General features: G+C 61.9%; 55 protein-coding genes and 1 tRNA gene (2 of these 56 only partly in view). 28 read left to right on the forward strand and 28 right to left on the reverse strand.

Annotated elements, in window-relative coordinates:
• Positions 1–386: the 3' portion of a VIT1/CCC1 transporter family protein gene (locus RM463_RS04480; RefSeq protein ID WP_311429158.1), read on the forward strand. Its footprint begins 373 nt before the window's first position; only the last 386 of its 759 coding nucleotides appear in the window; the start codon falls outside the window, past its left edge; its stop codon occupies positions 384–386.
• A 94-nt stretch (positions 387–480) separates the two neighbouring features.
• Here RM463_RS04480 and RM463_RS04485 read toward each other — a convergent pair whose 3' ends face one another.
• Complete coding sequence (locus RM463_RS04485) at positions 481–1,917, reverse strand: sodium:alanine symporter family protein (protein ID WP_311429159.1); 1,437 nt, start codon at positions 1,915–1,917, stop codon at positions 481–483.
• 641 nt (positions 1,918–2,558) lie between these two features.
• Between RM463_RS04485 and RM463_RS04490 the strand changes: the two genes are divergently transcribed.
• The gene (locus RM463_RS04490) at positions 2,559–3,524 is read left to right on the forward strand and encodes an NAD/NADP octopine/nopaline dehydrogenase family protein (protein WP_311429160.1); all 966 of its coding nucleotides are present in this window, start codon (positions 2,559–2,561) and stop codon (positions 3,522–3,524) included.
• Between the two features lie 81 nt (positions 3,525–3,605).
• Here RM463_RS04490 and cadR read toward each other — a convergent pair whose 3' ends face one another.
• Positions 3,606–4,013 carry a Cd(II)/Pb(II)-responsive transcriptional regulator gene (cadR, locus tag RM463_RS04495; RefSeq protein ID WP_004364961.1) on the reverse strand — a complete coding sequence of 136 codons (408 nt, stop codon included), beginning with the start codon at positions 4,011–4,013 and terminating at the stop codon, positions 3,606–3,608.
• Positions 4,014–4,108: 95 nt separating this feature from the next.
• Between cadR and RM463_RS04500 the strand changes: the two genes are divergently transcribed.
• From RM463_RS04500 to RM463_RS04525, 6 genes are all read left to right on the forward strand, one after another.
• Complete coding sequence (locus RM463_RS04500; RefSeq protein ID WP_004574643.1) at positions 4,109–5,005, forward strand: cation transporter; 897 nt, start codon at positions 4,109–4,111, stop codon at positions 5,003–5,005.
• 3 nt (positions 5,006–5,008) lie between these two features.
• Positions 5,009–5,521: a signal peptidase II gene (gene lspA / locus RM463_RS04505; protein ID WP_004863699.1), complete on the forward strand. Its 513-nt coding sequence runs from the start codon at positions 5,009–5,011 to the stop codon at positions 5,519–5,521.
• Between the two features lie 21 nt (positions 5,522–5,542).
• Positions 5,543–6,832, forward strand: a complete 1,290-nt coding sequence (locus RM463_RS04510; RefSeq protein WP_004574636.1) for an ISL3-like element ISPpu12 family transposase — start codon at positions 5,543–5,545, stop codon at positions 6,830–6,832.
• 21 nt (positions 6,833–6,853) lie between these two features.
• Positions 6,854–7,051, forward strand: coding sequence for a hypothetical protein (locus RM463_RS04515; protein WP_311429161.1), 198 nt, complete (start codon positions 6,854–6,856; stop codon positions 7,049–7,051).
• A gap of 71 nt (positions 7,052–7,122) precedes the next feature.
• Positions 7,123–8,532, forward strand: a complete 1,410-nt coding sequence (locus RM463_RS04520; protein ID WP_311429162.1) for a YfcC family protein — start codon at positions 7,123–7,125, stop codon at positions 8,530–8,532.
• A gap of 351 nt (positions 8,533–8,883) precedes the next feature.
• On the forward strand, positions 8,884–9,798 hold the full coding sequence (locus tag RM463_RS04525; RefSeq protein ID WP_311429163.1) for a LysR substrate-binding domain-containing protein: 915 nt from the start codon (positions 8,884–8,886) through the stop codon (positions 9,796–9,798).
• Between the two features lie 93 nt (positions 9,799–9,891).
• Here RM463_RS04525 and RM463_RS04530 read toward each other — a convergent pair whose 3' ends face one another.
• Positions 9,892–10,803, reverse strand: a complete 912-nt coding sequence (locus RM463_RS04530; protein WP_311429164.1) for a complex I NDUFA9 subunit family protein — start codon at positions 10,801–10,803, stop codon at positions 9,892–9,894.
• A 131-nt stretch (positions 10,804–10,934) separates the two neighbouring features.
• Here RM463_RS04530 and RM463_RS04535 point away from each other — a divergent pair, with 131 nt between their 5' ends.
• From RM463_RS04535 to RM463_RS04570, 8 genes are all read left to right on the forward strand, one after another.
• Positions 10,935–11,276 (forward strand): zinc ribbon domain-containing protein YjdM, encoded by a 342-nt coding sequence (locus RM463_RS04535; RefSeq protein ID WP_311429165.1) that lies wholly within the window; start codon positions 10,935–10,937, stop codon positions 11,274–11,276.
• A gap of 199 nt (positions 11,277–11,475) precedes the next feature.
• Positions 11,476–11,940, forward strand: coding sequence for an SUF system Fe-S cluster assembly regulator (locus RM463_RS04540; RefSeq protein WP_311429166.1), 465 nt, complete (start codon positions 11,476–11,478; stop codon positions 11,938–11,940).
• Positions 11,941–12,010: 70 nt separating this feature from the next.
• Complete coding sequence (sufB, locus tag RM463_RS04545; RefSeq protein ID WP_311429167.1) at positions 12,011–13,453, forward strand: Fe-S cluster assembly protein SufB; 1,443 nt, start codon at positions 12,011–12,013, stop codon at positions 13,451–13,453.
• A 44-nt stretch (positions 13,454–13,497) separates the two neighbouring features.
• Positions 13,498–14,250: a Fe-S cluster assembly ATPase SufC gene (sufC, locus tag RM463_RS04550; RefSeq protein ID WP_311429168.1), complete on the forward strand. Its 753-nt coding sequence runs from the start codon at positions 13,498–13,500 to the stop codon at positions 14,248–14,250.
• Positions 14,247–15,596, forward strand: a complete 1,350-nt coding sequence (gene sufD, locus RM463_RS04555; RefSeq protein WP_195687202.1) for a Fe-S cluster assembly protein SufD — start codon at positions 14,247–14,249, stop codon at positions 15,594–15,596. The genes sufC and sufD overlap by 4 nt, the downstream gene beginning before the upstream one ends.
• 46 nt (positions 15,597–15,642) lie before the next feature.
• The gene (locus tag RM463_RS04560) at positions 15,643–16,899 is read left to right on the forward strand and encodes a cysteine desulfurase (protein WP_195687203.1); all 1,257 of its coding nucleotides are present in this window, start codon (positions 15,643–15,645) and stop codon (positions 16,897–16,899) included.
• A 68-nt stretch (positions 16,900–16,967) separates the two neighbouring features.
• Complete coding sequence (sufT, locus tag RM463_RS04565) at positions 16,968–17,540, forward strand: putative Fe-S cluster assembly protein SufT (RefSeq protein WP_161422451.1); 573 nt, start codon at positions 16,968–16,970, stop codon at positions 17,538–17,540.
• A gap of 68 nt (positions 17,541–17,608) precedes the next feature.
• Positions 17,609–18,337: an ElyC/SanA/YdcF family protein gene (locus tag RM463_RS04570; protein WP_311429169.1), complete on the forward strand. Its 729-nt coding sequence runs from the start codon at positions 17,609–17,611 to the stop codon at positions 18,335–18,337.
• 9 nt (positions 18,338–18,346) lie between these two features.
• Here RM463_RS04570 and RM463_RS04575 read toward each other — a convergent pair whose 3' ends face one another.
• From RM463_RS04575 to RM463_RS04590, 4 genes are all read right to left on the reverse strand, one after another.
• Positions 18,347–18,796 carry a hypothetical protein gene (locus RM463_RS04575; protein WP_195687206.1) on the reverse strand — a complete coding sequence of 150 codons (450 nt, stop codon included), beginning with the start codon at positions 18,794–18,796 and terminating at the stop codon, positions 18,347–18,349.
• 122 nt (positions 18,797–18,918) lie between these two features.
• Complete coding sequence (gene rimK, locus RM463_RS04580) at positions 18,919–19,827, reverse strand: 30S ribosomal protein S6--L-glutamate ligase (RefSeq protein WP_311429170.1); 909 nt, start codon at positions 19,825–19,827, stop codon at positions 18,919–18,921.
• A gap of 31 nt (positions 19,828–19,858) precedes the next feature.
• Positions 19,859–20,296, reverse strand: coding sequence for a RimK/LysX family protein (locus RM463_RS04585; RefSeq protein WP_311429585.1), 438 nt, complete (start codon positions 20,294–20,296; stop codon positions 19,859–19,861).
• A gap of 23 nt (positions 20,297–20,319) precedes the next feature.
• The gene (locus RM463_RS04590; RefSeq protein ID WP_311429171.1) at positions 20,320–21,339 is read right to left on the reverse strand and encodes a DUF3549 family protein; all 1,020 of its coding nucleotides are present in this window, start codon (positions 21,337–21,339) and stop codon (positions 20,320–20,322) included.
• A gap of 301 nt (positions 21,340–21,640) precedes the next feature.
• Between RM463_RS04590 and RM463_RS04595 the strand changes: the two genes are divergently transcribed.
• A complete protein-coding gene (locus tag RM463_RS04595) occupies positions 21,641–21,973 on the forward strand; it encodes a YqcC family protein (protein WP_195687209.1) in 333 nt (110 codons plus the stop codon).
• Positions 21,974–22,084: 111 nt separating this feature from the next.
• Here RM463_RS04595 and RM463_RS04600 read toward each other — a convergent pair whose 3' ends face one another.
• Positions 22,085–22,711, reverse strand: coding sequence for an OmpW family outer membrane protein (locus RM463_RS04600; protein ID WP_311429172.1), 627 nt, complete (start codon positions 22,709–22,711; stop codon positions 22,085–22,087).
• A 206-nt stretch (positions 22,712–22,917) separates the two neighbouring features.
• Between RM463_RS04600 and RM463_RS04605 the strand changes: the two genes are divergently transcribed.
• Positions 22,918–23,217 carry a hypothetical protein gene (locus RM463_RS04605; protein ID WP_311429173.1) on the forward strand — a complete coding sequence of 100 codons (300 nt, stop codon included), beginning with the start codon at positions 22,918–22,920 and terminating at the stop codon, positions 23,215–23,217.
• 123 nt (positions 23,218–23,340) lie between these two features.
• Here the strand turns inward: RM463_RS04605 and RM463_RS04610 are convergent, their stop codons facing one another.
• From RM463_RS04610 to RM463_RS04640, 7 genes are all read right to left on the reverse strand, one after another.
• Positions 23,341–23,973: an OmpW family outer membrane protein gene (locus RM463_RS04610; protein ID WP_311429174.1), complete on the reverse strand. Its 633-nt coding sequence runs from the start codon at positions 23,971–23,973 to the stop codon at positions 23,341–23,343.
• A gap of 232 nt (positions 23,974–24,205) precedes the next feature.
• Positions 24,206–27,874: a bifunctional proline dehydrogenase/L-glutamate gamma-semialdehyde dehydrogenase PutA gene (gene putA, locus RM463_RS04615; RefSeq protein ID WP_311429175.1), complete on the reverse strand. Its 3,669-nt coding sequence runs from the start codon at positions 27,872–27,874 to the stop codon at positions 24,206–24,208.
• Positions 27,875–27,950: 76 nt separating this feature from the next.
• Positions 27,951–29,441, reverse strand: coding sequence for a sodium/proline symporter PutP (gene putP, locus RM463_RS04620; RefSeq protein ID WP_311429176.1), 1,491 nt, complete (start codon positions 29,439–29,441; stop codon positions 27,951–27,953).
• Positions 29,442–29,793: 352 nt separating this feature from the next.
• Positions 29,794–30,561: an AraC family transcriptional regulator gene (locus RM463_RS04625; protein ID WP_311429177.1), complete on the reverse strand. Its 768-nt coding sequence runs from the start codon at positions 30,559–30,561 to the stop codon at positions 29,794–29,796.
• A 58-nt stretch (positions 30,562–30,619) separates the two neighbouring features.
• Positions 30,620–30,994 carry a hypothetical protein gene (locus RM463_RS04630; protein WP_311429586.1) on the reverse strand — a complete coding sequence of 125 codons (375 nt, stop codon included), beginning with the start codon at positions 30,992–30,994 and terminating at the stop codon, positions 30,620–30,622.
• A 273-nt stretch (positions 30,995–31,267) separates the two neighbouring features.
• On the reverse strand, positions 31,268–31,810 hold the full coding sequence (locus RM463_RS04635) for a MarR family winged helix-turn-helix transcriptional regulator (RefSeq protein WP_311429178.1): 543 nt from the start codon (positions 31,808–31,810) through the stop codon (positions 31,268–31,270).
• Between the two features lie 14 nt (positions 31,811–31,824).
• A complete protein-coding gene (locus RM463_RS04640) occupies positions 31,825–32,010 on the reverse strand; it encodes a hypothetical protein (RefSeq protein WP_311429179.1) in 186 nt (61 codons plus the stop codon).
• 199 nt (positions 32,011–32,209) lie between these two features.
• Between RM463_RS04640 and RM463_RS04645 the strand changes: the two genes are divergently transcribed.
• From RM463_RS04645 to RM463_RS04655, 3 genes are read left to right on the forward strand one after another with little or no spacing between them, the layout of a single operon-like run.
• Positions 32,210–33,781 (forward strand): class I SAM-dependent DNA methyltransferase, encoded by a 1,572-nt coding sequence (locus RM463_RS04645; protein ID WP_311429180.1) that lies wholly within the window; start codon positions 32,210–32,212, stop codon positions 33,779–33,781.
• Complete coding sequence (locus tag RM463_RS04650; protein ID WP_311429181.1) at positions 33,781–35,052, forward strand: restriction endonuclease subunit S; 1,272 nt, start codon at positions 33,781–33,783, stop codon at positions 35,050–35,052. Before RM463_RS04645 ends, RM463_RS04650 begins: the two co-directional genes overlap by 1 nt.
• Positions 35,049–38,297, forward strand: a complete 3,249-nt coding sequence (locus tag RM463_RS04655) for a type I restriction endonuclease subunit R (protein WP_311429182.1) — start codon at positions 35,049–35,051, stop codon at positions 38,295–38,297. Before RM463_RS04650 ends, RM463_RS04655 begins: the two co-directional genes overlap by 4 nt.
• A gap of 535 nt (positions 38,298–38,832) precedes the next feature.
• Here RM463_RS04655 and RM463_RS04660 read toward each other — a convergent pair.
• The 8 genes from RM463_RS04660 to RM463_RS04695 form a co-directional block, all read right to left on the reverse strand.
• Entirely contained in the window at positions 38,833–39,405 is a 573-nt protein-coding gene (locus RM463_RS04660) for a recombinase family protein (protein ID WP_311429183.1), read from the reverse strand.
• A 111-nt stretch (positions 39,406–39,516) separates the two neighbouring features.
• Positions 39,517–39,981: a Bro-N domain-containing protein gene (locus RM463_RS04665; protein WP_311429184.1), complete on the reverse strand. Its 465-nt coding sequence runs from the start codon at positions 39,979–39,981 to the stop codon at positions 39,517–39,519.
• Between the two features lie 95 nt (positions 39,982–40,076).
• Positions 40,077–40,412, reverse strand: a complete 336-nt coding sequence (locus RM463_RS04670; RefSeq protein ID WP_311429185.1) for a KilA-N domain-containing protein — start codon at positions 40,410–40,412, stop codon at positions 40,077–40,079.
• Positions 40,413–40,901: 489 nt separating this feature from the next.
• The gene (locus RM463_RS04675; protein WP_311429186.1) at positions 40,902–41,477 is read right to left on the reverse strand and encodes a BRO family protein; all 576 of its coding nucleotides are present in this window, start codon (positions 41,475–41,477) and stop codon (positions 40,902–40,904) included.
• On the reverse strand, positions 41,474–42,004 hold the full coding sequence (gene rnhA / locus RM463_RS04680) for a ribonuclease HI (RefSeq protein WP_311429187.1): 531 nt from the start codon (positions 42,002–42,004) through the stop codon (positions 41,474–41,476). The genes RM463_RS04675 and rnhA overlap by 4 nt, the downstream gene beginning before the upstream one ends.
• A 1,068-nt stretch (positions 42,005–43,072) precedes the next feature.
• A complete protein-coding gene (locus RM463_RS04685; RefSeq protein WP_311429188.1) occupies positions 43,073–44,404 on the reverse strand; it encodes a site-specific integrase in 1,332 nt (443 codons plus the stop codon).
• Positions 44,405–44,609: 205 nt separating this feature from the next.
• A tRNA-Gly gene (locus tag RM463_RS04690) sits at positions 44,610–44,683 on the reverse strand.
• A gap of 503 nt (positions 44,684–45,186) precedes the next feature.
• On the reverse strand, positions 45,187–45,594 hold the full coding sequence (locus tag RM463_RS04695) for a CBS domain-containing protein (RefSeq protein WP_195687217.1): 408 nt from the start codon (positions 45,592–45,594) through the stop codon (positions 45,187–45,189).
• Between the two features lie 158 nt (positions 45,595–45,752).
• Here RM463_RS04695 and RM463_RS04700 point away from each other — a divergent pair, with 158 nt between their 5' ends.
• From RM463_RS04700 to RM463_RS04730, 7 genes are all read left to right on the forward strand, one after another.
• Entirely contained in the window at positions 45,753–46,289 is a 537-nt protein-coding gene (locus RM463_RS04700) for a YqaE/Pmp3 family membrane protein (RefSeq protein WP_311429189.1), read from the forward strand.
• A 76-nt stretch (positions 46,290–46,365) separates the two neighbouring features.
• A complete protein-coding gene (locus RM463_RS04705) occupies positions 46,366–47,235 on the forward strand; it encodes a carboxylate/amino acid/amine transporter (RefSeq protein WP_311429190.1) in 870 nt (289 codons plus the stop codon).
• Between the two features lie 65 nt (positions 47,236–47,300).
• A complete protein-coding gene (locus tag RM463_RS04710) occupies positions 47,301–48,218 on the forward strand; it encodes an NAD(+) kinase (RefSeq protein ID WP_195687220.1) in 918 nt (305 codons plus the stop codon).
• 1 nt (position 48,219) lies between these two features.
• On the forward strand, positions 48,220–49,224 hold the full coding sequence (locus tag RM463_RS04715; protein WP_311429191.1) for a metallophosphoesterase: 1,005 nt from the start codon (positions 48,220–48,222) through the stop codon (positions 49,222–49,224).
• Positions 49,225–49,447: 223 nt separating this feature from the next.
• Positions 49,448–50,302: a rhomboid family intramembrane serine protease gene (locus tag RM463_RS04720; protein WP_195687222.1), complete on the forward strand. Its 855-nt coding sequence runs from the start codon at positions 49,448–49,450 to the stop codon at positions 50,300–50,302.
• A 27-nt stretch (positions 50,303–50,329) separates the two neighbouring features.
• On the forward strand, positions 50,330–50,614 hold the full coding sequence (locus tag RM463_RS04725) for a YeaC family protein (protein WP_132044901.1): 285 nt from the start codon (positions 50,330–50,332) through the stop codon (positions 50,612–50,614).
• A gap of 43 nt (positions 50,615–50,657) precedes the next feature.
• Complete coding sequence (locus tag RM463_RS04730) at positions 50,658–51,458, forward strand: DUF2797 domain-containing protein (protein WP_311429587.1); 801 nt, start codon at positions 50,658–50,660, stop codon at positions 51,456–51,458.
• 120 nt (positions 51,459–51,578) lie between these two features.
• Here the strand turns inward: RM463_RS04730 and RM463_RS04735 are convergent, their stop codons facing one another.
• The 5 genes from RM463_RS04735 to RM463_RS04755 form a co-directional block, all read right to left on the reverse strand.
• Entirely contained in the window at positions 51,579–51,959 is a 381-nt protein-coding gene (locus RM463_RS04735; protein ID WP_229332856.1) for a hypothetical protein, read from the reverse strand.
• A gap of 8 nt (positions 51,960–51,967) precedes the next feature.
• Complete coding sequence (locus RM463_RS04740) at positions 51,968–53,299, reverse strand: sulfite oxidase (protein WP_311429192.1); 1,332 nt, start codon at positions 53,297–53,299, stop codon at positions 51,968–51,970.
• A 242-nt stretch (positions 53,300–53,541) separates the two neighbouring features.
• Positions 53,542–54,138, reverse strand: coding sequence for a hypothetical protein (locus tag RM463_RS04745; protein WP_311429193.1), 597 nt, complete (start codon positions 54,136–54,138; stop codon positions 53,542–53,544).
• A 117-nt stretch (positions 54,139–54,255) separates the two neighbouring features.
• A complete protein-coding gene (gabT, locus tag RM463_RS04750) occupies positions 54,256–55,548 on the reverse strand; it encodes a 4-aminobutyrate--2-oxoglutarate transaminase (RefSeq protein ID WP_195687226.1) in 1,293 nt (430 codons plus the stop codon).
• 31 nt (positions 55,549–55,579) lie between these two features.
• Positions 55,580–56,433, reverse strand: the 3' portion of a protein-coding gene (locus tag RM463_RS04755) for an NAD-dependent succinate-semialdehyde dehydrogenase (protein ID WP_311429194.1). It continues 592 nt past the right edge of the window; only the last 854 of its 1,446 coding nucleotides appear in the window; the start codon falls outside the window, past its right edge; it ends in the stop codon at positions 55,580–55,582.

Raw genomic sequence — 56,433 nt, forward strand, 5'->3', positions numbered from 1 at the left:
GCGAGACCCTCGAGCGGGTGGTCGAGACCATCTGTAGCGACCGCGAGCTGTGGGTGGAGACCATGTTGCGCGAGGAGCATGGCCTGCAGACCGAGGGTTTGAGCCCCCTGCGCTCGGGGCTGGTCACCTTCGCTGCCTTTCTGGTGGTGGGGGCGGTGCCGCTTCTGCCCTATGCCGTGCCCGGCCTGACGGCCAATGGGCAGTTTCTCTCCAGCCTCGCGCTCGCCGGGCTGATGTTCTTTCTGATCGGCATGGGCAAGAGCCTCGTCTATCACCAGCCGGTGCTGATCTCCGGCGTGCGTACCCTGCTGATGGGCGGCGCGGCGGCGGGACTGGCCTTCCTGACCGGCCACCTCGCCCAGGCGCTGTTCGGGGTTGGCCTCTGACCGGTGGGAGAAAACGACAACGCCACGTCCGGGCGTGGCGTTGTCGGGTAGTCAAGCGTTCGCGTGTCCTGCCAGCCCAGTAGCCAGCCCAGTATCAGCGCCGGGGCCAGGCCTTGGGGTCGACCTTGTCGGCCAGCCTGGGGAAACGGCCGGGGTCGAAGGTGGGCTCCTCGCCTGCCTTGAGCTGGCGCTCGTAATCCCTGAACAGCGCAAATGCCACCGGCGAGAGCAGCAGGATGGCGACCAGGTTGATCAGCGCCATCATCCCCATGGAGAGGTCGGCGAAGCTCCAGATGGTCCCCAGGCTTGCCAGGGAGCCGATCATCACCATGCTCAGTACCGCCAGGCGATAGACCAGAATGGCCAGCGGCGCGTGGCGGCGCCCGGCCAGGTACTCCACATTGGACTCGCCGTAGGAGTAGTTGGCGATCACCGAGGTGAAGGCGAACAGCAGGATGGCGATGGCGATGAACTGTCCGCCCCATTCGCCCACATGCTGGGAGAGCGCCATCTGGGTGAGCTGGATGCCGTTGGCCTCGTCGCCGGTCAGCAGCTCGGGTCCCGCCATGATGATGATCGCCGCGGTGGCGGTACAGATCACCAGGGTGTCGAGGAAGACGCCGAGCATCTGGATGAAGCCCTGGGCGGCGGGGTGATTAGGGTGAGTGGTGGCGGTGGCCGCGGCGTTGGGGGCCGAGCCCATGCCCGCCTCGTTGGAGAACAGGCCGCGCTTGATGCCGTTCATGATCGCCTGCGCTACCGCATACCCCACTGCGCCACCGGCGGCCTGCTCGAGGCCGAAGGCGCTTCTGATGATGGTGCCCAGTGCGGCGGGCAGGTCATCGATATTGAGCAGCACCACGCTTAGCGCCAGCAGCAGGTAAAGCAGCGCCATCAGCGGCACCACCAGCTCGGCGACCCGGGCGATGGATTTGAGCCCGCCGAAGATGATCGGCGCGACGACCGCCACCAGTATCAGGCCCATGACCCAGGTGGGCACGGCGTAGGCCTCCTGCATCGCCTGAGCGATGGAGTTGGCCTGCACGCTGTTGAAGGCCAGGCCGAAGGCGATGACCAGGCAGATCGAGAAGGCAATGGCCAGCCAGCGCAGGCCGAGCCCCCGTTCGATATAGCGAGCGGGGCCGCCGCGGAAGGTCTGGTCACCGTGGTCGACCTTGTAGGCCTGGGCCAGGGTGGACTCCACGAAGCTGGTGGCCATGCCGACCAGTGCCGTGATCCACATCCAGAAGATCGCCCCGGGCCCGCCGAAGTAGATGGCTACGGCCACCCCGGCCAGGTTGCCGGTGCCCACCCGAGCCGCGAGGCTGGTGGAGAGCGCCTGGAACGAGGAGATGCCGCCATTGGCCTGGCGTGAGTGGCGCAGCAGCTTGAACATATGGCCGAAGTAGCGGAACTGGATGCCGCGGGTCATGACGGTGAAGTAGAGGCCGGCACCGATCAGCAGGTAGATCAGTACGCTGCCCCACAGCAGGCCATTGCCGCCATCTACCAGCCGGTTGAAGAATTCCATGAAGGTCGCCTGTATTGCGATGGGTTCGGGCGTGCATTCTTCATTTTTCATCCCTGATGGCAACTTTTTCTGCTGGTGTATCTTCATGTGGTCGTTTCATTGCCAGCAGGGGGAGGGGTAAGAGGTTGCCTCTCGATGCTTATCAAGGGGAGGTGGGCGGGTTGCACGATGCCGGGCGCAAGGCATAAGGCAAGCGGTGCTACCCCTGGCTCGCCAGGCAGCGCGGCAGGCTGTCATGCAGCGTGTGCGCGGCATGATGCCGAGGTCGGCGAAGCTTCCCGCGTCAGGGGCGGTGAGGGGAGCGGGGAGAGCAGGGTGGCGGCGAGGCGCCAGGCGAATAAGGGCGGCGGCAGCAGTCACGGATGGCGCTGGGCGTCAGGACTAAGAAGATAGTTTCGGTAACCCCTTCAGCGAGGTAGACACCACTTGTCGGCGGCACTTTCAGACGCAAATGGTTTCCACAACGATCATCGAAAGCTTTTTGAGCTATATTTACAATTAAAACAATGACATAGGGTGGGGTTTTCTAGCCCATAACTTTTATTCATGCATACCCCGTATTTCCGACTTGGACGGCTGCTTTGAATTGAGACAGCCTTGCGCAACTCACGCAAGCAATAATCCCAACGGGGTGAATATCCATGAAGAGCACTAACAAAGTCACTGTACTGGGCGCCGGCAATGCCGGCTTGACTGCCGCCTACCATTTTTCGTTACTGGGCTCCGACGTTTGTCTGTTCGGCTCCGAGGGCTTCGACGAGCAAATCGACTTTATCCGCCAGGCAGGTGGGATCCAAGCCGTCGAGCAGGTGAACGGTGTCGAGATGTCCTTTACGGGCTTTCAAACGCTGGAATTCACCAAGGATATTCAAGAGGCAGTGGCGTTCTCTTCCGTGCTGATCATGCCGGTACCTTCCTTCGCCCAGGAAGCGCTTTTTCGCGATATGCTGCCCTATCTCACCAGTGAGCATCTCATTCTGCTGATGCCGGGTAACTATGGCTCCCTGGTGCTCAACCGTATCAAGAACGAGGAAGGTTATCAGGATCTGGATGTCACTTTTGTCGATGCCATTTCCATTCCCTGGGCAACGCGTATCGCTGGTGAAGCCCAGGTAGGTATTCTAGGTATCAAGGAAATGCTACCGCTGGCAGCCCTTCCCGCCAGCCGTACCCAGCAGGCCATCGAGCGTTTGCAACCTCATTTTCCGATCCCCCTGACGCCGCTGGAAAATGTGATCGCCGCCGGACTTGAAAACATCAACTTCGGAGGTCACCCGCTGCTGACCACCTTGAACATGGGGTTGCTGGAAAACTTCAACGGCAATTTCAACTTCTACAAGGATTGCTGCTCCCCTGCCGTCGCTAGAGTAGCGGAAGATCTTGATCTGGAGCGCCTGGCGGTGGGTCAGACACTCGGACTTGAGCTGAGCTCTGAGCTCGATGCGATGAATACGCTATATGACATGAATGCTGAAAGTGTTTATGAAATCAATCGAACTTCGGAAACTCACGGAAAGTTGAACTCCGCACCCGACGGCCCGCAGGCGCGCTATATTGCCGAAGACGTACCCTTTCTTTTCGTTCCCTGCTTTGAGTTTTCCGGGTAAGCGGATTAAATGGTTGATCTTACCTTTGCATGAGAGTGAGACAGACCGGCATCTCATCGGATTATCTGGTTGATGCTTCACCTACTGCTGGTGCATGTTTCCTTCGCTAATTCCAGCAAGAACCCCACACGCCTCAACTTCCCGGTCATCGTTGCAACTCGCTCTCAGTGAAACGAGTTGTTTCTCAAGCGCTTGCAGAGCGGTTATCTGCGACCGCACATGAGAGATGTGATCATCGAGCAAGGCGTTGACGGCGGTACAAGGCTGATGAGGGTCGTCCTGATAGCTCTGTAGTTCGTGAATCTCAGCCAGTGACAGGCCCAGGATTCTGCAGCGACGGATGAAGGCCAGCCCCTCACCATGCTTCTCGGTATAGACACGGTAACCGTTGTCCTGCCGATCAGGCGGCGGCAACAAGCCCTGCTGTTCATAGAAGCGGATCGTCTGTGTTTCGACCCCTACCAACTGCGCCAACTGACCAATGCGCATCAGCCTCCTCCCCAACGGATTCTTTACTCTATTGACCTTATAGTAGCTTTATAGTTTTAAATGGTACCACAACATTGTTCAAGTGGAGTCGTATCATGAGCAAATCCTGTGGTGGCGCCTGTGGCGGTGATGCAACGTCCGCAGCGGATACCGATATACAGGCCTCCTCCGAGGCGCCAGGGAGATGGGTCAGTGTTTATGCCGTGCCGAAGATGGACTGTCCATCAGAAGAACGAATGATTCGCCTAGCCCTGAACGGCTTTGAGGAGATTCGGGCGCTGTCCTTCGACTTGTCGAACCGCCGGCTGAAGGTCGTGCATGACGGCGAGGTCGAGCCCGTCACCTCGAAACTGAAGACCTTGGGGCTAGGCGCCTCGCTTCAGGAAACCGTCGCTGCAAATCCGGAGACCATCAAGGCCGCCGAGTTTTCGGCAGCTTCTGCTAAGCAAGAATCCGGGACCCTGCGCTGGTTGCTCGGCATCAATGCACTTCTGTTCGTGGTGGAAATGACTGCCGGTCTGATCGCCCAGTCCACCGGCCTGATTGGAGAATCCCTGGACAATTTTGCCGATGCGGCGGTGTACGGGCTTGCCCTTTATGCGGTTGGACATAGCGTGAAAATGCAGGTACGTGCCGCGCATCTTGCTGGTGTACTGCAACTGATCTTGGCTGTGGGCGTGCTCGTAGAGGTGGTGAGACGCTTTGTATTCGGTAGTGAGCCTGAATCGCTGGTGATGATGGCTATCGCATTCGTCGCATTGATTGCCAATACCAGTTGTCTGCTGCTCATATCCAAACATCGGGAAGGCGGGGCGCACATGAAGGCAAGCTGGATATTCTCGGCCAACGACGTGGTGATCAACCTGGGGGTCATCACCGCCGGCGCCCTGGTCGCGTGGACCGGTTCCAATTATCCGGATCTGATTATCGGCACCATCGCGGGGGGCATTGTACTTAACGGTGCCAGACGCATTTTGGCGTTGAAGGGTTAAATAATGCTCATTATTGGCAAAAAGCTCTCGCCGTATGCCCTATTGTCCATATCGGGCCTGCTGGCAGCGTCTGATCAGGCTGTAAAGTGGCTGGTGCAGCAATCAATGGCCTATGGCGAGTATGTTTCGGTGACCCCGTTCTTTAACTGGGTGCACCTATGGAACACCGGTGCCGCATTCAGTCTTTTTGCGAATGGTGGAGGCTGGCAGCGCTACTTTTTTATCGGAATCGCGGTAGTGGTCTCGATTTTTCTGATCAAGCTGATCCTTGAAAATCGTCATAAAGGAGAAGCCATCGCTTACAGTCTTATCCTCGGTGGCGCCATGGGCAACCTGATTGACCGGGTCTTTCGCGGCTATGTTGTGGATTCCTTTGATTTCTATTGGCGAGACTGGCATTGGCCGGCCTTCAACCTGGCTGATATTGCAATTGTCCTCGGTGCCTTACTTTTCGTTTCCAGCAGCTTGTTGGGTAAAAAAGCAAACACCAATGCCGAGCCGGATGGATCTGACTGACACCTACGCCTATACAACACCATGACCGAACTTCCCGACAACATCCTTCACCTGCCGCAATACCAAGTACTGGGCTGCAAATCAACCGACGACGAAATGCACTTCCAGGTGGACGTGCCCGATCCCATCGCCTGCGAGGAATGCGGCGTGCAGGGTGAGTTCGTACGGTTCGGCAAGCGTGACGTTCCCTATCGTGATCTGCCCATCCACGGCAAGCGGGTCACTCTCTGGGTGGTCCGCCGCCGATACACCTGCCGGGCCTGCAAGACAACATTCAGGCCCCAGCTACCGGAGATGGTGGACGGATTCCGTATGACACTGCGGCTGCATGAGTACGTGGAGAAGGAATCCTTCAACCACCCCTACACCTTTGTGGCGGCACAGACCGGCCTGGACGAGAAGACGGTGCGCGACATCTTCAACGCCCGCGCCGAGTTCCTGGGGCGCTGGCACCGCTTCGAGACGCCCCGCATCCTGGGCATTGACGAGCTATACCTGAACAAGCGCTACCGCTGCATTCTGACCAACATTGAGGAGCGAACCCTGCTCGACCTGCTGGCCACCCGCCGCCAGGACGTGGTGACCAACTACCTGATGAAGCTGAAAGACCGGCAGAAGGTCGAGATCGTCAGCATGGACATGTGGAACCCCTACCGGGCAGCGGTCAAGGCTGTGCTGCCCCAGGCCCGTATCGTGGTCGATAAGTTCCATGTGGTGCGCATGGCCAACGATGCCCTAGAGAGAGTGCGCAAGGGCCTCAGAAAGGAGCTGAAACCGTCCCAGAGCCGGACTCTCAAGGGAGACCGGAAAATCCTGCTGAAACGCGCTCACGAAGTCTCAGACCGGGAGCGCCTCATCATGGAGACCTGGACAGGCGCGTTCCCGCAACTGCTGGCCGCCTACGAGCACAAGGAGCGCTTCTACGGCATCTGGGACGCCACCACACGGCTCCAGGCAGAAGCCGCCCTGGACGAGTGGATAGCCACCATCCCGAAGGGCCAAAAGGAAGTCTGGAGCGATCTGGTCAGGGCAGTGGGAAACTGGCGCGAAGAGACCATGACCTACTTCGAGACGGACATGCCCGTCACCAACGCTTACACGGAGTCCATCAACCGACTGGCCAAGGACAAGAACCGTGAAGGGCGCGGTTACTCCTTCGAGGTGATGCGGGCACGAATGCTCTACACCACGAAGCACAAGAAGAAGGCACCGACTGCGAAGGTCTCTCCTTTCTACAAGAAAACCATCGGTTACGGACTGCCGGACTTCGCAGAGGAACTCAACTACGGAGTCGATCTATCAACCATCTGAGGGTGGTATCAGATTGATGGGGTGAAGGTGCCCCATCAACCATTAAATCCGTATACCCAGTTTTCCCAGCTGGCGGGAGTGAATACACCCATCATTCAGGCTGTCCTCACGATTACCAATGCCTTCAACCGCACCGACTATATGGAGAGCGGACGCACTCTGGAAAAAATGGGATTGGCGGAAATGACCATCGACCAGATACGCCAGGCAGTTTCCTGAACTCCGGAAAAGTAAATGCAACAAGGCAGCCATTTTTATGAATAATAATTCTATATATTGCGGAGATGATCATGAAAAGGCTTAGGCTACCATCTGTTTATACGATTTTGTTCTCGCTTATTGTGATTGTCGCCATACTTACCTGGTTCATTCCTGCAGGTAAGTACGATATGGTCGAGAATGATGTGCTGGGCAGGATGGTGCCGGTCGCCGGTTCCTATCATTCCGTGGAAGCCAATTCACAAGGGATATCGGAAATACTGCTGGCGCCTATCAACGAGTTTTACAATCACTCGGACTATACCGCCACAGCAGTCGACGTAGCGCTTTTCGTGCTGATCATCGGAGGGTTTCTTGCGGTAGTCACCAGGACCGGAGCCATCGATAATGCCATCGGGAGAACCACGGAGCGACTCAAGGGACGAGAAATATGGATGATTCCCATCCTGATGGGCATCTTTGCCACCGGTGGTACCGTCTACGGTATGGCAGAGGAGACCATCGCCTTCTACCCACTCATCATTCCGGTGATGATTGCGGCGGGCTATGATGCCCTGACCGGAGTCGCGGTAGTGATGATAGGCGCAGGAATCGGTTGCCTGGGGTCTACCATCAACCCCTTTGCGACGGTAATCGCCTCCAATGCCGCGGGCATCAGCTTCATTCAAGGTATGCTGCTGCGAGTCGTGATTCTGGTGGCAGGCTGGCTGATCTGCGTTTTCTACGTGATGCGGTACGCCCGGTTGGTAAAGCGTCAGCCCGAGCGCTCACTGGTGCGGGATCTCAAGGAGGAGAACGAGGCGCACTTTCTGCACGGCCATAATACCCAGGGCGACGTGGTGTTCACACGTACCCAGAAGCTCGTGCTGGCTGTCTTCGCTGCAACTTTCGCCGTCATGATCTGGGGTGTCACCTTGGCCGGCTGGTGGATGGCGGAGATTTCGGCACTCTTTCTGGGAGCAACGATAGTGATAGGCCTGGTGGCCCGTATGGGAGAAGAGGAGCTAACCACCAGCTTCATCGACGGCGCGCGTGACCTGCTTGGGGTAGCCTTGGTCATCGCACTAGCCCGCGGCATCGTGATGATCATGGATGCCGGTAATATCACCCACACCCTTATCTATTGGGCAGAGTCCATGGTTCAGGACTTGTCGCCAGTGGCGTTCATCAATGCGGTCTACTGGATCGAGGCAGCGTTGTCATTGCTGGTACCCTCGTCCTCGGGACTGGCCGTGATGACCATGCCGATCATGGCACCGTTAGGGGACTTCGTTGGGGTGGGCAGAGACCTGGTGGTTACCGCCTTCCAGTCTGCCTCGGGTCTGCCTAACCTGATCAACCCTACCTCCGCTATTGTCATGGGTGGATTGGCAATGGGGCGTGTTTCCTATGGCCGATGGTTCAAGTTTACCGCGCCGCTGCTGGCAATGCTCATCATCATGATCATGGTGCTGTTGAGCCTTGGGGTGTTGCTAAGCTAAGAGTCAATTCGTCTAACAGAAGACGGTCGAAACAACAACGGGAGCCAAGCGGCTCCCGTTGCTTGTTTCGCCTTTCGTCAATCCAGTATTCAGGTTGATGCATGGCTGCCATGCATGGTAGTCATGAGAGTCGGCTCTCTCCCTCATAAGGGCTTTCTCTCGCATAAGGGCTTTCTCCCGCATAAGGGCTTTCTCCCGCCAGCTCTCGCTGCATGACCTTTGTGGTATGGTCGACGCCGTAGCGCAAGCAGGCACGCTGTACCAAATAAGACAGCGTCCGGTCGGCGAGAATAAGCAACGACAATGCTCATGTGCCCTGTTATCAGTAGCGTCGAGTCAAGAGGGGGGGTAATGAAATTTCAGCAATTGAATGCCTTCAAAGCCGTCTATGAGTTGGGGAGTGTGACTGCAGCAGGGGAAAGGCTACACCTGACCCAGCCGGCGGTAAGCAAGCTGATCACGGCCCTGGAACGTCGTGTGGATTTCAAGCTTTTTGAACGCATCAAGGGGCGTCTTGTGCCTACGGATCAGGGCAAGGCGTTTTACCTGGAAGTGGTCAAGGCATTTACAGCCATGGACTCCTTGGCGGAAAGTGCCAGAGATATCCGCACCCACCACTGGGGCAGTCTTCACGTGGACACCTTCCCCCTGCTGGCCCACAATTACTTGCCGCGTCTGTTGGGGAAATTTCTTAAGCAGGCTCCCGAGCTCAATGGAACGTTGAAGGCTTATCGCTCTGAAGAGGTATTGCGTCGCACAGAGATTCAGTCCTGTGATGTAGGCTTCGCTGCCGTCGACAATCCGAATTGTCCGGGAGTTCATAGTACGGAAGTGCGTTGCAGCTGCGTGGCTATTTTGCCGCCGGGTAGTCCGTTAGCAGAAAAGGCTGTCTTGACACCAGAAGACTTCGTGTCACAGCCTTTTATTCGCAGCGAAATGGATGTCACGCAGCGCCGTGTCAATCAGGTGTTTTCCGATGCCAGAGTTGTTCGTCGTGACGTGCTGGAAGTATCTTTTGCCAGCTCCACCGCGGCCTTGGTGGCAGAAGGAATCGGTGCGGCGATTATTGATCCATTTACCGCTCACCATGCAAAAGAAACGAACCCTGACATAATGATAAAGTCCTTCGTTCCGAACATTCCTTTCCATTTTCACATCTTGTTTCCTGCCTTGCGCCCGGTGCCGCCATCGGTAGAGCATTTTGTCGAGTCGTTTTTTGCCATGGCTAGGGAAGATGGTATTTCGCTTCAGCGCCTGGAGAGTTGAATGTGCGTGGCACACAGGGAAGCAAGAGAGCCGCTCATGCTCGGCTCTTCGTCGTTTGAGGGCAAAGGCGGTGATCACCAAGGTTAGGCGGTGCTACCCCTGTCTCGCCAGGCAGCGCGGCAGGCTGTCAGTAAGTGTACGCGGCATGATGCCTAGGTCGGCGAAGCTGCCCGCGTCCGGGTCGGCGAGGTTGTCGCGCTGCATCAGCAGGACCTGGTCCCGCGTCAGGGGCGGTGAGGGGAGCGGGGAGAGCAGGGCGGCGGCGAGGCGCCAGGCGGAGAAGGGCAGCGGCAGCAGTCGCGGATGGCGCTCGAGTTGAGCCGCCACACGCTCGACCAGCTCCCGGTAGGTCAATACCTCGGGCCCACCGAGCTCGAAGAGTCGGCGTTCGACGGGGCGTGTCGCGGTGAGGCGTGCCGCGGCACGGGCCACATCATCCATATGCACCGGCTGCAGGCGGGTCGTCCCGTGACCGAACAGCGGCACCAGCGGCAGGCGTACCAGCCGGGCGAGGTTGGCCAGCAGGGCATCATCGGGGCCGAACAGTACGCCGAGACGCAGCAGGGTCGCCTTGGGCATGGCCTCGAGCACGGCCTGTTCGCCGGCGGCCCGGGCACGCACATAGGCGGAGGGGGAGCGGGCATCGGCACCGATCCCCGAGACATGCACCAGCCGCGAGATGCCGGCCTCCCGCGCCATCCCTGCCAGGCGGCCGGCGGCTTGCTCATGGATCGCGGTAAAGGTCAGCCCCGCCCGGCGCTGCTCCACGTAGAGACTGACGGCATTGATCGCGGCGGTGCTGCCCTCCAGAGCCGCCGCCACCTGAGCCTCGTCGCGAATGTCGCAGGTCATGGCCTCGATCCGGTCTCCGGGCTCGCGCCATGCGGGCAGTTTCGGGTGGCGCGAGGCGATGCGCACCGGGCGGCCCGCCTCCACCAGCTCGCGCACGATGGCGCGGCCGAGGAAACCGGTGCCACCGAAAACCGTGGTTGGACCCTCCTGCATGCTGCTTCCTTCTACATATTGGATGGGTCAATCCTGCCAGGCCGGGCCCTGGCCGTCATGTGCCCGCTGGAGACCCGCAGCGCCGCGGTGTAGGCTTGGCAGCCTTCATCCCACCTCGTCTGGAGCCTGTCATGAGCGAACTTCCCGCCTGTCCTGCCTGTAACTCTCCCTATACCTACGAGGACGGCATCCAGTATGTCTGTCCCGAGTGCGGCCATGAGTGGTCCGCTCAAGCGGGTGACGAGGCCGTCGACACTGGCCTCGAGGTGCGTGATGCCAACGGTAACCTGCTGGCCGATGGCGACAGCGTCACGGTGATCAAGGACCTCAAGATCAAGGGCTCCTCCCAGGTGGTAAAGGTGGGCACCAAGGTCAAGAGCATTCGGCTGGTGGGGGGTGATCATGATATCGACTGCAAGGTCGAGGGTGTCGGCCCCATGAAGCTGAAGTCCCAGTTCGTGAAAAAGGCCTGACCCCGACGAACCGCTGATAGTTTTCGCAAATGATAACGATTGCGTTTATTGATGCTATCGGCGTCGATCATGCCGCTATCCTGCCGGCTGGATAAGGGAATTCGCGGGGCGGGCTTCACATCGAAATCATATGGGACTAAAATGGTCCGCTATTGAGGCACGGCATATCGCTGGGCCGTTCGTCCACAGGAGGCTCGCCATGCTCAAGCTCTCGCGGCTGACCGACTACGCCGCTGTGGTGATGGCCCAGATTGCTCGTCACCCCGAGCATCCCCAGGCCGCGGCCGATCTCGCCGAGGCCGTCCAGCTACCGCATCCCACCGTCAGCAAGACGCTGAAGATGCTGGTCAAGGCGGGGTTGCTCGAATTTCGCCGCGGTGCCCTGGGGGGATATTCGCTGGCACGGCCTGCCTCCGAGATCACCACTATCGATATCATCACCGCCATCGAAGGGCCGGTGGCGATGACGGAGTGCAGTCATGACGACGGCGACTGTGAACTGGCCGCCACCTGTGGCGTCGCCGATAACTGGCAGCGCGTATCGTTGGGTGTGCGCACCCTGCTCGGCAGCGTGACCCTGGCACATCTGGCCAGCCCCACGCCGATCAAGTTGCCGGTACAGCTGCCCATCCAGAGCGTGAGCCTGGCCGCCGATACGGCCTGAGCACCCAAGTTTCATCAGATTCAATCGGCGAGCCCGTCTCGCCGGCCCAATGTCCGGGAGGGGAGAGATCATGGCAACTGAAGAAATGGAACAGCTTGTCCGTCGCGAATACAAAGAGGGGTTCGTGACCGACATCGAGAGCGAGACGCTACCGCCGGGCCTTGACGAGGACGTCATCGCCTTTATCTCGAACAAGAAGGGCGAGCCGGAGTGGATGCTCGAGTGGCGTCTCAAGGCGTATCGTGCCTGGTTGAAAATGACGCCGCCCTCCTGGGCTCACCTCGATTTTCCGCCTATCGACTACCAGGCCATCTCCTACTTCAGTGCGCCCAAGCGCCCCGAGGATCGTCCCCAGAGCCTCGATGAGGTGGATCCCAAGCTGCTCGAGACCTACGAGAAGCTGGGGATTCCGCTGCATGAGCGCGCCGCCCTGGCCGGCGTGGCGGTAGATGCCGTCTTCGACTCGGTCTCCGTGACCACCACCTTCAAGGAGAAGCTTGCCGAAGCCGGGGTGATCTTCTGCTCCATCTCCGAGGCGGTGCAGGAGTATCCGGAGCTGGTCAAGCAGTATCTCGGCACCGTGGTGCCCCAGACCGACAACTACTTCACGGCGCTCAACTCGGCGGTGTTTACCGACGGCTCCTTCGTGTTCGTGCCCAAGGGCGTGACCTGCCCCATGGAGCTCTCCACCTACTTCCGCATCAATGCCGAGAATACCGGGCAGTTCGAGCGCACCCTGATCATCTGTGAGGAGGGCGCCCAGGTCTCTTACCTGGAGGGCTGCACCGCGCCGATGCGCGACGAGAACCAGCTGCATGCGGCGGTGGTCGAGCTGGTGGCGCTGGACGATGCCTATATCAAGTACTCCACCGTGCAGAACTGGTATCCCGGCGACGAGGATGGCAAGGGCGGTATCTACAACTTCGTCACCAAGCGCGGTGACTGCCGTGGCGACCGCTCGCGCATCAGCTGGACCCAGGTCGAGACCGGTTCCGCCATCACCTGGAAGTATCCCTCCTGCGTGCTGCGCGGCAAGGACAGCATCGGCGAGTTCTACTCAGTGGCAGTGACCGGTGGCCGCCAGCAGGCCGACACCGGCACCAAGATGATCCATATCGGCGAGGGGTCTCGCTCCAGCATCATCTCCAAGGGGATCTCGTCCGGGCGCAGCAACCAGGCCTATCGCGGCCTGGTGAAGATCGGTCCCCGTGCCAAGGGCGCGCGTAACTTTACCGAGTGTGACTCGCTGCTGATCGGTGATCAGTGTGGCGCCCACACCTACCCCTATCAGGAGATCGGCAACAGCACCGCGACCGTGGAGCATGAGGCCACCACCTCCAAGATCGGCGATGACCAGCTCTTCTACTGCCAGAGCCGCGGCATCTCCGAGGAGGACGCCGTGAGCATGATCGTCAACGGCTTCTGCAAGGACGTCTTCCAGGAGCTGCCCATGGAGTTTGCCGTCGAGGCCGAAGCGCTGCTCAGGGTCACCCTCGAAGGCTCCGTCGGCTGATCACACTGTTGCCAATCGCTTATTTGAATCAAAAGGTATTCACGATGCTCGAAGTCAAGGATCTACACGTTTCCGTCGAGGGTAATGAAATCCTCAAGGGTCTGTCGCTGACCATCAATGCCGGCGAGGTGCACGCCATCATGGGGCCCAACGGCTCCGGGAAGTCGACCCTCTCGGCGGTCATCGCCGGCAGGGAAGAGTATGAGGTGACCAGCGGCAGCATCACCTATGACGGCCAGGACGTGCTGGAGATGTCCGTCGAGGAGCGTGCCTGTGCGGGCCTGCTGCTGGGCTTCCAGTACCCGGTCGAGATCCCGGGGGTCAAGAACATCTATCTGCTCAAGGCCGCGTTCAATGCCAAGCGCGAGGCTCAGGGGCTCGGCGAGATTCCGGCTCCCGAGTTCATGAAGCTGATCAAGGAGAAGGCGGCGCTCATGCAGATGGACGCCAGCTTCCTGCAGCGCTCCGTCAACGAAGGCTTCTCCGGCGGCGAGAAGAAGCGCAACGAGATCCTGCAGATGCTGGTGCTGGAGCCGCGCCTGGCGATGCTTGACGAGATCGACTCGGGCCTCGACATCGATGCCATGAAGGTCGTCTCCGATGGCGTCAACTCGCTGCGCTCCGAGGAGCGGGCCATCCTGCTGGTGACCCACTATCAGCGCCTGCTCGACTATATCGTGCCCGACCGGGTTCACGTGCTCGTCGACGGCCGCATCGCCATGAGCGGCGACGCGGACCTGGCTCGCGAGCTCGAATCACGTGGCTATGACTGGGTGCTGGAGGAGTCCGTCGCATGAGTGAAGATACACAGCGTTTTCTCGACCGTCTGGCCGAGGCTCGTGCCGACCGCGCTGGCGAGCCGACCTGGATTGCCGCGCGTCGGCAGGCCGGCGCGGCCCGCTTCGAGGCGATGGGCTTTCCCACTCGCCGCGACGAGGCGTGGAAGTATACCGATGTTCGCGCCATCGCCCGGGGTGACTTCGCCCTGGCCGCCGATGCCGACTTCTCCCCGGCCAGCGCGGCGACGCTGACCCTGCCCATCGATGCCTATCGGTTGACCTTCGTCGACGGCATCTTCTCGGCGTCGCTGTCGCAGCTCGATGGTCTGCCGGAGGGCGTCTCCCTGCAGCCCCTGTCGGTGGCACTGGCCGAGAATCACGAGGCGGTAGGCGGACCGCTGGGGCGCCTCACCGGGGTCGAGTTCTCGCCCTTTTCGGCGCTGAACACCGCCTTTATGGAGGAGGGCGCCGTGCTGCGCCTGGCGCCGGGCACCGTGGTCGAGAAGCCGATCATCCTGCAGTTCCTCTCCCGTAACGGCGAGGCACCGGTGATGAGCCATCCCCGCGTTCTGGTGCAGGCCGGCGGGCGCAGTGAGGCGACCCTGGTCGAGCATCATGTGGGCGAGGAGGGCGCCGCCAACTTCACCAACCTGGTGGCGGAAGTGATCCTCGAGCGTAACGCCATGCTCACCCACTACAAGCTTCAGGAGGCGCCGCTCGCCGATCTGCATGTGGCGTCGATTCATGTCGAGCAGGCCCGTGACAGCCGCTATACCTCGTTCAACCTGAACCTGGGGGGCGCCCTGGTGCGCACCGACCTGATCAGCGAGCTGAATGGCGAGAACGCGACCAGCGACTTCTACGGCCTGTTCTATGGCGAGGGTCGCCAGCATGTCGACAGCCACACCCTGGCCAACCACAATGCGCCGCGCACCTTCTCCAACGAGAACTACAAGGGCATCCTCGACGATCGCTCGCATGGCGTGTTCAACGGCAAGGTGGTGGTCAAGCCCGACAGTCAGAAGATCGAAGGCTTCCAGAGCAACGCCAACCTGCTGCTCTCCGATCGCGCCGAGATCGATGCCAAGCCCGAGCTCGAGATCTACGCCGATGACGTCAAGTGCACCCACGGCTGCACCACGGGACAGCTCGACGAGGAGGCGATCTATGCCCTGCGCGCTCGCGGAATCGATCGCCAGACCGCTCGAGGGCTCCTGACCCTGGCCTTCGCGGGTGAGGTGCTCGAGGCGGTGGGCCTGGATGCCATCGCCGAGCGTGTGGAGCTCGCCGTCGCCGGCAAGCTGCCCGAGCGCTTCAACCTGGCCGGGCTGGTGGAAACCGCCGTGGCCCTGGGTGATGAGTAAGGGTCATGAGTGAGAGCGACCGCGATATCCTGAGGAGGAGCCTGCCATGACCGATCTGGCTACCCGCGCCCCCGCGACGTCGACCCTCGACGTCGCGGCGATCCGCGCCGACTTTCCGATTCTCACGCGCCAGGTGCATGGCAGGCCGCTGGTCTATCTCGACAATGCGGCGACCAGCCAGACCCCGCGGCAGGTGATCGACGCGTTCACCGCCTACTACGGTGGCTACAACGCCAACATTCACCGTGGGCTGCACACCCTGGCGGATGAGGCCACCGCTGCCTTCGAGGGTACCCGGGAGACGGTGCGCGGCTTCCTGAATGCCGCCGATAGCCGCGAGATCATCTTCACCCGTGGTACCACCGAGGCGATCAACCTGGTGGCCAACAGCTGGGGGCGTGTCAACCTCCAGGCCGGTGACGAGGTGCTTATCTCGCGCCTCGAACACCACTCCAATATCGTGCCCTGGCAGCTGCTGGCCGCCGATATCGGCTTTACCATCAAGGTGATCCCGGTAGACGCCCATGGCACGCTGGATCTCGAGGCCTATCGCGAGCTGTTCAGCGAGCGCACCCGGCTGGTCGCGGTCAACCATGTCTCCAACGCCTTCGGAACCGTCAACCCGGTCAAGGAAGTGGCGGCCATCGCCCATGCCCATGGCGCGCGGATCCTGGTCGATGGTGCCCAGGCCACGCCCCATCAGGCGGTAGACGTGCGCGATCTCGATGCCGACTTCTACGCCTTCTCCGGTCACAAGGTCTACGGCCCCACCGGGGTCGGCGTGCTCTATGGCAAGGCCGAGCTGCTCGAGGCGATGCCGCCCTGGCAGGGAGGGGGAGAGATGATCGCCACCGTCTCTTTCGAGGCCGAGACCACCTTCGCCGAGATCCCCCACAAGTTCGAGGCCGGCACGCCGGCCATTGCCGAGGTGATCGCCCTTGGCGAGGCACTGAAGTGGGTGAGTGGCGTCGGGGTCGCGGCGATCGGCGCCTGGGAGGGGCGGCTGCTGGCCCATGCCACCGAGCGGGTCCTGCGCATCGACGGCCTGCGTATCCTGGGGACCTCGCCGAAGAAGGCCGGAGTGCTCTCCTTCGTGGTCGATGGTGCCCACGCCCAGGATATCGGCCTGCTGATCGACCAGCTCGGGGTGGCGATTCGCACCGGCCACCACTGTGCTCAACCGCTGCTCGCCCACTTCGGTGTCGATGCGACCTGCCGGGCGTCGTTTGCCGCCTACAACACCCTGGACGAGATCGACATCTTTGCCGATGCCCTGGAGCGCGTGATCGGCATGGTCAGGTAAGCCATGGTCAGGCAAGCAATGATCGGACAAGTAATGGTCGGGCAAGGAACCGCTAGAAAAGGAACGCCATGAGCGACATCGAGCAGATTGCGAGCCTTCACAAGGGGCAGGAGCTGCCCCTGCAGCGTGATGTGGAGGTGATCGCCATTCCCTTCGGCAACAGCGTGACGCTTGCCGAGGACAGCGTGGTCAGCGTGATGCAGGCCAAGGGCAGCACGCTCAGCGTGGGCTATGAGGGGCGCCTCTACCTGATCGAGGGCGCCAATCTCGATGCCGTGGGTCTCGAGGCCATGCCGCGCCCGACCCTGCATGAGGATGCCACGGATGAGGAGCTCGAGCAGTTTGTGTGGGACCAGCTGCGCACCTGCTTCGACCCCGAGATTCCGGTCAATATCGTCGATCTGGGCCTGGTCTATGGCTGTCGAATCGAGCGCTTGATCAGCGGCGAGCGTATCGTCACCATTCGCATGACGCTGACCGCCCCCGGCTGCGGCATGGGGGATGTGATCGCCGCCGATGCACGCAACAAGATCCTTGGCGCCCCTCAGGTCAGCAAGGTGCATACGGAGATCGTCTTCGATCCGCCCTGGAGCCGTGAGATGATGAGCGACGAGGCCAAGCTCGAGCTCGGCATGTTCTAGCGGCTCGCGCCGTTGACCTCGCGGTGTTCGACCCGCGAGGGAGGGCGTCCAGGGAACAGGAGGTGCCGATGAAGCGGGTGGCATGGCGGATCCTTCGGGCCGTCCTGATGGCGCTGGGCACCTTGGTGTTGATGGCGGGACTCCTGCTGCTGGTGGCCAACCTGTGGGTGCTGGGGCAGACCCGCGAACGCATCGGCTATCACCTCCCACAGTGCCATGCCGAGCGGGTCGGTATCGTCTTCGGTACCTCCCACTGGACCCGCAGCGGAACCCGCAACCCCTATTTCGAGGCGCGCATGAGCGCCTCGGCCCGCCTGCTGCGCCTGGGGCGCATCGACCATCTGCTGCTCTCCGGTGACAATCGCACCCTCTCCTACAACGAACCCATCACCATGTGGCGTGATCTGCGTGGCCGTGAGGTACCCGAAACGGCCATGACGCTGGACTATGCCGGCTTCAGCACCTTCGATACCCTGGCTCGGGCGCGTGAGGTGTTCGGTGTGGAGCGTGCGCTGTTGATCACCCAGGCGTGGCATCTGCCGCGGGCACTGTTTATCGCCGAGGCGCTGGGGATCGAGGCCCAGGGCTGCGCGGTGAAGGGGCGGAATATAAAGGGGCGGTGGCGGCTGGCGGCACGGGAGTGGGTAGCGCGACTGGCTACCCTGGGAGACCTCTATCTGTGGGAGCGTGAGCCCTACTTCCTGGGACCCCGCGAGCCGCTGGTCATCACCCCGCGGGGGGGCGAGGCTGGCCAGGAGGGCTGGGCGGCCGATACACCGTCGGGTGAGAAGCGCTGAGAAGGGGCCTCAGCGCCGCTTGTCCCGCGTCTTCTGCAGAGCATAGAGCTCGCGGATCAGCGCCCGACAACCCTTCCAGCACTCCTCCGCCTTCGACTCCAGCTCGTCGGGCAGGGGGTGGGTCATCAGGTTGGAGAGCGACTGCATCAGCACTCGCTCCTGCTCCAGCAGCTCGCCGATCACCACCTGGCGTTCGTTGCCGACGAAGCTCTTCAATCGGCTCCACAGCCACATGTAGTCATCGCGCTCGACATCGGCGTCCCGCGGCAGCATGTTGAGATGCTCCCGGGCGAGTGATTGCAGCTCGCGCATGGACCGGCTGCGTGCCTCGTAGTGCGGCTTGAGTGCGTCGCGCAGCGACGGCCTCAGGCGCTCCAGATTGTCCTGAAAGTAGTCGATGCTGTCAGCCAGCGCTTCCAGCACGCTGTCCATCGCCACCTGGCGATTGTCGAGAAACATGAGCGGTCACCCCCTTTGGTGACGCAGATTGTGGCGGGGAAAACACTGTTTTGCTAGCCCCGGAATGGAATAAGTGCGGAAATCACGATGCCCATTGAGCCTGGCTTGTGCGCAACTGGCAATTACCCCTTGGGCTTAGGCGGTGCCTTGCGTGCCGGGGCGGCATTCTTCTCCAGGTGTTCGATGATCAGACCGGCGATATCCTTGCCGGTGGCACTCTCGATGCCCTGCAGGCCGGGAGAGGAGTTGACCTCCATGATCACCGGGCCGTGGTTGCTGCGCAGCAGGTCGACGCCGGCCACCCGCAGCCCCATGGCCTTGGCGGCACGGATCGCCGTGGAGCGCTCCTCCGGTGTGATCCGGATCACGCTGGCGGTGCCGCCGCGGTGCAGGTTGGAGCGGAACTCACCTTCGGCGGCCTGACGCTTCATGGCCGCCACCACCTTGTCGCCGATCACCAGGCAGCGAATATCGGCCCCCCTGGCCTCCTTGATGTACTCCTGAACCATGATGTTGGCCTTCATGCCCATGAAGGCCTGGATCACGCTCTCCGCCGCCTGGTTGGTCTCGGCCAGCACCACGCCGATCCCCTGGGTACCCTCGAGCAGCTTGATGACCAGCGGGGCATTCTTGACCATGGTGATCAGGTCGGGAATGTCATCGGGGGAGTGGGCGAAGCCGGTGATCGGCAGGCCAAGCCCCTTGCGCGAGAGCAGCTGCAGCGAGCGCAGCTTGTCACGCGAGCGCGTGATCGCGACGCTGTCGTTGAGCACATAGGTGCCCATCATCTCGAACTGGCGCAGTACCGCACAGCCGTAGAAGGTCACCGAGGCGCCGATCCGCGGGATCACGGCATCGAAGGTTTCCAGCTCCCCGCCCTTGTAGTGGATCGATGGCTGGTGAGCCGCGATGCTCATGTAGCAGCGCAGGGTGTCGACCACTCGCATGGTGTGGCCGCGTTGCTCGGCGGCCTCCACCAGGCGTCGCGTGGAGTAGAGGTTGCGGTTGCGTGACAGCAGTGCGAAATGCATCGAGTCGCTCCGGAGGGGTGGAAAAGCGAATTCAGGGGTCGCCGTGCAGGAAGGAGGCGCCGGGAGCCACCAGCAGACGACGCAGGGCGCGTCGGCCCAGCAGCATGGGGTGACGCATTTCGCGTCGGTCGGTCAGGGTGAACTCCACCGGGTACTCGAGGGTGCCGAGCCGCATGGGCGTGCGGACCACATAGCGCCACTCCTGCTGGCCGTTGGAGCTGCGTACCTTGCGGCGGTCGTGGAGCGGCATGCGGAAGACGTGGGGTGGGGAGTCAGGGCCACTGCCGGGGATGGTGAAGCTGACCCACGGCTCTCCCTCCTCGTCGAAGGTCGTGATGTCCTCCGCGTGCAGCGCCGAGGTACGCGCCCCGGTATCCGCCTTGGCGCACAACACCAGCTGCATTTCGGTCAGCTCGACCATCTCCCGGCGGCCGATGATCGCCTTGGGGGTATAGGGCAGTTCCTTCATCATTGTCATGGATCGTCTTCGCCTCAGCGCGTCAGGGCCGCGAGCCGCTTGCCGATGGGCGAGTCGGCAGGCGCCTCGCGCAAGGTCATCAGCACGGGCAATCGCAGCCTGGGGATCAGGGCCAGGTCGCGGGCCACTCTCATGAAGTCCGCCTGCTCGCAGCTTGCCAGGCGCTCGAGGTAGCACGGCAGTCGCTGACCATCCTCGAGAAGCGGCCAGCCGCGCGCGGCGATGGCCGCCAGCAGGTCGGGGCCACAGGCGTGGGCATCGGCCAGCAGGCTGTCGAACCAGTCACCGGCGGCCTCGCTGGTCGACGCCGCCCGTATGCAGGCACACAGGGTCTCGACATCGCCGGCCTCGGCGGCTGCTTCGCCCCGGGCGCGCAGCGCCTGGGCCAGCCGGTCATCGATGGCGACATGCTCGAGACAGTAGCACAGCGAGGTGAGCATCTCGGTGGGCAGGTCGGGCAGCCGCCGGGCCAGCTGGCGACGCTCCTCGTCACCCATGCGTACCGCGAAGTCGGCCAGCCCCTGGAGGCCGAGTGCCTGCCAGTCGCGCGTCTGCTGACCACTCAGATAGGCCTCTACCGGCTCCAGGTGCGAGCTGGCTGCTCGTCCCAGGTCATGGCTGGCGAGGGCGTGAAGCATGGCCTGGAAGGGGAGGGACGGTGTGAAGGCCAGCGGGTTGTCCTTCATCAGGTTATCCACCGCCTGGCCATCCTCGCGCCCGACCTTGGCCACGTTCCGGCCCAGGGTCTCGAGGAGTCGCTGCACGAAGACATCACGGGATGCCGGGTCGAGCCGGCCCTGTTCATCCAGGGGCAGAGCCAGGAACCAGATCAGCGGGTCGGGCATGTCGCCGAGGCGAAAGACCAGACCCAGCCGAGCCTGGCCCTGCCAGGGGACCGGCCAGGGCGCCGAGCCGGTCTCCAGGGCTTCCAGGGTCGCCATCTCGCAGGGCTCCACGCGCCGGCTCAGGTGGTAGAGCCGTACCTCGGCCCCGCTGCGCACGAAGAAGTCGTGAAGGGTGTGGATGGGTTGCATGGCATCTCCGCTTGTCTGAGCGTGCACTCTACCGTGGCATCATCAGACTGTCAGCAGGTTCGGCGAGGATGTGCCGGGGGTGATCAAATGTTGATCGCCCTTCGCTGTCTCCCATGGCATCGGGGTTAGCGAACTCTTTCCAGCGGTTATCCACAGGGCCGTTCACGGAAACTGTGAATGAGCCATGAACGGGGGATAACCAACCGGTCCTGGGGACGACGCCGTGATCCTTGAGATGACGGGTGGCCAGGGGTCGCCGGGGGCGAGATAATGACGCCACACTCGACTGGGAGCTTCCCCGATGACGGTTCACGACGAACTCGACAAGTCCCTGCGCCGGCTCGAGGCCACCATGAAGGCCGCCAACCTGTGGCAGATGGAGACACCCGAGCCCTCGGCATTCGATAGCCAGGAGCCCTTCTGCGTCGATACCATGGCGCTTCCCCAGTGGTTGCGCTTCGTGTTTATCGCCCGCCTGGACGCCCTGGTGGAGCGTCGCGCTCCACTGCCGGCGCGTTGCGATGTGGCCCCGGCCCTGGCGGCCTATTTTGCCCAGCAGGGCGGGCGTGCCAGCGACCGCCTGCTGCTGTGGCAGGTGGTGGAGGAGATCGACCGCCTGATCACCGAAAACTGAGTCGGTAACGAGCTGACTGGCCGCCAGGCGCTGCTACAACAGGACGACAGCACGCCAGGCACAACAGGGCCCGCCAATGGCGGGCCCTGTTGTGTCTGGCGTGAGGTGGAATCAGAAGCGGTAGCTGACGGCCCCCATCACGACCCAAGGGTCGATGTTAACGGTACCGATATCGTCACCATCAAGCTTGGCATCGGTATCGATGTCGAGGTACCAGGCGGCGCCATTGAGCGCCCAGTGATCGTCGATCAACAGGTCGACACCCAACTGGCCGGCGGCACCCCAGGAGTCGTCCAGCTCCAGGTCACCTAGATCGCTCTTCTCGTTGGAGAAGCGGGTGTAGTTGACGCCCACGCCGATATAGGGCTGTACATAGGCGTCGGTGCCGCCCAGCGGATAGTACTGCAGGGTCAGGGTCGGCGGCAGGTGCTTGGTGGAAGCCAGGTTCGCCCCGTTCAGCTCGATGTCGTGCTTGAAGGGCAGAGCCGCCAACAGCTCCATGCCCAGCTTGTCGGTAAAGCGATACCCCAGGGTAAAGGCAAAATCGGTCTCGTCTTGGACGTCCGCTTTAACGGCACCATTGACTAGGCTTCCGTTATCGCTCTTGGGCGCGACCTTGGCCACGCCGAGACGGGTGAAGAAGTCACCGGCCCCATAGGCGAGGGCCTGGCTGCTGGCGGTAACGGCAGCGGCGGCGACGCTCGCCGCAATCAGGATTGAGAGGGGGCTCTTGCGCATGCTTCGGCTCCTGGTGGCTGGCCTTCTGCGGCGGGGTGCCGCATCGGATGTCATGTTCATGTTAACGAGCCGTTAGGCGCAGCATGTTGACCCAGCGCAAGGTTTTTTACCCGGGGTGGCAGAGTGTCGCAGCCCTTCCGGAGCGTCTTCAGGGTCGCCAGAACGAGGGGAATCGTCTTCACTGAAGTCAGTGGATAGAGACGGGGGTGGCCATGTGGCGTGAGGAGTCGCGATACGATCGGGAGATGGCGCTGGCGGCTCTGCTGCTGGCGGCGGGGCTGGCGGTGTGGCTGCTGCTGCGCCCGGAGCTGATCACTGGCCTGCCGCTTGCGGGGCGCCTGCCATTGATACTGCTGGGTATCTGGGCGCTGGGTGCGGCCTTCCTGCGCCCCTATCGGGTGTTGCCCAGCCGCGGCTGGCCGCACCGGATGCTGACGCCCCCCTGGAGCCTGCTGGCTCTGGGGCTGTTTGCCTTGCTGGTGATGGGGCTGGCCCTCTCAGGATAGTGGCGCCTGGTAAGTGAAAGGACAGCAATCCGAATCTGGCCGCTCATGGGGTGCCTGACCGCCAGGCGCTTATGCGGCAGGGCCCGCCAGTGGCGGGCCCTGTTGTGTCTGGGGTGGGGATGGTCAGAAGTGGTAGCTGATGCCACCCATGACCAGTATCGGGTCGAGCTCGACCTTGCCGATGTCATTCCCATCCAGGCTGGCGTCGGAATCGATATCCATATACCAGACTGCGCCGCTAAGGGCCCAGCGGTCGTCGATCAGCAGATCTACCCCCAGCTGGCCGGCTGCCCCCCAGGAGTCATCTAGTTCAAGCTTTGCGCTGGAGCCGTCGAGCTTCTCGTCGGAGAAGGTCGTGTAGTTGACGCCTACACCGACATAGGGCTGGACATAGGCGTCGGTGCCCCCCAGCGGATAGTACTGTACGGCCAGGGTCGGGGGGAGATGATCTGTCGAACTGGTAGCGGCACCACCAGCAAGTGTGAAGTCATGGTCGAAGGACTCCGAGGCCAGCAGTTCGACGCCCAGCTTGTCGGTAAAGCGGTAGCCCAGGGCAAAGGCGAAGGCGCTGTCATCCTGCACATCAGTTTCCAGCACGCCCAGCGCTGTATCCAGCGAACCGTTATCGCTCTTGGGCGCAAACTTGGCCACGCCGAGGCGGGCGAAGAAGTCGCCGGCACCGTAGGCGAAGACCTGGGTGCTGGCGGTGAAGGCAACGCTCGTCGCGATCAGGATGGTGAGTGTTCTCTTGTACATGGTTTTGGCTCCTGCAAGCGTTGGCGCGGTGGGACACCGCCACCGAGCATTCATTTTAGATGCATGCCGCAGATTTTGCGTTGTTTCAACGTTGGGTCTGACGCGCAGGGCGAAAATAGGCGATGGCACACCCGCAGAAACGTGCAGGCCGCCCGAGGGCGGCCTGTTGGTGGGAAGGGGCAGGCGAAGGCCTGCATGCTGCGGATGGGCTGAGGGGGGGCTCTCCCGCGTTCTACTCGGCCGTGGCCAGCAGGCTGGCGTTGCCGCCGGCGGCGGTGGTGTCGATGCAGAGGTGGCGCTCCACCACGTAGCGCTCCGGCGCGATGGTCTGGGTCTCCAGCGGCACGATGGCTCCGTCGCGCTCGGTGAGTGCCCGGCGCAGCTCTCGGGTCCAGTCGCTGCTGCCGGCGGCGGCCACCGCCACGAAGCCCTCGACCGCGGTCAGCGTATCTGCCGAGACGCGGCCGTCGATCCCGGTGACCGGCGCCCCGGCCCGCTCGAGGGGCTGTACGGCCTCGACCGCGCCCGGTGCGACGACCAGCGCCGGGCAGCCGGCACCGAGCGCCTGCACCGCCTGGGCGACGGCGATATCCAGCGTCGGACCGAGACAGAGCACCGGCCCCTTGGGATACATCGCCAGCCGGTTGCTCTCTCCGGTCGGTCCCGGCAGCGACTGCGGCGTCATGTCCAGAGACGCCGCCTCGGCCAGCGCCTTGCGGATCACGCCGCGCTGGCCGGAGAGCGCCCGGCGCAGCACCTCGACCCGGTCGGGGCGCGCCGCCCAGTTGCGCGGGTCGAGGCCGTCGAGGGCCGACTGCAGATCGCCGATCGACACGGTGTCCCCCGTCGGCGCCTCGTGACGCTCGACCTCGGCGGTACGGCGAAAGCGGGTGACGTAGAGCGGCCCGCCGGCCTTGGGTCCGGTGCCCGAGAGTCCCTCACCCCCGAAGGGCTGGGAGCCGACGATGGCGCCGATCTGGTTGCGGTTGACGTAGACGTTGCCGACATGGATCCGCTCGACGATCTGCTGTACGCGATCGTCGATGCGGGTGTGCAGGCCGAAGGTCAGCCCATACCCCTTGGCGTTGATCGCATCGACCACCTCGTCGATCTCCCGCGCCTTGAAGGTGGCCACATGCAGCACCGGCCCGAAGATCTCACGCTCGAGATCACCGATGCCGTCGACCTCGACCACTGCCGGGGTGACGAAGGTGCCCTCCTCCGGGGCGGGCAGCGTCTTCAGCAGCTTGCCGGCCTTGCGCTGGGCTTCCACGTAGGCGGTGATATCGGCCTGGGCCTCTGCATTGATCACTGGCGAGACATCGGTGTCGGTGTTCCAGGGGTCGCCGATCACCAGCGCGTCCATGGCGCCGTCGAGCATGGTCAACAGACGCTCGCGTGCCTCCTCCTGGACATAGAGCATGCGCAGCGCCGAGCAGCGCTGGCCGGCCGACTGGAAGGAGGAGATCAGGATGTCGCGCACCGCCTGCTCGGTCAGCGCGCTGGAGTCCACGATCATGGCGTTGAGTCCGCCGGTCTCGGCGATCAGCACCGCATCGGGCCCGGCGTTCTGGGCGAGTGCCTTGTGGATGATCTGTGCCACCTCGGTGGAGCCGGTGAAGCAGACGCCGGCGATGCGCGAATCGCTGGTCAAGGGGCCACCCACCGTCGGCCCATCGCCGGGCAGCAGCTGCAGCGCCGCCTCGGGCAGGCCGGCCTCGCGCATCAACTCGACGGCCCGGGCGGCGATCAGTGGCGTCTGCTCGGCGGGCTTGGCGAGTACGGCGTTGCCGGCCCCCAGCGCGGCCGCGACCTGGCCGGTAAAGATCGCCAGCGGGAAGTTCCACGGACTGATGCAGACGAAGAGACCGCGGGCGCTGCCGGGCTCCTCGGCCTCGAGGCGCTCGCTCTCGTTGGCGTAGTAGCGCAGGAAGTCCACCGCCTCGCGCACCTCGGCGATGCCGTCGAACATCATCTTGCCGGCCTCGCGGGTGCAGATCACGGTCAGCTCGGCGATGTGCTCCTCGTAGAGATCGGCGGTCCGGCGCAGCACCTCGGCGCGCTCCGCCGCCGGCCGCGCCGACCAGTCGCGGTAGCCATCCTCGGCGGCGTCCAGCGCGGCGGCCACCTCTTCCTCGGTCGCCTCGTGGACCTGGCCGACCACCCGGGAGGTGTCGGCGGGGGAGAGCATGTCACGCGCCTTGCCCTGGGGCGCCGGGCCGCCGGCGAGCATCGGACCGGCGGTCCAGGTGGTATCGGCGAAGGACTCGCGGGCCTCGATCAGCGGCAGGATCGAGGCCGGCTCGTTGATCCGGTAGCCCCGGGAGTTCTTGCGCTCGGGGGCGAACAGCTCGCCGGGCTGGCGGATCGACGGGCTGGCGATGGCGCCGCCCAGGCGCTGCATCTCGGCCACCGGATCCTTGGAGACCTCGCTCGGCGGGATGGTGTCATCCACCACCTGATTGACGAACGAGGAGTTCGCCCCGTTCTCCAGCAGGCGGCGCACCAGGTAGGCCAGCAGGTCGCGGTGCGCGCCGACCGGGGCATAGATGCGGCAGTGGGTGCCCTCCGACTGCTTGACGATATGGTGCAGCGACTCGCCCATGCCGTGCAGGCGCTGGAACTCGTAGCTCTCCTTGTCGCCGCCCGCCATGGCGATGATAGCCGCGCAGGTATGGGCGTTGTGGGTCGCGAACTGCGGATAGATGCGATCGCGCCGGTCGAGCAGCATCTGCGCGCAGGCCATGTAGCTGACGTCGGTGTTGACCTTGCGGGTGAAGACCGGGAAGGTCTCGACGCCCATCTCCTGGGCCAGCTTGATCTCGGTGTCCCAGTAAGCCCCCTTCACCAGCCGCACCATGATCCTGCGGTCGAAGCGCTCGGCCATCTCGTGAAGAGCCTCGATCACTGGTGCGGCGCGGCGCCCATAGGCCTGAACCACCACCCCGAAGCCGTCCCAGCCGTCGAGCTCCGGGTCGTCGAGCAGCGCCTCGATGACGTCCAGCGACAGATCCAGGCGGTCCTGCTCCTCGGCATCGATGTTGAAACCGATGTTGGCCTTGGCCGCCTGCTTCACCAGCTCCTGGGCCCGGGGCACCAGGACTCTCATCACGGTATCGCGGTGTGTGTATTCGTAGCGAGGATGCAGCGCCGAGAGCTTCACCGAGATGCCGGGGCTTGAGCGCACGTCGCCCTTGGCCTGCTTGGCGATTGCCTCGATCGCCGTGGCGTAGGCCTGGTGATAGCGCAGGGCGTCGTCATCGGTGCGCGCCGCCTCGCCCAGCATGTCGTAGGAGTAGGTGTAGCCCTGCTTCTCGAGCTCCCGGGCATTCTTCATGCCCTCCTCGATGGTCTGGCCGAGCACGAACTGGCGGCCGAGAATCTTCATCGACTGAGCCACCGCGGTGCGTACCACCGGTTCGCCCATGCGGCGCACCAGGCCGCGCAGCGCGCGCACCGGGCCCTTGGGATCGTCTTCGAGTACCTTGCCGGTCAACATCAGCGCCCAGGTCGAGGCGTTGACCATCGACGAGGAGGACTTGCCCAGGTGCGCGCCCCAGTCGGAGGGCTCGATCTTGTCGTGGATCAGGTCGTCGATGGTCTCCGCATCGGGCACGCGCAGCAGCGCCTCGGCCAGGCACATCAGGCCGACGCCCTCGGCGGTGGAGAGTCCGTATTCGGCCAGGAACGACTCCATCATGCTCGGCGAGGTTTCCTTGCGCACCCGCGCCACGTAGTTGGCGCCGGCCTCGGCGATACGGCGGCGCTCCTCTTCGGAAAGACGCAGCTGCTGCTCCACCAGTCCCTTCAGCACGCTGGCTTCATCGATCGAATAGTGGTCGCGGATGCGCGCGCGGAGGACGTTCTCGACCCCCTGAGGACCCGGGGTGGCGTGATTCATGGTTGATCTCTCCTGCTAATGGCCCCGGTCGCGGGGCCACGTGGTGTTGCTGGTTTCGGCGCCCTTGGGCACCGAATTACCGCTCGATATGCTGATACTCGCCGGCATCGGCGGTGGCGAGGCTCACCGCCATGATGGCCACCCAGGCGGCGATGAAGCCGGGGATGATCTCGTAGACGCCGGGCCCGCCCATGAAGGAGCCGTTCCAGCCCAGCGAGATCCAGATCATGACGGTCGCGGCCCCTGTCACCATGCCGGCGATGGCGCCGGCGCCGTTGGTGCGCCGCCACATCAACGAGAGGATGATCAGCGGGCCGAAGGCCGAGCCGAAGCCTGCCCAGGCGTTGCTGACCAGCCCCAGTACCTGGGAGTCGGGGTTGGAGGCGATGATCACGGCGACGATGCCCACCAGCACCACGCAGAGGCGACCGATCGTCACCGTCTCCTTGTCGGATGCCTGCTTGCGCAGGAAGAGCCGGTAGAAGTCCTCGGTCAGCGATGAGGAGGAGACCAGCAGCTGGCTGGAGATGGTGCTCATGATCGCCGCGAGCAGCGCGGCATAGAGGAAGCCGGTGATCAGCGGATGAAACAGCAGATCGGCGAGGATGATGAAGATGGTCTCCGGGTCCTCGACATCCATATCGTTGCGCACGGCGTAGGCCCGGCCGAAGATGCCCAGCGACACGGCGCCGATCAGCGAGATGGCCATCCAGGACATGCCGATGTTACGCGCTATCGGGACCTCCTTGAGGCTGCGGATGGCCATGAAGCGCACGATGATGTGCGGCTGACCGAAGTAGCCCAGCCCCCAGGTCACCGCCGACAGCCAGCCGATGACCGTCAGCCCCTCGGTCCAGGTCAGCAGGGTGGGGTCTACCTCGTTGAGCGTCTGTGAGGCCTGGGAGTAGCCGCCGCCGCCTTCGCCGAAGAGTACCACCGCCGGCATGATCACCAGCGCCAGCATCATGATGCAGCCCTGCACGAAGTCGGTCAGGCTGACGGCCAGAAAGCCGCCGATGACGGTGTAGGCCAGCACGATGCCCAGAGTGATGACGACTCCCGCTGCATAGTCGCTCAAACCGCCGAAGTTGAATATGCCGGCGAAGGCGCTCTCGAACAGCTTGCCGCCCGCGACCAGGCCGGAGGCGGTGTAGACGGCGAAGAAAACGACGATGACGATGGCCGACACCGTCCTCAGCGACAGGGCGCGGGTCGGAAACCGGTTGGCCAGGAACTCGGGGATGGTGATCGCGTTGCCGTAGTGGACGGTCTGCTCACGCAGACGGGGGGCGACCAGGGTCCAGTTGAAGAAGGCGCCCACCAGCAGGCCGATGCCGATCCAGGCCGAGCCGAGCCCCGACACGAACAGCGCCCCGGGCAGCCCCAGCAGCAACCAGCCGCTCATGTCCGAGGCGCCGGCGGATAGCGCGGCCACCTTGGGACTCAGGCCGCGTCCGCCCAGCATATAATCTTCGGACGACGAGGTGGCCTTCTGCATCGCATAAACGCCGATGGCGATCATGAGTACGAAGTAGCCTATTAGGCTGATCCATACACCAGTTTCCATGAAAACTCTCCAGTTCATCAGGGCGGAGCCTGGCTCCGCGTCGTTGATGCCTGTGCCGAGGGGTCGGCAATCGGGCACCGCTTTCTTGGCTTTTTTATCTCGATGGCACTATGCCGGGGCTCTTGGGGTATTGCGGCGATTCGTTTTCTGGGTGGCCTCCTTCGATGAGTGCGGTATTCGGTACCGGAGCGCCTTCTGCACTGCGCCGGCGCCATGCGGGCGAGGTTGTTGCAGCCTGGCCTTACCCTGACTGTAGGTGCTTGGCGCCGGTGATGCTTGTGGATTCCGCGGGAGTTGTTGCAAAAAACGCGTGACTTGTACGACGATAGCGTTAGATAGGTAGACTTTAGTCTTAGTTTGTGGTGAGGGCAGTTTGCCTCAGGAGGCTCGGCGGTTGGCCATAGCTCTCGCGACAGGCGCGGGAGAGGGCGCTCTGGCTGCTGAACCCCGTCAGTTCCGCTATCTCGGTCAGCGATAGGTGAGTGTCATCGAGCAGCCGGCGGGCGGCCTCGAGACGACGGCGTCGCACGTATTGCCAGGGCGTGAGTCCGGTCTGCTGGCGGAAGCAGTGTCGGAAGTGGGCCTCGCTGAGACAGGCCACCCGGGCGAGGTCGGCGACGCTGAGGCGGTGTGCCAGATGTGCCTCGATGAAACGCTCTAGGCGCATCATATCGAGCCTGGGAGGGGAGGCTGGCGCCTCGCAGGCCAGGCGGGCGTGTAGGCAGCCCAGCAGCGTTGCGGCGAGACGGTCCCCCTGGTGAGCATCGGGTGGCGAGTGTTCCAGCTCCAGCAGCAGGAATGCCATGTAGCGCTTGAGTGGGTCATCCAGGGTAAAGAAGCGCGGGGCATCGAAGAGGCGTGCGAGCTCTCGCTGGGGGCCGGTGAGGGCGGCGGATCGTGTCGGCAGGTCAAGGATGAGCTGGCGGTTGTCGCCGGTACCTGCGTAGTAGTGCACATGGTTGGCCGGCACGATGCAGCCGGAAAGCGCCGAGATGGCGCCGCCGAGTCCCTCGATCTCGAATTCCGCCTGGCCCTGCAGGCCGATCACGACCTGATGGTAGTCGTGAGCATGATGTCGCGTGGCGGTATCGAGGGGGATCTGGCGGATCATGCTGGACATGGCGGTCTCCCTCCGCACAGCGGGCGAAGCACTATCCTACCCCGTGCGGCAGAATGTCTCATTTCACGCTGCGTTGACGCTCGCGCAGTGCCTGACGGCGCGCCAGGTGGGCGCGTAGTGCTTCGAGCTCGTCATGCCCCTTTTCGTCCAGCAGCGGCTTGCCCCTCGCGGCGCGGCCGTGGTTGCCGTGTTCGTCCATCAGGCGCTGGGCCCGACGGCGCGCGCCATCCAGATAGTCGTCGTGGCGGATTGGGTACCCCATGATGGCGTTCCACTCGCTCTCGTCGACACGGCTTTCCAGCGCTTGGTCGAACAATGTCAGCAGTCGCTCGGGGTCGGTACGAAAGCGTGGAGTGCCGGAGAGCAGCAGCAGGCCGACCATGCCGCCGAAGATCAGCAGGCAGACGACAAAGACCAGCAGGTAGAGGGCCATGGCAAGCTCAGGCGTGGCAGCAGTATGGGTGCGAAGGCACGGAGGGGAGTAGAACCTGGAGCGGGTGAAGGGAATCAGCATTCAACCGCATATTTCCTTTTAAATCAGTGGCTTGCAGATATTGGGGTAGCCATCTGTAGGCCTTGGTGTAGCCATTTCTGTTGCCACCAAACAGGGGTCATCATAAGCATCCACGCGGGGTCATTCAAGGCGAAAAAGAAAGGGGAGAGCACCACTCGTGCTCCCCGCCTCTCGTCGCGCTGTTATCGCAGGTTACGGTGTTGATGCAACAGCCCCTCCTTCGAGAGACCTTGTGGCCACGTCCATTGACTCGTCCTCAATCAGTTCCTCCAGGCCCAGTGCCAACTCCGTGGCTGCCTCCGCTTCACTGGTGATCTCCATACTCTTCTCGCGCAACTCCCGCACCTGTCGCAAGACCTCCTGAGAGTAGGGCAGGGTGGTGCCGAGTACATCGGCCAGCTTAGCGGCCAGTTCCCTGCCCTGGTCCGTCAGCTCGATGATGTGGCGGCGACTTTCGTGTGGGTCGGGCAACGATTCGACCAGGCCCAACCCGGGGTTCCCTCTGTGGTGCTTGTCCGAGAGCAGCCCGATGTGCCGTGAGCAGGAGGATTGTGTGAGCCCCGCCTTGGAGATCAGCCTCGGAGTGGGGATCTGCGGTTCGGTGGCCACGATCAGGAAGGTGTGGGCAGCCTGTATGGTCAAAAGCTCGGGTGATACCTCCCTGAGCATCTTGATGCATCGGGCCAGACGCCTCAGCGCCGACTTGTCGTAGGTGTGGGATGCAGGTGCGTCCATGGTCTCATCCTTCCTCAGCGTTCTCGTTGCTCTTGCCGGGGCGGGAGCGGCAGCCGGTTCATGTGCAGACCGAGAGAGTTCCAGGCCAGCTCGCCCACCTGGGGGATGCGAAAGTAGAGATCGCCAAGGTAAAGATTGATGATCAAGCCTCCGACTCGCAGCCCTACGCCCCACAGGCCTATGGTGATCGTCACCATCATTCCGTCCTCCTCCGCGTTTAGTGACAGGAGAAGGTATAGCAGACCTTTTTCCCAATATAACGTGAGTAATATCAATGTCTTATATGCATGGGTGGGTAGCTTGTGGCGTGTCGTGTCATGCATCTGCATGGGGCAGTGTAGTAAGCTGGCAAAAGGTAACTACTCTGAAGAACACTGCAACACGAATCGGAGCAAGTCCTTGGTCAATGGAGATGTAGGGAAGCGGCTGTGGGCTGCAGCTGACCAGTTATGGGCCAACACCGGCCTCAAGCCCGCCGAGTTCTCGACCCCTGTGCTGGGCCTGATCTTCCTGAAGTACGCCGATAAGAAGTACTCCTCTGTAGAAGACGAAATTGGTGAGATCGGCTCAATCAAGAAGGGGAGTCAGCGTAAAAGGGTCAGCAAGGACGACTACCTGGCTGAGGGGGTGATCTTCCTCCCCGAGACCGCTCGCTTCTCGCACCTGCTGTCGCTCACCGATAGTGAAAATATCGGACGGGCCATCAACGATGCCATGAAGGCCATCGAAGATGAGAACCCTGACCTTAAGGGTGCCCTTCCACGTACCTACACACGCCTGGAGAACTGGGTGCTGCAGGAACTGCTCAAGCAGCTCGCTCCGGTGGACCTATCGGGAGACGCCTTCGGCAAGGTCTATGAGTACTTCCTCGGCAACTTCGCCCTGAAGGAAGGCCAGAAGGGCGGCGTCTTCTACACCCCCGAGTCCATCGTCAAGCTGATCGTCGAGATCATAGAGCCCTACCACGGACGCATCTTCGACCCGGCCTGTGGATCGGGAGGCATGTTCGTCCACTCGGCGGACTTCGTGGAGCGTCACCACAAGACGGCCATGGACGAGATCTCGATCTTCGGCACCGAGAAGGATCAGACCACCGTCAACCTCAACAAGATGAACCTTGCGGTGCATGGCCTCTCCGGTGATGTGCGCGTGTCGAATACCTACTATGAGGATCCTCACCATTCGGTCTACAAAAACGGTGAGGGCTTCTTCGACTTCGTGATGGCCAATCCCCCGTTCAACGTCTCGGGGGTGGATAAGGAGCGCCTGGAGGGCGACCCACGCTTCCCCTTCGGGATGCCTAGAACTGACAATGCCAACTACCTCTGGATTCAGCTCTTCTACGCCTCGCTCAAGCCGACCGGTCGGGCTGGCTTCGTCATGGCCAACTCAGCGGGAGATGCCCGAGGCAGCGAGCAGACGATACGCCAGAAGCTGATCGAGTCTGGTGCCGTCGATGTGATCGTCTCGGTGGGGCCGAACTTCTTCTATACCGTCACGCTGCCCTGCACCCTGTGGTTCTTCGACCGGGCCAAGAGCGAGACCGAGCGTGGCGACAAGGTGCTTTTCGTCGACGCCCGTCACATCTACCGCCAGGTCGACCGGGCACACCGCGACTGGCTACCGGAGCAGATCGAGTTCCTGGCCAACATTGTGCGGCTCTATCGTGGCGAAGCCGTGGAGCTAGATCAGGGTAGTGAAGCGTTGCTTGCCGAGAAGGGGCTGAGCGAGGGCTATGCCGATGTGCCTGGGCTCTGTAAGTTGGCGACTCGGGAGGAAATCGAGGCGCAGGGTTGGTCGCTGAATCCTGGGCGTTATGTCGGGGCGGCTGCGAGAGAAGCTGAGGATGTGGACTTTACGGAGCGACTAGAAGAGCTGGCTGAGGAGCTGGAGGTGCTGAACGCGGAGGCGAGGGAACTGGAGGAAAGCATTTCCGCTAATGTTACGGAGTTACTAGAGGGGTCATCATAATGCTGTTTGATCCACCGGAGAGTTGGCGCAAGGTTCAACTTGAAGAGGTGTGTGACCGAATTACCGTTGGTCATGTTGGGTCAATGGCGGATAAGTATGTAGATGATGGTATTCCGTTCTTGCGCTCCCAAAATATCACTCCTTTCAAGATTGACCTTGGTTCCGTAAAGTACATTGGCGAAGAGTTTAATAGCAAGCTAAAGAAGTCCGCTCTTAGGCCGGGCGATGTCGCCGTAGTAAGGACGGGGTATCCAGGCACTGCAGCAGTAATACCGCCTTCACTCCCGATATCCAATTGTGCCGACCTTGTAGTCATAACCCCTTCAGAAGATCTGGACCCTTGGTTTTTATCGTGCCTGTTCAATTCTATATGGGGCAAAGGGGCGGTCGCAGGGAATTTGGTCGGGGTAGCTCAGCAGCACTTCAATGTCAGTGCTGCTAAAAACCTTACGATTTATTTGCTCCCGTTAGTCACGCAGCGCCGTATTGCCGCCGCCCTCTCCGCCTACGACGACCTCATCGAGAACAACACGCGCCGCATCGAGATCCTGGAAGAGATGGCCAGGCGGCTATACGAGGAGTGGTTCGTCCACTTCCGCTTTCCTGGGAATGAGGGTGTGAGTTTCAAGGAAAGTGAGCTTGGGAAGATTCCTGAAGGGTGGAGGATTCAAGAGCTTGGTGACGTATATCAAATTAACCCAGAAGCTATCAAGCCGAAGTCTGCTCCCGATGAGATCCATTACATTGACATAGCGTCCGTATCGCCCGGCCAGATCGATAAAGCTGAGACGATGCAGTTCGCCAACGCGCCAGGAAGAGCAAGGCGAATCGTCAGATCTGGTGATGTTCTCTGGTCTTGTGTCAGGCCTAATCGCCGCTCATGCGCAATGGTCGTTGAACCAAGAGAAAATACTGTTGCTTCGACTGGCTTTGCTGTGCTGAGAGCCCGGAGTGTCTCCAAGCACTACCTGTACCAGCATGTCCGGGCTGATCAATTCGTTAGCTACTTGGTCAACCGAGCTACCGGAGCAGCTTACCCTGCTGTGAAGGCTGCTGACTTCAAAGAGGCGAAGATCATAGTGCCGCAGAGAGACATCCTCTCTGATTTTGATAAAGCAGTCGCGCCGATGAGAAGCCTGATTCACAGGTTGGATCGAAAGAACGCTAACCTCCGCGCCCAACGCGACCTGCTCCTGCCCAAGCTGGTCTCCGGTGAGATCGACGTATCCGATATTCCCATGCCCAACGACAAGGAGGTCGAAGCCGCATGACTCCCCCGCCATCCCCCGCTTATGCCTATTCCGAGGATGCCCTGGTCGAGCAGCCCGCTATCGAGCTGTTCGCTGATCTGGGCTGGGACACCGCCAATCTCTACGGAGAATGGACGGGTACGTTATCGAGCGAGGGACGGCAGACACAGCAGGATGTGGTGCTGGTGCCCCGGTTGCGCGTGGCCTTGGAGAAGCTCAACCCCGAGCTGCCCGCTGATGCCTTGGAGAAGGCCATCGAGGAGCTGACCCGCGACCGCTCCAAGCTGCTGCCGGTGAACGCCAACTTGGAGGTCTACCGGCTGCTCAAGGATGGCGTAAAGGTCGAGATTTCTGACGATTATGGTGGCACCGCTATCGAGACGGTGCGAGTAATCGACTGGAGCCAGCCCGAGGAGAACGACTTCCTGCTGACCTCGCAGCTCTGGGTACGGGGTGAGCTGCATACACGGCGCACCGATCTGGTCGGCTTCGTTAACGGCTTGCCGCTGTTGTTTGTGGAACTAAAGACCAGCCACAAGACCCTCAAGTCCGCTTATGACGGCAACCTGACGGACTACCGTTCGGTCATCCCCCAGCTATTCACCTACAACGCGGCAGTTATGCTCTCCAATGGGTCCGAGACCCTGGTGGGTAGTACCTTCTCCCCGTGGGAACACCTCTTCGAGTGGAAGCGAATCAACGACGAGGGGGAACGAGGCGTAGTCTCACTGGAGACCGCGATCCGGGGCATCGCCGAGCCAACCCGTCTGCTGGATATCGTGGAGAACTTCACGGTGTTCGAGGAGGTTCAGGGCGGCACCATCAAGAAGATCGCCAAGAACCACCAGTACCTCGGGGTGAACAAAGCCATCGCCGAGCTGCAGCGGATCAAGGATCGACCTGCCGGTGAAGCCGGTAGGCTGGGAGTCTTCTGGCATACCCAGGGCTCGGGCAAGTCGCTCTCCATGGTGTTCTTCACTCAGAAGATCCACCGCACGATCCCCGGCAACTGGACCTTCGTGATCGTCACCGACCGCAACGAGCTGGACGAGCAGATCTACAAGACCTTTGCCGCCACGGGTGCAGTCAACGAGGTTGAGGCCCATGCCGAGAGTGGTGCCCACCTCAAGCAGCTCCTCACCGAGGACCATCGCTACGTCTTCACGCTGATCCAGAAGTTCAGCACCAAGAAGGGAGAGACCTACCCCAAGCTCTCCGACCGCCAGGACATCATCGTTATCACCGACGAGGCCCATCGCTCCCAGTACGACACCTTGGCGATGAACATGCGGACGGCTCTGCCTCATGCCGCTTTTCTGGGGTTCACCGGGACACCGCTGATGGCCGGTGAAGAGAAAACCAAGGAGGTCTTCGGTGACTACATCTCGGTCTACGACTTCGGGCAGTCCATCGCCGATGGGGCCACGGTGCCGCTCTACTACGAGAACCGTATCCCCGAGCTGCAGCTGATCAACGAGAATCTCAACGAAGATCTCACTCGGCTGCTGGAAGATGCCGAACTGGATGCTGATCAGGAGAAGAAGGTCGAGCGGGTCTTCGCCCGTGAGTATCACCTGATCACCCGTGATGACCGTCTGGAAGCCATTGCCGAGGATCTGGTACAGCACTTCGTCGGCAGGGGGCATCAGGGCAAGGCGATGATGGTCTGCATCGACAAGGCCACCGCTGTGCGGATGTACAACAAGGTTCAGGCCCACTGGCAGGACTACCTGGCACAACTACGGGCAGACCTGGCATCGGCTCCCAAGGATCAACAGGAGAGGCTGAAGCACAAGGTCGCGGTACTGGAGACGACCGACATGGCAGTGGTGGTCTCCCAGGGTCAGAACGAGGTGAAGGAGCTGGCGGACAAAGGGCTCGATATCCTACCCCACCGCAAGCGCATGGTAGAAGACGACCTCGATGAGAGGTTCAAAGATCCTGACGACCCGCTTCGGCTGGTGTTCGTCTGTGCCATGTGGATCACCGGCTTCGATGTACCCTCCTGCTCGACCATTTACCTCGACAAACCAATGAAGAACCACACCCTGATGCAGACCATTTCCAGGGCCAACCGCAAGTATCCCGGCAAGGAAGCGGGCCTGATCGTGGACTATGCAGGGGTCTTCAGGAAGCTACAGGAAGCGCTGGCCATCTATGGTGGTGCAGCCCCTTCCAAGGTCGGTGAGTCCCCGGCTGGCTACGGTGATCAACCGCCACAAGACGGTAGCAGCCCGATCCAGCAGAAGGCTGAGCTGGTGGAGTACCTCAAGCACCTGATTGCTCATACCCTGGCATTCATGCGAGAAAAAGGCGTGGATGCTGAGGCTATCAAGTCAATAGATGGGTTTGCCAAGATAGCCTTGATCAAGGATGCAGCTGGGAAACTAGGAGCTGCTGTTGAAGAAATGCTCGAGAATCAGGAAACCAAGAAGAAGTTCTTGGGCATGGCGCGAGCTACCTCCCGAGTCTATCGAGCCATCCTTCCCGATCCTTCAGCCAACGAGCTGGCTCCCGATGCAGTGCTGATCTCTGTATTGGCCCAGAAGATCAAGGCACTGGAGCCCGATGTCGATATCTCCCAGGTGATGAAGGATGTAGACGACCTGCTCGATCAGTCGGTGGCTCCAGTTCCCTACGTCATCGACGACGAGGATGACAAGCCACTCTTCGATCTCAGCCAGATCGACTTCGAGAAGCTCAAGGAGCGGTTCAACAGAGGTAAGAAGCGCACCGAGTCCGAGAAGCTAAGGGCTCTGCTGAACCAGAAACTGGAGAGCATGGTAGCCAAGAACCCCAGCCGCTCCGACTTCATGGAGAAGCTCCAGAAGCTGATCGAGAAGTACAACTCCGGCAGCATGAACATAGAGGCATTCTTCCAGCAGCTCATGGAGTTCACCGAGGAGCTTCAGGAAGAAGACCAGCGGGCAATCCGTGAGGGGCTCACCGAAGAGGAGCTGGCGCTGTTCGATATCATCACCAAGCCAGCACCGGAGATGACCGACAAGGAAGTGGCCCAGGTGAAGGCCATGTGCCGGGAACTGCTGGTGACTCTCAAGGAGGAGAAGCTGGTGCTGGACTGGCGGAAGAAGTCCCAGGCCAAGGGTGATGTTCGCCGTACCCTGGAGATCGTCTTCGACCGTGGGCTACCGGAGAGCTTCGATGAGACGGTCTACAACGAGAAGTGTGAAGAGGCCTTCCACCACCTAATGACCAGCTACTACGGTGGTGGGCAGAGCGTGTACTCATCACATCATCATCATTGATTGAGCCACTTTTCTGGTGACTGGTATCATCACAGCTTGTGTTCATTGTGATGTTCGGTGTTAGGTAAGAATGCGCGTACTAATCGCTTCCACTCTCCTGGCTACCCTGGCTATCTCGGGGTGTTCGACCACCTCAACCATGAATGGGATCATGCAGTCTTGGGAAGGGGCTCATCTGGATCAAGTGGTGTCCCAATGGGGCTACCCTGATGCCGAGAGAGAGTTCAATGGCAACACGCTCTACCTCTGGAGGCACAACAAGTCTGCTTACATACCATCGACCACTACGACAACGGGCAGCGTCTCATCGTTCGGCTCCTTTAGCTCTACCTCAACGACGACCGGTGGATACATGATACAGGGATCATGTGATCGGATTCTTGAGGTCGATGATGAAACGAACCGTGTTGTCTCTTGGAACTGGCAAGGTAACAACTGCCCGTTCATGGAGGCCATGGAATATAGCGACTGGAGGAAAAAATAATCGCCTCATCAAAAATCGACGCTTATTAAAAATATCGACAATTTGGAAAAATTAAGAGGCCGCCTTCAGGGTACGACAAGCCCTCTTCACCGACGCCGTTGAGATCCCGAAGTGATCCGCTGTGGCCTTGATGCTGGCGCTGTTCTCCTGACGCCACTGGGCCACGGCGGCATCATCGATCACCTTCTCACGCCCCAGGCTCTTCCCCTCAGCCTTGGCCCGCGCGATCCCGGCCATCTGCCGCGCCTTGATGTTGGAACGCTCCAGCTCCGCCATGGCTGCCAGCATGGTCAACATGGCCTTGCCCATAGGAGTGGACAGGTCGAACCCCTCACGGATGGACACTACTGCAACACCCTTGGTCTTCAGCTTCTCGACCGTCTCCAGCACGTCGATGGTATCCCGGCCCAGGCGGTCGATGGCATAGACCACTACGGTATCGCCTTCCCTGACGTAGCCCAGGAGCTGTCCGAATCCCTTCCTGTCCTTGGCCTTGATAGCCCCCGAGGTCGCCTCGTCGCTGAACCACTTGCTCACCTTGTAGCGATTCTCGATGGTGTGACGCTGGGCGTTGATGGTCTGCTCGTCGGTGCTGACACGGGTGTAGGCGATGATCGCGGTCACGTTTTGGATCTCCCCTTGATTGGCTCACTATCTATGGATCAGAATATAGGGAGTGGCTCATAGCTTGTCAACGGCAATGATCCATCTTTCAGGGAGGCTCTCCAGCATGGCTCACAGGGTGTACCTTTTGAGCCATCCAGTGGTCATATCCATGCGACGGCTCGCGTTGGCACCGATGAGATGGAGGATTAACTCCTCCTTGAACATCTCGCCAGTGACGGCCTTCTCCTCGCCCATCACATAGCCACCGTCCTTGCGGATGGCCGGGAGGACGACCTTGGTCACCCAGTCTTGGAAGGCACGGGCCTCGGGCTTGTCGCTCCGCATGACCAGCTTGTAGAGGCCGGACTCGGAGATACAGAGAGAGGGGCGTCCGGTTTTACCTGTCTGGCAGGTAATAGTCTCTTCATCACTAACCACGGTGCGGATGTTGTTGACGTTGACGGTGCCGTTAGCGCGGAGCGCGTAGCCTAGCGCCTTGCAGACATCCGCAGCCACGAACCAGGGCTCACCCTCGCGTTCCACCACACGGACAGGCAGGGCGTTGAAGTCGAAGGTAGTCAGTTGGTTGCTCATTACTTGGTCTCCCCGGTTTCACTCTCGATCAGCTTGTAGAGACCGGACTCGGAGATGATGACCACGGGCTTTCCGTGGGAGATACCCAAGTAGGTTCAACCCACATAGGTCTTTTGGGTAGCGAGACCTAAAGTAATCCGATTAACGGTGAACTTCGGGTCAAGCCAGCGGGCGAAGAACACGGCCAACTTCGAGTGGCCCCATGTGCCGACATGAGGTAGGAGGCCGGAGCCCCGCTTCACATCTACCAAATCCTTATCCGGGATAATCCCATACAAGGCGTCTAAATACTCAGAGGTAGACGGAAGGCGCAGGAACTCGTTGACGTTCTTACCAATAGCCTTCGCGGCCTTGGTCATGTTGAAGTAGCCATCCTCGCGGAAGGTGAAGACGAAGCCGTTGTACTCGCGGTAGATCAGTTGGTTGCTCATCACTTGGTCTTCCCTTCAATCAGCTTGCGGAGGTTGTTGGCGATGTTCTTGGCGGCCTGAGCCTCGGCGGTCAGGTCGAAGTTCTGCTGGTGAAGATCGGTGATGAGCTAGGAGTACATGGATGAGGTGAGAGGAAAGAGGGCAGGGCTGAAAGTTAGACGTTGCGGTGGGGGTAACGGGGGGAGTGAGCGTCGACGTACCAGTAACATACCGCCTCAGATTTTTGCGGTGAAAATTTCTGGAGTACGACTGTTCGACTCCCCCCAAGGAGCACTAATGGATTACCCCTCCAATGGCTTAGCTCCTTATGAACGAACCTTCAATGTACGCTTGGATTCGCTCATTGGCTGTGACCCCTTGGCGCTCGACAGGCTTCATCGTCTGGCTACGTTTTCGGACTTTCACTTCAGGTGTGATCTGCTTGCGGACACGGGGTAGGGCAGTGACTACTTGTCTGTACTCCCATGATTTTCCTTCCACTGAGGGCTCCTAATCAGTAGTAATCGCACTCATGCCATATCGTGTCAGAGCCTCAACAAGAGAGCGAGGCAAGTCAAAGTCGAGAGCTATCGAGTCCACAGCTAGCTGGTACCGCCGCTCATGTTCGTGAGGCTTGCTGAAAGCCAGCCAGTGGAGGTGTTCTGTTCTTCGGTCGAACTCCCTGAGTGCCGGTAATGCTTTGTCGCGGATGTTCTCAGCCAGAGCATCTAATAGTTCAGCTCTGATCTTCTGCTGTCCTTCGAGGTACACCCCACGTTTGCGAATAGAAGGTAGCATCTCAGATACGACCCACTCCTCAAATCTCTCGGCAGCCGGGAGCTTGGAGCTGAAGATGAGTCGGTAAACATCCCTCTCAGCAATGACTGCCATCTCTTGCACACCTCTCAATGTAAGGATACCCCGTTTCAGGGTACCCTTGCAGTGGCGTGAGATTGCATTCTCTGGCTTGGCGTATCCGAGAACTGTGGCCACATCACGGCCAACGAACCAGGGGTCGCCGTCGATCAGTACGGAGCGGACAGGGTTACCCTCGAAGATGAATGACAGGGTTGGTGCAGTGTTCATGCCTCTGCCACCTTCTTCTTTCCAGTCAGCTCTTTCAGGCTGAACCGGTAGTCTCCCTCCTTGCGGTACTGACTTACGGTCTGGCCACGGGAAGCGGCAACCGCGAGACGGTCAGCAAGCTCATTCTGTGGATGTCCGCTATGTCCTTTAACCCACCGAATCTCGACCTCGTGGCGTTCCAGCAACTGGTCGATCTCTCTCCAGAGATCCACGTTTTCCACGGGCTTGTTCTTGGCTCTCCGCCAGCCCCTGCGCTTCCAGTCGTGTCTCCAGGTCTTGCAGCCATTTCGGGCGTAGGCGCTGTCGGTATAGAGCACCACCTTGGCGCATTCAGCATTGATGGCTTTCAAGCCCTCAAGGATGGCGGTGAGTTCCATCCGGTTATTGGTGGAAGGGGTCTCGTGGCCGCTGATACGGAGCTGCTTACCTGATGCCTCAAGAACTGCAGCCCATCCACCAGAAGCAAACTCTGAGCCGTTGTTCGGACAGGCTCCATCGGTGTAGATGGTTATGGAAGGTATCGTCATGCATACGTCCTCATTCTCGAAAGCGACTGGCTCCCTCTCAGGCAGACGTACCAGTGAGCGGACGCATACCGCCTACCTGACCAGTCGCCTTCGAGGATGTCACTGGGTTTGATTAGAAGATTGACTTGAAGTCAGCCTGGGAGTGGCTGACAGAAGCTATGGGGATCTGACAGGGAATCACCGACAACGGGGGTCATCACCATCATCACAATCCGTGTCAGAATCTGTGTCGGTGGGTCATCAAGTGAACTTGTGGTAGTCACTGTTGGGTGAGCTGATGGTGTGTCCACAAGATGACTTGATGTAGGTCTATTAGACCAGTCTTGTTATAGATTATTACCAATGATGATAATGGATAGGTAGATATCTTATAGATAACTATTAGTTCTATAAGACCCACCTTTAGGTGGGGCTTCGCCCCCTCTACATCCACCACCCGATCTCATGTCAGGTGTAGCCGACCTCGACGTAGTGCCCCCTCAATTCAACTACGCCAGTCTTGTCCGGTTCACGTCTGCCCCAACTGCCACCTTGGTGGTCGTCGTCATCTCTTCGGTGTGGATGGCAACGAGCACGGCGCGTTCATACAGCTCATGCCGGAAGCTCAAAGGATGTAGGCCTCAAGGATGCACCACAGCGTTCAGCGAGGATTCGCTTCACCGCAGCAGGTGTCCCTCTGGTGAGGTCTTGCGGGAAAGTGGCGCGTGTCATGAACGCCGCTCTTCCTCCATAACTGTCACCTAATTGGAACGTCGCCGATCTTGCTGGGATCTTGCAAGAGCCACGCTCCTGGCTGTGAGCCCCAGTAGTCCTCGGGAGTCCCCAGAACAGCCCAACCCCGTGAGAGTCATCCTGCTACTGCACGGGGGCAAATGGCGCTGTTCTCCATAACTGTCCCCGAATCGATTTCGCCCGGAGAGGCTCCCTGAGCGGCGATCCGGCCATCATGAGGGGGGATGGGTGGGGGAGAGGTGTTATCTCGCCTCAGAGAGACTCCTCTGGCGATCTCGTGGACTTTGATGGGATGTGCTAGCCATAGGCTGCGCGTGGCCTTCCATGGCCTTCATATCAGTGCAGCGCCTCGACCCTGATCGTCTCGACCGCTTCCAGCCGTGTCTTGAAGGTCGGCCCCCGGTTGTAGACCTTGTTGGCGGTAGTGAGTCCTCGCTCATGGCCGGTGATCCACACGATGACGGATTCGCTCACTCCGGCATCACCCATGATCGTGATCGCGGTCGTCCTGAAGGAGTGGAAGCCGAGCCGACGTTCCCCGCGCTTGACCGTCTTCTTGAGGAGGCGCGAGAACCACTGCGAGAACTTGGCTCCGCTTCTGTCGTCCTTGCGCTTGGAGGCAGCGACCTCTGGGAAGAGGAGTTCACTACCGGCAGCCCTGGCTCGCTCCAGCTGAGCCTTCACCAGGGGGAGCAGCTCGGGGTGAATCGGTACCTCGCGGGCAGCGTTCCGGTTCTTGCCCTCTCGGATGACCAGACACCAGACCCGCTGGTGCTGCTGGATATCGGTCACGCGGAGAGAGCACAGTTCGCTGATTCGTGCCCCTGTATAGAAGCCCATGCGAGGGAGGACGTACTCCAGACCGGTACTGTCCTGCGTGGCCCGGAAGATCGCCTGGACATCGGCCCTGGTGAACTGGTCGTAGCTCTTCACCGTCGCCTTCGGCTTGAGGTTGTGGCCCTTGAAGGGGTTGTCCCGTTCCAGCTCCTCTTCCATCACCTCGACCGCATGAGACCAGATCGCCGACAGGCCAGCCAGGTAGTTGGCAACCGTCTGCCGAGTCTTGCCTTGGGAGAGCTGCTGGGTGACGAACTCCTTGACCTGCTTGCGGGTGATGGCCTCTAGTTGGATGTCCTCCAGCTTCACCGACGATAGGAACAGCTCCACCGAGCGGGTGTTCTTCGAGACGGTCGTCGGCTTGCGCTCGACCAGTGGGGAGTTCGTCCAGTCTTCGAGGGTGGCTCGCAGGGACAGCCGGTACTGGGCCGGAGGGCTGGCCTTGCCGACAGCCACGAGAGCATCACGCTCGACCGGGGGGAGTCGCTCAGGATCGAGGACATCGGTGATGGCGAGGGGGATGCCGTCATCGGTGGGGTGCTGCTGAAGTTCGGCGTGTGCTGCTCTCAGCTTCTCTAGCGCACCGAGGAACAGCTGCCTTCTCTGAGCCGTGCTCGCCTGGCCCTTCAGCTCGGCCTCAAGGTCGGAGAGATCGGCTAGCAGCCGGTCACGGACACGACAGGCCTCATCGAGGTCGCCAGTGCTGGTGGTCTGCTGGAAGACCTTCTTGCCGAGGTGCTCGGAGAGGGTGGGGGAGAGCCGCTTCTGGAAGAACCAGACGTTGCCACGCTGCCGCAGGTAACGGGGATCAGGTCGTTTGCCTCTTGCCATGATGTTCTGACTTCGTTGCTACGCGCTCGTGCACGGCTGATAGGGCAGCCATGGGCGCAGGGATCAGATCAATATCAGTGGTGCGGGCTTGAGGGCTTCACCTGGGAGGGAAGGGTAGGTGTAGCCATTTGTGTAGCCATTTCTGCATCCACTGACCCCTTGAGTGGTGGCTTTTTTCAGCAATTTCAAGGGCTTGGATGGCTACTGGAGCGGGTGAAGGGAATCGAACCCTCGTCTTAAGCTTGGGAAGCTTCTGCTCTACCATTGAGCTACACCCGCGAGTGGTTTTCGATAGTAAAACCAATACCTTGCCCATTGCAAGTCGTCTTGTGGGTTTCCTGTTCCTGCGGCGGTAACCCGTTGTTTTGTGAAGACTGCCGGGAGCCTCGGAACCGCTGTCGGGCCTGCCCTGCCGGCCTAAGGGTGTAGACCCCGCACCGCCAGCTTATTCGATATATCGGTGAAACGGCGTCAAGCAGCTGTTTTCATTAGCGCTCTGCTCGAAAAATAATGAAAAAATTTTGGCTTGTCGCGAACTTTCTCGCCAACGGCTGTCTGACTCTGTACAGCCAGTCGCGATAGCAGTCGCTAACACTGTTGCTCCGCTGGCAGTTTCGATCGCATCTTGGCCGTTCCTTCGGGAGCGGCCTTTTTTTTCTGGGTCGATGCGGCCGTTCCCGATGGCAAGAGAGTGGCTGGAGACAGGGCAGGCCTGCCGGTGCCAACATGTTTGCCCCGTCGATCGACGGGGCGGGGAGAGACAGTTGAGCGCCGCTCAGGGGTCAGCGGTGGCGCATGCGCAGGATGGCGTCGAGCACGTCGCGGCGGGTCACGATACCCACCAGCCGATTCTGTTCCACGACCGGATAGACCTTGGGCTTGTTGCCGAGCATCTCCTGAGCCAGGTCGGTGATGCTCTTGGTGGGTGACACCGTGAGCACCTCGTGGCGCATCAGGTCGCTGACCAGCGGCGGCTCGTCGTTGAGATAGGCACTCTCCAGCACCTTGCCCATCACGTCCTGTTCCGAAATGAAGCCGATGAGTAGATCGTTCCCATCGACCACCGGTGCGCCGGGCAGGCGATGCAGGGCAAGCCCGTGGGCCAGCGTCGCGACCGAGGTCCTGTCGGTGACCCGGTAGCAGTCGCGGGACATGATCTCACGTACGATGGTGGGAGCCTTGTTGGCCATGAGGGTCTCCTTGTGCCGGTTTGCTCTTAGCATAGCCGACCATGATGGTTCCCCATCTAACCCGGGCGAACCACCTTCAACGCTTGTGGTTCCGGGGGAACCCGGGATGCCGTCACTCCCTCAAACTGTCAACATCTTATGTTCCCTGGAGGTTATCCATGGATGCACGCGAATACCTCGCCCGAAAGGGGCTGGATGGCGAGCGCGACCGCGAGCGCCCCAACACGCTGGAAGAGAAGGCCTGGGCGCGCGCCCGGGGGGCCGGTGACCACCGCCCCCGGGCCGGTACGCCCCACGACTGGGAGGAGTGGGAGCGTTATCATGGCGAGCTGGCCGAGGGTGCCGATTCCATCGATCAGAAGATCGACCATGAAACCCATCGGCAAGCTCTGTTCCATGAACAACCCCTGGCTCGTGAACAGGATGCCTCGGCGGAAGACACGAGCGTGGGCACCTTTATACCGCCAGCGCAAGAGGGGGGCGCCGTCGGCCACTCCCCGGCGTCATCCGACGCGGTTTTCGAGGCACCGCCTCGTGTGCGCCTGGCACTGCGCATGCTGGCTATCCTGTTGCCGCCACTGGCCCTGGGGCTCGCCGGGCTGGGGGCACGCCCCGTGCTGATCGCCCTGGCGTTGACCCTGCTGGGATGGGTGCCGGGAGTGGCATATGCCTGGTGGCGTCTCTCGCACCACTGACATCGCGATGCCGCTTGGCAGCGTTCTCGCCCCAGGTGTAAGCTTGGTAAACTTTAATTTTGTATAGGGTTTACCGATGGGTTTCCTGATTGGCGTTACCGTGCTCTGGGCGTTCTCCTTCTCGCTGATCGGCGTCTACCTCGCTGGTCAGGTGGACAGCTACTTTGCGGTGCTGATGAGGGTCGCACTGGCGGCGCTGGTCTTCCTGCCGTTTCTGCGCCCACGACTGCTGAAGGGGCGCCAGCGCTGGGTGCTGATGGGGCTGGGGGCGGTTCAGCTCGGCGTGATGTATCTGTTCTTCTACCAGTCGTTTCTGCTGCTGTCAGTGCCGGAGGTGCTGCTGTTCACCATCTTCACGCCGATCTATATCACCCTGCTCGATGATGCGCTGTTCGGGCGCTTTACCCCCTTCTATCTGATCACTGCCTCACTGGCCGTGCTGGGGGCCGCGGTGATCCGTTACGACGGCGTTGACGGGGGCTTCTGGATGGGTTTTCTGGTCGTGCAGGGCGCCAACCTCTGCTTCGCCCTCGGTCAGGTGGGCTACCGGCGGCTGTCGGCCGAGCTGCCCGCGTCGTTGCCGCGCCACAGCGTCTTCGCCTGGTTCTACCTCGGGGCCCTGGTCGTGGCGGTGCCGGCCTTCGCCCTGCTCGGCAATGCCGCCGCGCTGCCCTCTACCGACGTTCAGTGGGGCGTGTTGCTGTGGCTGGGGCTGGTCGCCTCCGGCCTGGGCTACTTCCTGTGGAACCTCGGCGCCGTGCGGGTCGATGCCGGAGCCCTGGCGATCATGAACAATGCGCTGATTCCGGCGGGGCTGGTGGTCAACCTGGCGATCTGGAACCGGGATGCCGACCTCGTTCGGCTGGGGTTGAGAGGGGGCATCATCCTGGCGGCTCTGTTGCTCAACGAGTGGTGGGTGCGTCGGCGATCCGCCTCGCTGGCCTGAGGTCGTGTTTGCTCGTGGGCAGAGCGCTCGCCATAATGAGCCGCTGAGCTGCGAGAGGCCCCCGAATGTCACCCCAACAGAGAACGGCGAAGGGGCGTGAGACGCCACCCTTCCGCCATATTGGTCTGATCGGCCGCCTGGGCAGCGCCGGGGTGGTCGAAACCCTCAAGCGCCTGATGCGCTTTCTCGACGAGCGTGGCCTGCATGTCATCGTCGAGGATCGCACCGCCACGGTGCTGCTCGATCACGGCCACCCCGAGGCCAGCCGGCGAATGCTCGGTGAGCTGTGCGATCTGGTGATCGTGGTGGGTGGCGACGGCAGTCTGCTGGGCGCGGCTCGTACCCTCTGTCATAGCGGTACCCTGGTACTGGGTGTCAACCGTGGCCGGCTGGGGTTCCTGACCGATATCTCCCCCGACGAGCTGGAGGAGCGAGTCGGCGAGGTGCTCGAGGGGCACTATGAGGTGGAGGAGCGTTTCCTGCTCGATGCCGAGCTCTATCGTGACGATACCCTGATGGGCAGTGGCGATGCGCTCAACGAGGTCGTGCTGCATCCCGGCAAGGCGGTGCGCATGATCGAGTTCGAGCTCTTTCTCGATGGTCAGTTCGTCTACAGCCAGCGCAGCGATGGCCTGATCATCGCCACCCCCACCGGCTCGACCGCCTATTCGCTCTCCGGCGGTGGGCCGATCATGCACCCGCGCCTCGATGTGCTGACCCTGGTGCCGATGTTCCCGCACACCCTGTCGAGCCGCCCCATCGTGGTGGATGCCTCCAGCGAGATCCGCATCCATATCGGTGAGACCAACCAGACCTACCCGCATATCAGCTGCGATGGGCAGACCCGGGCGGTGGCCAAGCCCGATGATGTCCTGGTGATTCGCCGCAAGCCTCAGACGGTGCATCTGGTGCACCCGGTGGGGCACAACTTCTACGAGGTCCTGCGCAGCAAGCTGGGCTGGAGCCATCGCCTGGGGGATTGACGTGAACAAGCGGGCGAGGCTCGAGGGCTATGACCTGATCGGTGATGTGCACGGCTGTGGTGCCACCCTGGCGGCCCTGCTGGAGAAGCTCGGCTATCACCAGCGAGGCGGCGTCTATCGACACCCGCGACGCAGGGTGATCTTCCTCGGCGACCTGGTCGACAGGGGGCCGCGCGTGCGGCTGGCGGTGCAGATCGCCTATCGCATGGTGGAGGCGGGCGAGGCGCATATCGTGATGGGCAATCATGAATACAACGCCTTGACCTACTGCCAGCCGGCCCCCTCGGGGCTTGGCCGGGACTGGTTACGCGAGCACTCTCCACGCAACAATCGCATCATTCGCGAGACCCTCGAGCAGTACCGTGATCATCCCCAGGAGTGGGAGGAGGCTCTGGCCTGGTTCCTGGAGATGCCGCTGTGTCTGGAGCTCGACGGCCTGCGGGTGGTTCACGCCTGTTGGGATCAGACGCTGATCGACGAGCTTTATCGGCGCCGGCCCGACGCTCGTCTGGATCAGGCGTTCCTGGTCGAGTCCACGGCGCCCGGCACCCGTGCCTTCAAGATTCTCGACCGCCTGACACGAGGCACCCAGATGCCCTTGCCCCTGGGGGTGGCGATTCACTCGGGAGACGGTTTCACCCGGCGCAGCTTTCGCACCCACTTCTGGGCACGCTCACCGCAGACCTGGGGGGATGTGGTGTTCCAGCCGGACAACCTGCCCGATGACCTCGAGCAACGCCCCCTGACGGAAGAGGAGCGGGCCCGCCTGTGCCACTATGGCCTGGAGGAGCCCCCGCTGTTTATCGGTCACTACTGGTGTGAGGGCATTCCGGCGCTGCCGACGGCCAATATTGCCTGCCTGGACTACAGCGCCGTGAAGTTCGGTCGCCTGGTCGCCTATCGCTGGAGTGGCGAGTCGCGACTGAATGCCGACCACTTCGTCTGGCTGCGAGTGCCCCGGGAGGAACAGGTGAGGCCTCAGCCGTGGGAGATCGATCTCGATTGATACATACTGTTACAAATTTTGTCGTGTCGGGCAGTGAACTCCCGGCGCCATTCGCCATCAGAGTAGGTGTTCCCTTGAATGATCCCTTGCTCTTGTCCGGCGGCCCCCTCCGCCGGATTTTTTATGCATGGTTGTTTGACACATGCTTTTTTGATGCATGGATTTCTGATGCATGGTCGCCGGGTGTTTGCCGGCGGCGGGTCACCAACCCCGAGGTAATGCCATGTATCGCGTGATGCTGCTGCCCGTGGATGCCGACACCCGTGAGCTGCGCCGTGCCCTCTGGGCGGCGCGGATCGGCCATCGCATCACTGCCGAGGAGGAGGGGCAGCTGTTGTGGCTGGCCGACCCTGCCCAGCATGAGGCGCTGCTGGAGGTGGTGGGACGCTGGCAACGTGGCGAGCCAATGACTGTCGACACCTCGTCTCGCCGCTCTGACCGGTCCGGGGCACTGCTGTCGGTGTGGCGTCAGGCCCCGCTGACCACCGCGACCCTGGGGCTTTGCCTGCTGGTGTTTGCCGCCATGGCGCTATTCGGTGATCTGGTGATCGCACTGCTGGCCATCGTGCCGCTGGGAATCAGCCCGGCCGGCACCCTGTCGGTGGGAAACCTGTCGGATGTACTGGCCTCGGGCCAGGTGTGGCGCCTGCTGTCGCCCGCCTTCCTGCACTTTGGCTGGATGCACCTGATCTTCAACATGCTCTGGCTATGGTACTTCGGTCGCCAGGTGGAGGCGCTGCAGGGGAGTCGGCGCATGCTGTCGATTCTGCTTGCCGCCGGCATCGGTGCCAACCTGGCTCAGTATGCCGCCGGAACGGCACTGTTCGGTGGCATGTCAGGCGTTGACTTCGCGCTGCTCGGCTATGTCTGGCTGATGTCTCGGCGTGCCCCGGGCAGCGGCTTCTTCGTGCCCCAGATGCTGGTGGTGTTCATGCTGGGCTGGATGCTCTTCACCATGACGGACATGGCAACCACGGTAGGCTTCGGCAATGTGGCCAACGAGGCACACCTGGGTGGCCTGGTCGTGGGCCTGGCCCTGGGCTGGTACCATTCCGGACGCGCCCGCCACCAGCGCTGACGCATCGATTCCCTGGAGAACCTTACGATGAGTGATATGACCTTCGAGCGCATGATCCAGCAGATGAGCCCGTCCATCTACGAGAGCCTCAAGCAGGCGGTCGCCCTGCGCAAGTGGCCCGACGGCCGCCTGCTGACACGCGAGCAGACCGAACTCTGTCTCGAGGCGGTGATGCGTTACGAGGTGGAGAACAACGTGCCGGAGAGCGAGCGCGTCGGCTACCTGGAGCGGCGCACCTGCGGGGGGGCCAGCAGTGGCGCGAACGTCGACCCGGCGCTGGCCGGCCTGGCGCGGGACGCCGGTCGTGACTGAGTCGCTGGTCGTGGCGAGTGAGGTGCAGGGCTGCCTGACCAAGATGGGCATCGTCCCGGGGCAGGGCGGCGAGCCGGCCCACTACACCCTGCGGGCCGGCGAGCAGCGTTTGGCGCTCAATGAGCGCCTGGGCCGGCCACTGACCCTTGCCTGGAGCGGCGCCATCGCCTGCACCCACTGTGGGCGTGCAACGAAGAAGAGCTTTGCCCAGGGCTACTGCTACCCCTGCTTCAAGCGGCTCGCCCAGTGTGATACCTGTATCGTCAAGCCGGAGACCTGTCACTTCTTTGCGGGTACCTGCCGGGAGCCGGAGTGGGCCGAGCGTCACTGCTTCCAGCCGCATATCGTCTATCTGGCCAATGCCTCGGGCCTCAAGGTAGGGATTACCCGTGGTACCCAGGTGCCCACCCGCTGGCTCGACCAGGGGGCGGTTCAGGCGCTGCCGATCATGGCGGTGGAGACTCGCCAGCAGTCCGGCTTCGTGGAGATGCTGTTCAAGGAGGAGGTCTCCGACCGCACCAACTGGCGGGCCATGCTCAAGGGAGAGACCGCCATGCTCGACCTGCCCGCCGAGCGGGACCGGTTGCTGGCGCGTCTCGAGAGGGGGCTCGCCAACCTGCGGGAACGCTTCGGCGCCGATGCCATCCGGGTCCTGAATGAGGCGCCGGTGACGCTTGATTATCCGGTGCTGGAGCACCCCACCAAGGTGGTCTCCCATAACCTCGACAAGACGCCTGAGGTGTCGGGCATCCTGCTCGGCCTCAAGGGGCAGTACCTGATACTCGACAGCGGGGTGATCAATCTGCGCAAGTACACCGGGTATGAGGTCAGGGTTAGCGTCTGATACGCGAAGAGGGTGACGCCACGGGGCGATGCGGATGCCTCGGCGGTTCCTGGCCTCTCCATGCCAACAGGCCCCTCGCGGGAGGGGCCTGTTGTACAGGACGTTGTTACCAAACAGCCTTCAGCCGGATTCGGCGGTCGTGGGGTAGGGGTTGTCCGGCATCAGGTTGCGCGGCAGCGCCAGACGGCGGCTATCCTCCTTGGGCCCATAGTGCTCGGCCAGGTAGTCGAGGATGACGTTCTCCATTTCCGGCTGGAACTCCCATAGTCCCTGGGTCTCCTGCATCCAGCGGATCAGTGACTCCCAGTGGCCACGTGTGCCGCTGTTCTGGGTCACCAGCTTGGCGGAGTGACAGACCGTGCAGTTGGCCTTGGTCATCTGCCACCCCTCGGCCTTGATCAATCCCGATTCCGGATCCGTTTCCTGGGCCGCCCCCATCACGGGAAGCGCCAGCAGGAGCGCTCCCAGCATCGGCTTGGCGAGTGCGTGTAAAGGTTTCATGGTATCTCCTAGGCCACCTGAACCGCGATGCGATGGCAGGCGTTGTTGAGATAGCCCTTCGGGTTCCAGCCGGGGACGACCATGGGTTGAGCGCGGCCCTCCTCGTCGGTGGCCTTGGCCCAGACCTCGTAGTAGCCGGGCTCGGGGAACTCCACGGATGTGGTCCAGCGCTGCCAGGCCAGGCGGTTGGGCGCCGCCTTGAGCTCGGCCTTCTGCCAGGTGGCACCGAAGTCGATGGAGACATGCACCTCCTTGACGGCCAGGTCGCCGGCCCAGGCGTGGCCGCGGACGGTCATGGTCTCGCCCAGGGCGTGGTCGACCCCAGACTTCGGGAAGGTCACCAGCGACTTCACCGGCATCGACTCGATGGTCACGAAGTCTTCCTCGGGCACCACGCTGCCCGGGGCCACCGGGTGCTTGGGTACGCTGTAGGAGGGGGGGCTCATCTTGGTGCCATCGTGCTTCTGGTCGCGGATCACGATGCGCGTGAGCCACTTTCCCGAGACCGAACCCGGCCAGCCGCCGCACACCACACGCAGGGGGTAGCCGTTGAGATAGGGGATATCCTCGCCGTTCATGGCCCAGGCGATCAGCGACTCATCCTCCAGGGCCTTGGACATGGGCACCCCACGGGAGATCGGGTCCTTGTCGGGGTTGCCGCTGGCGTGGATGTCGGCACCGTAGTAGCCGATGTAGACGGCATCGTCCTTGATCCCGCAGGCCTCCAGAACGTCCCGCAGGCGCACGCCGGTAAAGGTGGGGCAGGCCACCGCGCCGGTGGTCCACTGGTTGCCGCTGGCCGAGGGCACATACTCGCTGCGCCCATTGCCTCCGCACTCCACCTGCAGCTGGTAGGTGTGATGCTCGAACTTTTCCTTGAGATCGGCGATCGAGAAGCTCTGCGGGTTCTCGCAGGACTCACCCCCGATCTCGAGCTGCCAGGCATCGACGTCGATATTCTCCAGGGCAGGAGGAATGCCGTTGTTGCGCACGAACATGTGCTTGGCGGGGGTGATATCGTCGTCGAGCAGGTGGGGAGGGGTCTCGGCGTTGATCGGCCGGTCGTTGAGGATGGTCAGTCCCTCCTTGCCCTCGAGGGTGAAGGGTTCGTCGCTCTGGGCCAGTGCCGCGGGGATCAGGCCGCCGGGCATCTTGTCGGCAAAGGGGATGGACCCACCCACCGCCGCCGCCATGGCCAGCATGCTCGAGCGCTTGAGAAAGCCACGCCGGGATACCGGGTCGACCTCACGGTTCCATACCAGCTTGTCTGCCGCCTCGGGGTCCTCGGCGTATAGCTCATGGAGGCCACGGGTCCTGGTGTCGGGGGGTAACTTGGTCATGATTGTTGCTCCTGGCTGGTGCAGGCGCCGTGCTATGGCCGGCGCCATCTTGTCGTTGTCGTGCTCGAGGTCTCACGCACTCGGGGCCATGCTTCTGAAGCCGGACAAGGCTGCCACGAGTTGTCGCCCGGTGGAGGCGTCCTGCCACCACCGAAGGGATGTCGAACACGGGACAAGGATGGCGTATCGGCTAGCCATGATCCAGGCGCTAAGACCAAGGTCGACTTATGACCAAGGTCGATTTAGTTCTGGCGGGGGAGGATGCGCCGGTAGCGGTCGAGACACCTGTCCAGCCAGGCGCCGGAGAGGCGTTGCGGGGGTGTGGTCTCGGGTACCCGCAACTCGAGCAGTAACCAGCCGGTATCGGCGCCGGGCTCGACCAGGCGTGCCGACAGGGTTGTCGGCAAGCCCTCGGGGCGGCACCAGGCGAGTCCGAGGGCATCGCGGTCGAGCAGGTACTGAAAGCGTGCGGCGTCGCGCAGCACGGCGATCCCGCCCTCGGCAAGCCCGCGGGACAGACTCTCCAGGGTGCGGTAGGCGGGGGCACCGGCGGCCCGGCAGGCGTGCTGGCCGGCGACATGGCAGCGTTCGCGAGCCGCGGGAGATGCCGGCCAGCTACCGCCGGCCATTCGGCTGGTCGTGGCAGGGTAGGCGAGGGTGATGGTCACCGCCGGCGTGCCGTCGGCGAGGCGAGCATCGCTGCGGGTGAGCACGCCGTGGCGGAGCTCATGGCGCAGCCAGCGATAGTCGCTGGCCTGCTGGACGGTACCGCGGGCCTGGTCGGCGGTCTGGCTGGCCCCCTGCAGGGAGCGTAACAGGGAAAGGGTTCGCAGAATCACGGTCATGTCTCGTGGTTGACGCTGCCATCTTCCCGGGGGCGGCGACGGAAGACAAGGCCCGAACGAACACCGCCCGGCGCAAGGCCGGGCGGTGATGTCGAACGGGTGAGGCGCCGATCAGGCAGTCGCGGGCTGACCTACCAGCTCCTTGAGGGAGGCCTCGACGATATCCAGGCCCTCCTCGAGCAGTTCATCCTCGATGGTGATCGGCATCAGGAAGCGGATGGAGTTCCCCCAGAAGCCACAGGCGAGCAGGATCAGGCCCTTCTCCTTGGTCTTCTTGCAGAGGGCAGCGGCGAGTTCTGGTGCCGGCGTGCGTGAGGACTTGTCGGCCACCAGCTCGAATGCCGCCATGGAGCCGACGTTGCGCGGATTGTCCACCGCCTCGAACTCCTGTTGCCATTCGGCCATGCGCTTGGCCAGCTTGTCGCCGAGCGTGCGGCTGCGGGCCAGGATATCCTCTTCCTCGATGGCCTCGATCACCGCCAGGGCGGCGGCACAGGCCAGGGGGTTGCCGCTGTAGGTGCCGCCCAGGGAGTTGGGGCCCGAGGCATCCATCACCGAGCCGGTACCGACCACGGCCGACAGGGGCATGCCGTCTGCCAGGCTCTTGGCCATGGTCATGATGTCGGCCTCGATACCGCTGTGCTCCAGGGCGAACAGCTTGCCGGTGCGCGCGAAGCCGGACTGCACCTCGTCGACGATCAGCAGGATGCCGTGCTCGTCACAGATCTCGCGAAGCGCCTTGAGGAAGGAGGGAGAGGCAGCGTAGAAGCCCCCCTCACCCTGAATCGGCTCGATGACGATGGCCGCGGTGCGGTGTGGTGCGATATCGGTCTTGAAGACCGTCTTGAGGGCCTTCAGGGAGTCCTCTTCACTGATGCCATGGTAGGGCACCGGGAAGGGAGCGCGGAAGACATCGCCGGGCATGGGGCCAAAGTCATTCTTGTAAGGCAGCACCTTGCCGGTCATGGCCAGGGTCATGAAGCTCCGGCCGTGGAAGCTGCCGTCGAAGCAGATGATGCCGCTGCGCCCGGTGGCGGCACGCGCGACCTTGACGGCATTCTCCAGCGCTTCGGCGCCGGAGTTGACCAGCATGGTCTTGGCTTCACCGCGCACCGGCGTGAGCTGACACAGTTTCTCGGCCAGCTTCACATAGGGAGCGTAGGAGATGACGGTCTGGCAGGTGTGCATCAGCTGATCGAGCTGTGCCTTGACGGCCTCGACCACCTTGGGGTGGCGATGGCCGAGGTTGAGCACGCCGATGCCGCCGGCGAAGTCGATGATGCGATTGCCCTCGGCGTCCCAGAGCAGGGCGTTTTCGCCGCGGGCAGCGAACTGCTCGGAGGGGCTGGCAGCACCGCTGGCGACATAGCGCTGCTTGAGCTGATTGAGTTCTGCGTTGGTCATGTTGCCTCCTGAATAGTGGTTGGGCGAGCCGTCACAGGCCGCCGACACAGACGTATTTTAGTTCAGTGAACTCATCCAGGCCGTGGTGGGACCCTTCACGCCCCAGCCCTGACTCCTTGACACCGCCGAAGGGGGCCAGTTCGGTGGAGAGGATGCCCTCGTTCACCGCGACCATTCCATACTCCAGGCCTTCCATGACATGCCAGATGCGGCGATAGTCGCTGGCATAGAAGTAGGCCGCCAGGCCGAACTCGGTGGCGTTGGCCATGGCGATGGCCTGCTCATCACTTTCGAAGCGGAACACCGGTGCCAGGGGACCGAAGGTCTCTTCCCGGGCCACGGCCATCTCCTCGGTGGCATCGGCGATTACCGTGGGCTCGAAGAAGGTGCCACCCAGGGCGTGGGGCTTGCCGCCACACATCAGGCGACCACCCTTGTCCAGGGCGTCGGCGATGTGCGTCTCGACCTTCTTTACCGCGGCGGCGTTGATCAGCGGCCCCTGCACCACGCCCTCCTCGAGGCCGCTGCCGACGCGCAGCTCGGCGACCCGTGCGGCCAGTTTCTCTACGAAGGCGTCATAGACCCCGTCCTGGACCAGGAAGCGGTTGGTGCAGACACAGGTCTGCCCGGAGTTGCGGTACTTGGAGGCGATGGCGCCTTCGACGGCGGCATCCAGGTCGGCGTCATCGAAGACGATGAAGGGGGCATTGCCGCCCAGCTCCATGGAGGCCTTCTTGACCGTGCCGGCGCACTGGGTCAGCAGACGCTTGCCCACCGGGGTGGAACCGGTAAAGGAGATCTTGCGCACCCGAGAGTCGCTGGTCAGCACCTCACCGACCTCGGCCGGGCGGCTGGCGGTGACCACGTTGATCACCCCGGCGGGGA

The organism is Halomonas sp. LES1, from assembly GCF_031846005.1.
Taxonomy (GTDB): Bacteria; Pseudomonadota; Gammaproteobacteria; order Pseudomonadales; family Halomonadaceae; genus Halomonas.

Coding starts and splice junctions, on each gene's coding strand:
- RM463_RS04735 (WP_229332856.1), bottom strand. CDS start 51,959: ATGAAACCTTTACACGCACTCGCCAAGCCGATGCTGGGAGCGCTCCTG.
- RM463_RS04520 (WP_311429162.1), top strand. CDS start 7,123: ATGAAAAGGCTTAGGCTACCATCTGTTTATACGATTTTGTTCTCGCTT.
- sufC (WP_311429168.1), top strand. CDS start 13,498: ATGCTCGAAGTCAAGGATCTACACGTTTCCGTCGAGGGTAATGAAATC.
- RM463_RS04675 (WP_311429186.1), bottom strand. CDS start 41,477: ATGAACACTGCACCAACCCTGTCATTCATCTTCGAGGGTAACCCTGTC.
- RM463_RS04630 (WP_311429586.1), bottom strand. CDS start 30,994: ATGGCCCTCTACCTGCTGGTCTTTGTCGTCTGCCTGCTGATCTTCGGC.
- lspA (WP_004863699.1), top strand. CDS start 5,009: ATGCTCATTATTGGCAAAAAGCTCTCGCCGTATGCCCTATTGTCCATA.
- sufT (WP_161422451.1), top strand. CDS start 16,968: ATGAGCGACATCGAGCAGATTGCGAGCCTTCACAAGGGGCAGGAGCTG.
- RM463_RS04650 (WP_311429181.1), top strand. CDS start 33,781: ATGCTGTTTGATCCACCGGAGAGTTGGCGCAAGGTTCAACTTGAAGAG.
- RM463_RS04500 (WP_004574643.1), top strand. CDS start 4,109: ATGAGCAAATCCTGTGGTGGCGCCTGTGGCGGTGATGCAACGTCCGCA.
- RM463_RS04730 (WP_311429587.1), top strand. CDS start 50,658: ATGGGCATCGTCCCGGGGCAGGGCGGCGAGCCGGCCCACTACACCCTG.
- RM463_RS04595 (WP_195687209.1), top strand. CDS start 21,641: ATGACGGTTCACGACGAACTCGACAAGTCCCTGCGCCGGCTCGAGGCC.
- RM463_RS04640 (WP_311429179.1), bottom strand. CDS start 32,010: ATGATGGTGACGATCACCATAGGCCTGTGGGGCGTAGGGCTGCGAGTC.
- RM463_RS04600 (WP_311429172.1), bottom strand. CDS start 22,711: ATGCGCAAGAGCCCCCTCTCAATCCTGATTGCGGCGAGCGTCGCCGCC.
- cadR (WP_004364961.1), bottom strand. CDS start 4,013: ATGCGCATTGGTCAGTTGGCGCAGTTGGTAGGGGTCGAAACACAGACG.
- putA (WP_311429175.1), bottom strand. CDS start 27,874: ATGAATCACGCCACCCCGGGTCCTCAGGGGGTCGAGAACGTCCTCCGC.
- RM463_RS04510 (WP_004574636.1), top strand. CDS start 5,543: ATGACCGAACTTCCCGACAACATCCTTCACCTGCCGCAATACCAAGTA.
- RM463_RS04625 (WP_311429177.1), bottom strand. CDS start 30,561: ATGTCCAGCATGATCCGCCAGATCCCCCTCGATACCGCCACGCGACAT.
- RM463_RS04725 (WP_132044901.1), top strand. CDS start 50,330: ATGAGTGATATGACCTTCGAGCGCATGATCCAGCAGATGAGCCCGTCC.
- RM463_RS04700 (WP_311429189.1), top strand. CDS start 45,753: ATGGATGCACGCGAATACCTCGCCCGAAAGGGGCTGGATGGCGAGCGC.
- RM463_RS04525 (WP_311429163.1), top strand. CDS start 8,884: ATGAAATTTCAGCAATTGAATGCCTTCAAAGCCGTCTATGAGTTGGGG.
- RM463_RS04485 (WP_311429159.1), bottom strand. CDS start 1,917: ATGGAATTCTTCAACCGGCTGGTAGATGGCGGCAATGGCCTGCTGTGG.
- RM463_RS04560 (WP_195687203.1), top strand. CDS start 15,643: ATGACCGATCTGGCTACCCGCGCCCCCGCGACGTCGACCCTCGACGTC.
- gabT (WP_195687226.1), bottom strand. CDS start 55,548: ATGACCAACGCAGAACTCAATCAGCTCAAGCAGCGCTATGTCGCCAGC.
- rnhA (WP_311429187.1), bottom strand. CDS start 42,004: ATGACGATACCTTCCATAACCATCTACACCGATGGAGCCTGTCCGAAC.
- RM463_RS04740 (WP_311429192.1), bottom strand. CDS start 53,299: ATGACCAAGTTACCCCCCGACACCAGGACCCGTGGCCTCCATGAGCTA.
- RM463_RS04530 (WP_311429164.1), bottom strand. CDS start 10,803: ATGCAGGAGGGTCCAACCACGGTTTTCGGTGGCACCGGTTTCCTCGGC.
- RM463_RS04635 (WP_311429178.1), bottom strand. CDS start 31,810: ATGGACGCACCTGCATCCCACACCTACGACAAGTCGGCGCTGAGGCGT.
- putP (WP_311429176.1), bottom strand. CDS start 29,441: ATGGAAACTGGTGTATGGATCAGCCTAATAGGCTACTTCGTACTCATG.
- RM463_RS04685 (WP_311429188.1), bottom strand. CDS start 44,404: ATGGCAAGAGGCAAACGACCTGATCCCCGTTACCTGCGGCAGCGTGGC.
- RM463_RS04705 (WP_311429190.1), top strand. CDS start 46,366: ATGGGTTTCCTGATTGGCGTTACCGTGCTCTGGGCGTTCTCCTTCTCG.
- sufD (WP_195687202.1), top strand. CDS start 14,247: ATGAGTGAAGATACACAGCGTTTTCTCGACCGTCTGGCCGAGGCTCGT.
- RM463_RS04665 (WP_311429184.1), bottom strand. CDS start 39,981: ATGAGCAACCAACTGACTACCTTCGACTTCAACGCCCTGCCTGTCCGT.
- RM463_RS04720 (WP_195687222.1), top strand. CDS start 49,448: ATGTATCGCGTGATGCTGCTGCCCGTGGATGCCGACACCCGTGAGCTG.
- RM463_RS04655 (WP_311429182.1), top strand. CDS start 35,049: ATGACTCCCCCGCCATCCCCCGCTTATGCCTATTCCGAGGATGCCCTG.
- RM463_RS04670 (WP_311429185.1), bottom strand. CDS start 40,412: ATGAGCAACCAACTGATCTACCGCGAGTACAACGGCTTCGTCTTCACC.
- sufB (WP_311429167.1), top strand. CDS start 12,011: ATGGCAACTGAAGAAATGGAACAGCTTGTCCGTCGCGAATACAAAGAG.
- RM463_RS04540 (WP_311429166.1), top strand. CDS start 11,476: ATGCTCAAGCTCTCGCGGCTGACCGACTACGCCGCTGTGGTGATGGCC.
- RM463_RS04490 (WP_311429160.1), top strand. CDS start 2,559: ATGAAGAGCACTAACAAAGTCACTGTACTGGGCGCCGGCAATGCCGGC.
- RM463_RS04695 (WP_195687217.1), bottom strand. CDS start 45,594: ATGGCCAACAAGGCTCCCACCATCGTACGTGAGATCATGTCCCGCGAC.
- RM463_RS04570 (WP_311429169.1), top strand. CDS start 17,609: ATGAAGCGGGTGGCATGGCGGATCCTTCGGGCCGTCCTGATGGCGCTG.
- RM463_RS04575 (WP_195687206.1), bottom strand. CDS start 18,796: ATGTTTCTCGACAATCGCCAGGTGGCGATGGACAGCGTGCTGGAAGCG.
- RM463_RS04590 (WP_311429171.1), bottom strand. CDS start 21,339: ATGCAACCCATCCACACCCTTCACGACTTCTTCGTGCGCAGCGGGGCC.
- RM463_RS04710 (WP_195687220.1), top strand. CDS start 47,301: ATGTCACCCCAACAGAGAACGGCGAAGGGGCGTGAGACGCCACCCTTC.
- RM463_RS04585 (WP_311429585.1), bottom strand. CDS start 20,296: ATGAAGGAACTGCCCTATACCCCCAAGGCGATCATCGGCCGCCGGGAG.
- RM463_RS04610 (WP_311429174.1), bottom strand. CDS start 23,973: ATGTACAAGAGAACACTCACCATCCTGATCGCGACGAGCGTTGCCTTC.
- rimK (WP_311429170.1), bottom strand. CDS start 19,827: ATGCATTTCGCACTGCTGTCACGCAACCGCAACCTCTACTCCACGCGA.
- RM463_RS04535 (WP_311429165.1), top strand. CDS start 10,935: ATGAGCGAACTTCCCGCCTGTCCTGCCTGTAACTCTCCCTATACCTAC.